This window comes from Raoultella sp. (assembly GCF_039594335.1).
In the GTDB taxonomy this organism is placed as follows: Bacteria; Pseudomonadota; Gammaproteobacteria; order Enterobacterales; family Enterobacteriaceae; genus Klebsiella.
Genome location: NZ_JBCNNS010000020.1, coordinates 1 through 50,315 on the forward strand (window position 1 = coordinate 1; position 50,315 = coordinate 50,315).

A 50,315-nucleotide genomic window follows, 5' to 3' on the forward strand; every position below is an offset into this window, starting at 1 on the left:
TTATCGCGCCGGTCGTTGCGACCGGTTGGGAACCGGTGTTGAAAGAGGCCAAAGAGGCCAAAATTCCGGTATTCCTGCTCGACCGCTCTATTGATGTGAAAGACAAAGATCTTTACATGACAACCGTCACCGCCAACAACGTTCTGGAAGGCCAAATGATTGGCGACTGGCTGGTGAAAACCGTCAACGGCAAGCCGTGTAACGTGGTTGAGTTGCAGGGGACCGTCGGGGCGAGCGTGGCTATCGATCGTAAAAAAGGGTTTGCCGAGGCGATTGCTAAAGCCCCCAATATCAAGATTATTCGCTCTCAGTCCGGCGACTTTACCCGCAGTAAAGGGAAAGAGGTAATGGAGAGCTTTATCAAAGCGGAAAACAACGGCAAGAACATCTGCATGGTCTATGCCCATAACGATGACATGGTTATTGGCGCCATCCAGGCCATTAAAGAGGCCGGGCTGAAACCGGGCAAAGATATTCTCACCGGCTCTGTTGATGGTGTTCCGGATATCTACAAAGCAATGATGGCTGGTGAGGCCAACGCTAGCGTGGAACTGACGCCAAATATGGCCGGCCCGGCGTTCGATGCGCTGGAGAAATACAAAAAAGAGGGCACTCTGCCAGAGAAAGTGACCATCACCAAATCGACGCTCTACTTACCGGATACGGCGAAAGAAGAGTTAGAGAAGAAGAAAAATATGGGCTACTGAGTTGCTGAAAAGGCCTGCGTCTGAAGCAGGCCACTTCCCGGTAGCGCTTCTCTGGCCGGGCTACAGGTTCACCGCCGTCCGCAGATCGGGTCTTCCGGACCGGCGCGTAGCGCCGCTTCCGGGATTTTCCCGGTCGCTAAAGTACGGTTGGGTTCCCTCTCCCCCCATCGGAGAGAGGGTTAAGGTAAGGGGAGAGTATGAACAGCGAAGCACATCAGGAGATCTTGCGTACCGAGGGATTGAGCAAATTTTTCCCCGGCGTGAAGGCGTTGGATAACGTCAATTTCAGCCTGCGGCGTGGTGAAATCATGGCGCTGCTGGGCGAAAACGGGGCGGGTAAATCCACATTGATTAAAGCCCTTACCGGCGTCTATCACGCCGATCGCGGGGCTATCTGGCTGGAGGGGCAGGAAATATCGCCGAAAAATACCGCTCATGCTCAGCTGCTGGGTATCGGGACGGTTTATCAGGAGGTTAACCTACTGCCGAACCTGTCGGTGGCGGACAATTTGTTTATCGGTCGCGAACCCCGTCGTTTTGGCCTGCTGCGGCGCAAAGAGATGGAAAAGCGCGCCACCGCGCTGATGGAGTCCTACGGTTTTTCTCTTGATGTGCGTGAACCACTTAACCGCTTTTCGGTGGCGATGCAGCAGATTGTCGCTATCTGCCGGGCGATAGACCTGTCAGCAAAAGTGTTAATTCTTGATGAGCCTACCGCCAGCCTGGATACCCAGGAAGTGGAGATGCTCTTCACCCTGATGCGTCAGCTGCGCGATGATGGCGTCAGTTTGATTTTCGTCACCCACTTCCTCGATCAGGTGTATGCCGTCAGCGACCGGATTACCGTTCTGCGCAACGGCGGTTTTGTCGGCTGTCGGGAAACCCACGAACTGCCGCAGATAGAGCTGGTGAAGATGATGCTTGGCCGTGAGCTTGAACACGATGCCCTGCATCGTGCGGGTCATACTTTACTGAGCGACAAACCGGTCGCCGCCTTTGAGGGCTTTGGCAAAAAAGGCGTTATTGCGCCGTTTGACCTCCAGGTCCGTCCCGGCGAAATCGTCGGTCTGGCGGGGCTGCTTGGCTCCGGACGCACCGAAACCGCCGAGGTCATTTTCGGCATCAAACCGGCAGACAGTGGCACCGCGTGGATCAAAGGTAAAGCGCAGGGGCTGCGTTCGCCGCATCAGGCTTCATGCCTGGGCATCGGCTTCTGCCCTGAGGATCGTAAAACCGACGGGATTATCGCCGCGGCATCGGTGCGGGAAAATATAGTCCTGGCACTACAGGCTCAGCGCGGCTGGCTACGGCCGATTTCGCGACGCGAGCAAAATGACATTGCCGATCGCTTTATCCGTCAACTGGGGATTCGCACTCCCAGCGCCGAACAGCCGATCGAATTTCTCTCTGGCGGCAACCAGCAGAAGGTGCTGCTTTCCCGCTGGCTGCTGACCAAACCGCAGTTCCTGATCCTCGATGAACCGACACGCGGGATCGATGTTGGCGCGCATGCGGAGATTATCCGCCTGATTGAAACCTTGTGTGCCGATGGTCTGGCGCTGCTGGTGATCTCCTCGGAACTGGAAGAGCTGGTGGGCTATGCCGATCGGGTAATTATCATGCGCGATCGTAAGCAGATAGCGGAGATCCCGTTAGCCGAGCTTTCTGTCCCTGCGATCATGAACGCTATTGCGGCATAAGGAGTAACCCATGATGCCTCGATCAGTTCCACAAACCGGCCAGCCAAAGCGGCGCTTCAACTGGCCGAAAGGTATGCCGCAAATTCTCGCCTTGATCCTCGTGCTGGTGGTGGATAGCTTCGTCGCACCGCACTTCTTTCAGATTGTGTTACAGGACGGGCGGTTGTTCGGCAGCCCGATTGATATTCTCAACCGCGCGGCGCCGGTGGCGCTGTTGGCGATAGGCATGACGTTGGTCATTGCCACCGGCGGAATCGATCTGTCGGTTGGCGCGGTGATGGCGATTGCCGGCGCGACAGCGGCCTCGATGACCATTGCCGGACACAGTCTGCCGGTGGTGTTGTTGGCCTCTTTGGCCACGGGGGCGCTGGCGGGCTTATGGAACGGGATTCTGGTGGCGATCCTGAAGATCCAGCCTTTTGTGGCCACGCTGATTCTGATGGTCGCCGGACGCGGTGTCGCGCAACTGATCACCTCCGGACAGATCGTGACCTTCGATTCGCCGCACCTGGCCTGGCTCGGCAGCGGTTCGCTGCTGCTGCTGCCGACGCCGGTTCTGATCGCGGCCGCGGCGCTGCTGCTGTTTTGGCTGTTCACCCGTAAAACGGCGCTGGGGATGTTTATCGAAGCCGTGGGGATCAACATTCGGGCGGCGAAAAACGCCGGGGTTAATACCCGGATTGTGGTGATGCTGACCTATGTGCTGAGCGGTGTTTGCGCGGCCATTGCCGGGATTATCGTGGCGGCAGATATTCGCGGTGCCGATGCCAATAACGCCGGGCTGTGGCTGGAGATGGATGCCATCCTGGCGGTGGTGATCGGCGGAGGATCGCTGATGGGCGGGCGTTTTAACCTGCTACTTTCGGTGATCGGGGCCTTGATCATTCAGGGGATGAATACCGGGATCCTGCTGTCGGGCTTCCCGCCGGAGATGAATCAGGTGGTGAAGGCGGTGGTGGTTCTGTGCGTATTGATCGTTCAGTCGCCGCGCTTTATTAGCTTACTGAAAGGAGCACGCGGCCATGCTAAAACGTAATTTACCTTTAATGATCACCCTGGCCGTCTTCGTGCTGGGCTATCTGTACTGCCTGACCCAGTTTCCCGGTTTTGCTTCAACGCGGGTGATTTGCAACATTCTGACGGACAACGCCTTTCTTGGCATTATTGCCGTCGGGATGACCTTTGTGATCCTCTCCGGCGGGATCGATCTTTCGGTCGGGTCGGTGATCGCGTTCACCGGTGTGTTCTTGGCGAAGGCCATTGGCGCCTGGGGCATCGATCCACTGCTGGCGTTCCCGTTGGTGCTGGTGATGGGCTGCGCGTTTGGCGCGATGATGGGCTGGTTTATTGATGCGCTGAAAATCCCGGCGTTTATTATTACTCTCGCCGGGATGTTCTTTCTGCGTGGCGTCAGCTATCTGGTGTCCGAAGAGTCGATTCCTATCGATCATCCATTGTATGACACCCTGTCCGGGCTGGCGTGGACGATTCCCGGCGGCGGGCGTCTGAGCGCAATGGGGCTGCTGATGCTGCTGGTGGTAGTGGCGGGTATCTTTATGGCCCATCGCACCCGCTTCGGTAACAATGTATACGCCATCGGCGGCAGCGCGATCTCGGCAAACCTGATGGGGATTTCGACCCGCAGTACGACCATTCGAATTTATATGCTGTCCACCGGGCTGGCGACGCTGGCGGGGATTGTGTTTTCTGTCTATACCCAGGCCGGGTATGCCCTCGCCGGCGTTGGCGTTGAGCTGGATGCGATTGCATCGGTGGTCATCGGCGGCACGCTGTTGAGCGGCGGTGTCGGGACGGTGCTCGGCACCTTGTTCGGCGTGGCAATTCAGGGGCTGATTCAGACTTACATTAACTTCGACGGGACCCTGAGTTCGTGGTGGACAAAAATTGCCATCGGGATTTTGCTGTTTATTTTTATCGCGTTGCAGCGAGGTCTGACGGTGCTGTGGGAAAACCGGCAGAATTCACCGGTTACCCGGGTGAGCGGAACGGCACATCGTTAGCGGAAAATTCCCCTCCCGAGCGGGAGGGGAAGGGAAGTGTTACGCGTCGGGGAACTCTTTAATGAATTTCTCGACGTCTTCCACCATATGGTTGTTGCCGACGAAGAAAGAACGACGCTGGTGCAGGCTGGTCGGGATGATATCGAGAATACGCTCTTTACCATCGCTGGCTTTACCGCCCGCCTGTTCCGCCAGGAACGCCATCGGGTTGCATTCGTACAGCAGGCGCAGCTTACCGTCCGGATGGCTGGCGGTACTCGGATACAGATAGATGCCGCCTTTCAGCAGGTTGCGGTGAAAATCCGCCACCAGCGAACCGATATAGCGCGAGGTGTACGGACGCTGGGTTCCGGTATCCTCTTCCTGACAGTACTTGATGTACTTCTTCACCCCCATCGGGAACTTGATGTAGTTACCTTCGTTAATGGAGTAGGTGTTGCCTTTCTCCGGGAAGCGCATGCGCTCTTGAGAGAGGCAGAAAACGCCAAGAGAAGGATCGTAGGTGAAGGCGTGCACGCCGCAGCCGGTGGTATAGACCAACATGGTGGAAGAACCATAAACCACATAGCCTGCCGCGACCTGCTGACTGCCCGGTTGCAGGAAATCTTCAACGGTGACCGGTGTTCCAACCGGAGTTATGCGACGGTAGATGGAGAAGATAGTCCCGACGGAGACGTTAACGTCGATGTTAGAGGAGCCATCCAGAGGGTCCATGAGCACCACGTATTTCGCGTGTTCACAGCCTTCAAAGACGACGATCTCATCTTCTTCTTCAGAGGCGATCCCAGCCACGATATCGCGCGCTCGCAGTGCAGCTTTCAATTTTTCATTGGCGAACAGGTCGAGTTTTTGCTGTACCTCACCCTGGACGTTTTCAGCACCGCTGGCACCCAGGATATCGACCAGGCCGGCCTTGTTGATATCGCGGTGGATGATCTTGGCGCCTAACTTTATCGCCGACAACAAAGCAGTAAGTTCGCCAGTTGCGTGGGAAAACTCGTGTTGCTTTTCGACAATAAATTCACCTAACGTTTTCATAACCCGTTCCCTGCATGTTTATGTGAAGTAAAACGAACGCAACAATCTTAACAAAGAATAAAAAAAAATCGCACAGGTGAATCGCACCAGCAAAAAACGGATTAACCTGAAATACATTTCTCTGATGCATGCATACGGGTAAAATGTATAGCAGATTAAAGAGGGAAGGGACGAATGCGCATTCATATTTTAGGTATCTGTGGCACGTTTATGGGGGGGCTGGCGATGTTGGCGCGTTCCCTCGGTCATGAGGTAACGGGGTCGGATGCTAACGTCTATCCGCCAATGAGTACCCTGCTGGAAAACCAGGGAATCGATTTAATTCAGGGTTATGATGCCAGCCAGCTGGAACCCCGGCCGGACCTGGTGATCATCGGTAATGCGATGACTCGCGGCAATCCGTGCGTCGAAGCGGTACTGGAAAACAATATTCCGTATATGTCCGGTCCGCAGTGGCTGCATGATTTTGTCCTGCGCGATCGCTGGGTTCTGGCGGTTGCCGGTACCCACGGGAAAACCACCACCGCGGGAATGGCCACGTGGATCCTCGAAGCCTGCGGCTATCAGCCCGGTTTTGTTATCGGCGGCGTACCGGGAAACTTTGATGTCTCCGCTCGTCTGGGCAACAGCCCGTTCTTCGTCATTGAAGCTGATGAATATGACTGCGCTTTCTTCGACAAGCGTTCCAAATTTGTTCACTACTGCCCACGCACGCTGATCCTCAATAACCTTGAGTTCGATCATGCGGATATCTTTGATGACCTGAAAGCCATTCAGAAACAGTTCCATCATCTGGTGCGGATCGTGCCGGGCAAAGGCAAAATTATCCTGCCGGAAAACGACATCAATCTGAAGCAGACGATGGCGATGGGCTGCTGGAGCGAGCAGGAGCTGGTGGGCGAGCAGGGACACTGGCAGGCGAAGAAGCTGAACGCCGATGCCTCGCAGTGGGAAGTCTGGCTGGACGGCGAGAAGGTCGGGGAAGTGAAGTGGGGTCTGGTCGGCGAACACAACATGCATAATGGCCTGATGGCAATTGCCGCGGCCCGTCATGTTGGTGTGCTGCCGGCCGATGCCGCCAACGCGCTGGGCGGCTTTATCAACGCCCGTCGCCGTCTTGAGCTGCGCGGCGAAGCCAACGGCGTGACAGTGTATGACGATTTCGCTCATCATCCGACGGCGATCCTGGCGACGCTGCAGGCGCTGCGCGGTAAAGTCGGCGGAACTGCACGGATCCTCGCGGTACTGGAGCCTCGTTCCAACACCATGAAAATGGGCGTGTGTAAAGACGATCTGGCGCCGTCGCTGGGCCGGGCCGATGAAGTGTTCCTGCTACAGCCGCAGCACATTCCGTGGCAGGTTGCGGAAGTGGCGGACGCCTGCGTGCAGCCTGCGCACTGGAGCTCCGATGTCGATGTGCTGGCCGATATGGTGGTCAAAACCGCGCATCCGGGCGATCATATCCTGGTGATGAGCAACGGCGGCTTTGGCGGTATTCACCAGAAACTGCTGGATAAGCTGGCGAAAAGAGCTGAGGCGGCGGGGTAGGACATTCTCCTCGTTTATCCGCCCTCCGTGCGAGGGCGGGTGTTGTTGATGACCCGGATGGTTGATGTTGATTTCAGAAAGAGTGCTCTCTACCGATTCCGCTCATTTTTCCGCGCTTGACGTGCTGTACGGCAGGGCTTTCCCATGGCACGAACAGCGTGAAGCCGATGCTAAACAGCAGGCGCTTGATAATCCGCATTATGTACTGGAAGCCTGGTTTGATGATGGCCTGTTTATTGGCCTGAGCGGCGGCTGGCGGTTTGCCAACTATGGCTACATTGAGCATCTGGCCGTTGACGACGCGCTACGATCGCGCGGCTACGGCAAACTGTTGTTAATGGAAATAATTCAGCGTGCACCGCTGACCATTCTGGAAATCGATCCGCTGACCAGTGAGATCGCCCACAAGCGTCTGCGCTTTTATGAAACCATGGGCTTTTGTGCTAATCCCTGGTTTCATCGTCACCCGACCTATCATCAGGGGATCGCCGATCATGAATTGATCGTGTTGAGCTACCCGCAGCCGATTAATGAGGCGCAGTACCGGTGTTTTACGCAAGATTTGAATCAGGTAGTGATGCAGCTACCTGCATAGACAGGGCGGTCTGAATTATGTCGCCCGGGTCAGGCGTCACGCCGCAACCCGGGGCAGGCTTAACGGGTTAAATTACTCCTTGGCGATAGGCGTTTCGTTTTCCGCCACTTTGGTATCGCCCTGAATTGCCGCAATTTTCTTCTCAACGCCGGCAACCTGTTCGCTGCTGTGCAGCAGTGTATAGGTCAGGTCAAACTGCGTGCTGGCTCCTGGCTGAAGCTGTTTGACGCGTTTTTGTGCGCGCTCAATAGTGACCGGATAGGCATAGCTGGTGCCCGGCTCAATACCGGTGACATAGCCCTGTTTTTCGGTATCAGTATTTTTCCACAGCGTCAGTACCGGCAATTGACGGGTATCGAACTGAATGGATGCCCCTTTATCTCCCGCCTTATTGATTACTGCGGCCAGTGTCTGGTGGTTGTCATCTGCCAGCGGCTGAATATTGAAGACCATCTCGTCGAAACCTTTGGTCGGGCCGGCGTAGGTTTGCCAGGTTTTCAAACCCGCTTTGGCATAGTCGTTGAACGGACTGATGCTGGACATTGGTGCCAGAAAACGCGCCCCCTCTTCCAGAATCGGCTTACCGAAATTGCTGTGATAAATGATCTGGTAGTCATGCGGGTAATCAGCGTGGTTGGTTAAGACATCATGCAGGCTGAAGCTGTCGCTGCCGGGGACATAGCGCAGTTCGGTCATGGTCTGCAAATCCGCTTTCTTGAAGGTGCTCTCCTTCACCAGCCCACGGATACGAATTTCATATGGTGCGGTATCGGCAACTTCAACTTCCACCAGCGATGCTGGCGTGTTCCCGGCTTTGCCATGCAAAGTATAAATCTGTCCATCGGCAGTCACCGGGTGGCCGGTCCATTCGTAGCCGCAGCGCACCACCATTTCATTGAAACCTTCCAGCCAGCCTAGTCCGTTTCGGCTTTCGAGGTTGATAAAGGCCGGGTTAACCACCTCTTTCACCGGTGAATCCCAGCCCATTCGCGTGCCGAAACCTTCAACTTTCAGCAGGTTCATGCCCCGGCTCGGGCTGAGGGCGATAGTCAGGCCATCTTTACTGCGGATGACGAGAATTTTACTGCCTTCCTGTTTGCCGCCGTGGAGGACTTTTTGCTCAATGCTGAAATCGTGATTTTTTATTTTCAGCTGATCGCTTGTTATCTGCCAGTTTCCTTTATCAGTACCGTTTTCAGCGCTTGTCAGCACCCATGTTTTCGCTGCTACGTGACCGGAAATAAGCATGGAAATAGCCGTCAAAACCAGTGTTTTTTTCATTTTTCATCCCTTTAGCTGAATCGATTGTGTTTCTGATGAAAGGAATCTAATTGCAAGAGCCTGATTAAAACGTGAAGTGCCTCACCTGGTGAGTAAATGCGCATTTTTAAACTTTTAAATGCGATTAATATCTCTTTTTATAAGCAACAATTAATTAATTCTACTTTAAAAATGTGAATTTAAACGTTATTAGCTTTAACGATTCAGCTATTTTGTTGGTTCGTAAAGACCGAACGAACGGCAAGGCGGGAGACGGGGATAAAGGCAGGGGAACGGCATGGAGAGCGGATATTCCCGGCGAGGCTGTCGCTTGCCGGGCTACAGGTACTGCGTTACCCGGTAGCCCGGACAGGCGCACAGCGCCGTCTCCGGGAAAATCTGGCGGGCAGAGGCGGAGTTAGCTTTCGCCTTCAGCCAGTTCACGCAGATACTGGAAGATCAGGCGCGCGGATTTCGGCGGCTTGTTGCCTTCTTTCTCTTTTTTGGCGTTACGGATAAGCGAACGCAGCTGCTGACGATCGGCGTCAGGCCACAGGTTTAGCACTTCCGGTACCGCGTCATCGCCTTCTTCAATCAGGCGGTCGCGAATCATTTCCAGCTTATGGAACAGCGCAACCTGCTGGTTGTGGCGGTTTTTCAGCTTGTCCAACGCCTGGCGAATCGGCTCGACATCTCGGCTGCGCAGCATTTTACCAATCAGCTGCATCTGGCGGCGGCGACCCTCTTTCTTGATACGCTGGGCGAGTTCAATGGCGTCGCGCAGGTCGCTATCGAGCGGGATTTTATCCAGCGCGTTTTTTCCCAGCTCAACCATTTCAGCGCCAAGACGCTTCAGTTCTTCCGCGTCACGCTTTATTTCACTTTTACTGACCCAGATAATTTCATCGTCTTCATCTTCAACATCATCACCGGGCACGTCGTCGAGCCAGTCATCGGGCTGCTTAGTCATCTCAGGCTCCTTAAAAAAAGAGGCTAATGTTACCAGTTAAGGCGCGCACTGAAAAACGGTTCTCTGTTAGACTTCACTTAACACCTTCCTACATTATGGCATTAGCGATGAAAGTCATCTCTCAAGTTGCACAACAGCGCAAGACGCTGGAAGAGGCCGTGACCACGGCGCTGGAACTGGCGGCAGGCAAATCAGACGGTGCGGAAGTCTCCGTCAGCAAAACCACCGGCATCAGCGTCAGCACCCGCTACGGCGAGGTGGAGAACGTAGAATTTAATAGCGATGGTGCGTTAGGCATCACCGTTTATCATCAGAACCGCAAGGGGAGCGCCTCCTCAACCGATTTGAGCCCGCAGGCGATTGCTCGTACGGTGCAGGCGGCACTGGATATTGCCCGCTATACCTCCCCGGATCCGTTTGCTGGCGTGGCGGATAAAGAGCTACTGGCCTTTGACGCCCCGGATCTTGACCTGTTCCACCCGGCAGAAGTGACCCCGGATCAGGCGATCGAGCTGGCCGCGTGCGCGGAACAGGTGGCCCTACAGGCGGATAAACGCATTACCAATACTGAAGGCGGTAGCTTCAATAGCCACTACGGCATTAAAGTGTTCGGTAACAGTCACGGCATGTTGCAAAGCTACTGCTCCACCCGCCATTCGCTTTCCAGTTGCGTTATCGCGGAAGAGAACGGCGATATGGAGCGCGATTACGCTTACACCATTGCCCGCGCGCTCGAGGATTTGCATACCCCGGAGTGGGTCGGCGACGAATGTGCCCGCCGCACCCTGTCGCGCCTGTCGCCGCGAAAACTCTCGACAATGAAAGCGCCGGTTATCTTTGCTAACGAAGTGGCTACCGGACTGTTTGGCCACCTGGTCGGCGCTATCGCCGGCGGCGCGGTCTATCGGAAATCGACTTTCCTGCTCGACTCTCTTGGTCAGCAGATTCTGCCTGAGTGGCTGACGATTGAAGAGCATCCACATCTGCTGAAAGGACTGGCCTCGACGCCGTTCGACAGCGAAGGCGTGCGCACGGAACGTCGTGACATTATTAAAGACGGCGTGCTAACGCAGTGGCTGCTGACCAACTACTCGGCACGCAAGCTGGGCATGAAAAGCACCGGTCACGCGGGCGGCATTCATAACTGGCGGATTAATGGCCGCGGTCTGAGTTTTGAAAAGTTGCTTAAAGAGATGGGCACCGGACTTGTCGTTACCGAATTGATGGGGCAGGGTGTGAGTGGCGTGACCGGCGATTATTCGCGTGGTGCTTCTGGCTTCTGGGTTGAGAATGGTGAAATTCAGTACCCGGTAAGCGAAATCACCATCGCAGGCAATTTGAAAGATATGTGGCGTAATATCGTGACCGTGGGTGACGATATCGAAACGCGCAGCAATATCCAGTGCGGTTCCGTGCTGCTGCCTGAGATGAAAATCGCCGGACAGTAATCGCGGATTATCCCCACTATTCAAGATGCAGTTTGCAGAATAACCTGTACAGAAGGGCGCTCCCTGCTGCGCCCGTTTGTTTAAATAATAAAAAAGGATGTGAGCAATGCGTAAAAAACTGTTAGCAATGCTGGCTGTCTCCGCCCTGACGATGGGGTCTGTTTCGGCGTTCGCCGCTGAGCTGGGCGAAGATATGGATACCCTCGCGAAAAACCTGCAGGTGGTGCAGAAAACCTCCGATGCGGGCGAACTGAAAGCGGCATTGACCAAGATGCGCGGTGCCGCGGTGGATGCGCAGAAATCGACCCCGGAGAAGCTGGAAGGCAAAGCGGCGGACAGTGCAGAAATGAAAGACTATCGTCACGGTCTGGATATTCTGATTGGACAGATTGACGGTGCGCTGAAGCTGGCGGAGGAAGGTAAAGTGAAAGAGGCACAGGCTGCCGCTGAAGGGTTCAAAGCAACCCGTAACACTTACCATCAGAAATACCGCTAACTCCTCTGTTGCAGGAGGCTGCTGTCGAGACCTCCTGCATATCTCCCACGATAAAACCTCTTAGGCGTCACACTTTTTCCTTTTTCTTTTCCGCTTATTCGGGCAACGATCACCGCCAGCGCAATGATTTTCTTGTGATCCTCATCACGTGATTTCGCCCCAAATGCCTTCTTCGCGCCAGTTTCACGCTGATTATGTGCGATGGATCACGCAAGCCGTCCGCCTTTCCACTTCGAAGTGGAAAACAACTCGCTACAAACTCCTTCCCCCCGGCGCTAGTTTTATCCCCAGAGACATCAATGGGGTAACACAAGTGAATAACGGAGCGGTAATAAACGACGTAGGGGAACAGGCAAAGCAAACCGAGCTGTTGGCTGAGAAGATGCTGCCGCGGGTTTATGCACTGTTAAGCCGTCGCAACATCATCCCCAACGCCGTCCAGGAGCAGATGCTGACTTCCCACGTGCGGGCGATGGCCCACCGGTCGATTAGCGGCGAGCCGCTGCCGGAAGTGGATGCCAGCCTGTTTGAAGAAATTTCAGAAGATTCAATGATGCTTGCCCGTGAAGTGGTCGCAGAATTCGGCAACCTGCCAGAAGAAGAGTCCTGGCTGCTGTCCGTCCACTTCGAAGTAGCAAAAGACAACCTGTAAGGAGCAATAAATGGAACAGATTACTGTGGTGATTGGCGACCGCCTGGGTAAAGGGCAAAAAGTGGCCGCTGGTGCGGAAAAAGCAGGGGCTCGTGCTGTTGTTGTACCGGGGGTTGCCGCCGATATGAAGCTGGGCGACATGATGAAAGCCGAAAACGCCACCTTTGGCATCTCCTTCTGCGGCAGCGGCGGTGCAGGCGCCATCACTGCGCAGAACAAGCACGGTTACAAGGCAAAATATGGCATGCGTTCCGTTGATGAAGGCGTGACCGCCATCAACGAAGGCTACAACGTCCTGGGTTTCGGCTTTATGGATAAAGAAGAGCTGGGCGAGCGCCTGGTGGAAGCCTGGAAAAAGAAATACGGCGCGTAAGTATGAAAGAGCAATTCACCACCACGGTGAGCGTGAAGGGGAAAGGCGAAAGCAAAACACGGGCTTTCGCCGACGCTCTGAACCATGTACAGGGAGCGGTGATGAAAACCTCACCGCATATCTTACTGCGTATTGAGCCACAGGATGTGAAGGTTATTCGTGCGCATGAAGCGACGCGTAAAGAAGCGTTTCTGTTCTTCTTTTTGCGTCGTGAACGACGGACCTACAGCGTGGAGCTGGATGTCACCGTCACCGTGACGGCCATTAATGTCGATAAAGTGGATTTCGTCACGCAAACCTGAATTTCATCATAGGGTTAAACTATGTTCCTGATAATTTTAATAAAATCGCTCATTATCGGCGGCCTGGTCGGCGTCGGAGTGGGCGCCGGAGCGGCACGCATGTTTCATGCGCCTACCACTCAGGGGATGGGGGCGTTTCGTACCCTGGGCGAGCTGAATTCCTGCGAAGGCGATCCGGCTTCTCACTTCTCCTTTGGTCTGGGATTCTTCTTTAACGCCTGGGCCTCTTCCGTTGCAGCGGGCTCATTCACTCAGGACGTCGATCACCGCATTATCCCGAACTGGGGCGCCGCGGCATTGATGTTGAAAAATCGTAACGTCGGCGAAACGCTGCACGATCCGAAGAAAATGGCGATTGCCTGCGGCATCATCGGCATGCTGGTGGTCGCCTTCTTAAACCTGACCGCCTCTTCCGTACCGGAAGCGCTGCAGGTCACTGCGGTTAAGGTGCTGGTCCCGGCGGCTAACCTGCTGGTTAACACCGTGATGCCGGTAATCTTCTGGCTGGCGGCCATCGATGCCGGTAAAAAATCGGGCTTCTGGGCCACCATTTTCGGCGGTGCGGCGCAGCTGATTATGGGCAACGCCGTACCGGGTCTGGTCCTGGGGATCCTGATTGGTAAAGGCGTAGAAGAGAGTGGCTGGAACCGCGTCACCAAAGTGATGATGTCCGCCATTGTTGCGCTGTTTGTTCTGAGCGCCTTCTTCCGCGGCTTCGACATTAAGACACTGCAATCCTTCCATCTGACCGTACCGAACTGGTTGGATCTGATCCACAACTCGCTCAGCGGCAAATAACAGGAGCCTCTAAATGGAACAGAATAAAGGTTTTTGGTATGCCGATTGGTCGTTTCCGATCTTTGTTGGTCTGCTTTCGTCCGGCGTTTTCGCCGGGACCCACATGTATTACCTCTACGGTATCGGTGCGTTTAACGAAGTGGCCTTCGTGGCCATGCTGAAAGCGGGCATTGATACCGGCGCGTATGGCGCGGTGGCTGCTTTCGGTGCCAGCTTTCTCTTTGCCCGTATTATTGAAGGCTCGCTGGTCGGGATCCTTGATATCGGCGGCGCGATTCAGACCGGCGTGGGTCTTGGCGTGCCAGCGCTGCTACTCGGAGCTGGTGTTGTCTTTCCGGTGGCGAACTTTGCCGCCTCGCTGGTGACCGGCCTCGCGCTGGGTCTGGCGATTGGCTACATCATCATTCTGGCGCGTAAGTTCACCATCAATCAGAGCGACTCCACCTACGGTGCCGATGTGATGATGGGGGCCGGTAACGCCTCTGGCCGTTTCCTCGGGCCATTGATTATTCTCAGCGCCATGACCGCCTCTATTCCTATCGGTATCGGTTCTTTGGTCGGAGCGCTGCTGTTTTACATCTGGCAGAAGCCGATCACCGGCGGCGCCATCCTCGGCGCAATGATTTTAGGCTCGCTATTCCCGGTAGCGCTGTGACACCAACGGGCGTGTATGCGCCCGCCTTAACAGGAGATACGTATGTTTGATCTACTCCTGCGCCGTGCGCGCCTCGTCGACGATACCCTGACCGATATCGCCATCCAGGAAGGAAAAATTGCCGCGCTGGGCGAGGTTAGCGCGTCCGCGCGCAAAACCGTTGATCTGCATGGTAATTATTATGTCAGCGCCGGCTGGATTGATTCCCACGTTCACTGCTACCCGAAGTCGCCGATTTATCATGACCAGCCGGACAGTATCGGTATCGCTACCGGTGTCACCACCGTGATTGATGCCGGGAGCACCGGCGCAGACGATGTCGATGACTTTTATCAGCTGACCCGCGCCGCGGCCACCGAAGTGTATGCGTTGCTCAATATCTCCCGCGTCGGGCTGATTGCCCAGAATGAGCTGGCCAATATGGCCAATATTGACGCGGATGCAGTGAAGCAGGCGGTCACACGCCTCCCGGATTTTATCGTCGGCCTGAAGGCGCGCATGAGCAGCAGCGTCGTCGGCGAGAACGGTATTACGCCGCTGGATCGAGCGAAAACCATCCAGCAGGAAAACGGCGATCTGCCGCTGATGGTGCATATCGGCAACAACCCGCCGAACCTCGACGAAATTGCCGAACGGCTCAGCGCAGGCGACATCATAACCCACTGCTATAACGGCAAACCGAACCGTATCCTGACGCCGGAGGGCGAACTGCGCTGCGCAATGACCCGCGCGCTGCAGCGCGGCGTGCGGCTTGATGTCGGCCACGGCACTGCCAGCTTTAGCTTTGACGTGGCACGACGGGCTATTGCAATGGGCATTCTGCCGCACAGCATCAGTTCCGATATTTACTGCCGCAACCGCATTGACGGCCCGGTTCGCTCGCTGGCGCTGGTGATGTCGAAGTTTCTCGCCATCGGCATGACGCTGCCGCAGGTCATTGACTGTGTCACCGTGAACGCCGCCGGGGGACTGCGCCTGAAGAGCAAAGGACAACTGGCCGTGGGCTATGATGCTGATTTAACGCTATTTACCGTACAACATGCGCCGACGGTGCTGGTCGACGCGGAAAAAGAGAGCCTGCAGGCTGACCATATTCTGGTGCCGCTTGCCGCGATTCGTGCAGGCAAGGGCTATCTGACCGAACAAGGGAGCGCGGAAAATGCCTTCGATTTTTGAAAAATACCATCTCAAGCAAGTCATCAATACCTCCGGTCGCATGACGGCGTTAGGCGTCTCGACCCCGCGCCCGGAAGTGGTGGAGGCGGTGATGAGCGGCATGAATCACTACTTCGAAATGAAAGACCTGGTGAACAAAACCGGGGAATACATTGCCCGGCTGCTGGATGTGGAAGGGGCGACTGTCGTCTCCTGCGCATCGGCGGGGATCGCGCAGTCGGTTGCCGCGGTGCTGGTGAAAGACAGCCGCTGGCTGCTGGAAAATCTGCACGTCACGCCGATTGAGAACAACGAAATCGTGCTGCCGAAAGGCCACAACGTCAACTTCGGCGCGCCAGTGGGTTCGATGGTCGCGCTGGGCGGTGGCAAGCTGGTGGAGGCGGGCTACGCCAACGAATGTTCCGCGGATCAGCTGGCGGCAGCGATTACCCCACGTACGGCGGCCATTCTGTATATCAAATCTCACCACTGCGTGCAGAAAAGCATGCTCAGCGTAGAGCAAGCGGTGGTTGTGGCGCGCAAACATAACCTGCCGCTGATCGTCGATGCAGCAGCCGAAGAAGATCTGCAGTGCTACTACCGTGCCGGTGCTGACCTGGTGATTTACAGCGGCGCGAAAGCGATCGAAGGGCCGACCAGCGGTCTGGTGGTGGGCAAAACTCAGTACGTTGAGTGGGTGAAACGTCAGTCGGCGGGTATTGGCCGGGCGATGAAGGTGGGTAAAGAGGGGATCCTCGGTCTGACCTGCGCAATTGAACATTATTTGCTGGCGCGCAAAGAGAGCGGTGATGAGATGGTCGCCAAAATGATGCCGTTCCTTAACCAACTGAATACGCTCAATGGCGTCACCGCCCGCGTGGTGTGGGATAGCGCCGGCCGTGATATCGCCCGTAGCGAAATCAAATTTGATGAAGCCGTGACCGGTATCGCCACCGGCGAACTGGTGGACGCGCTGAAACAGGGTGAATACGCCATCTACTTTCGTGGCTATAAGGCCAACGAAGGGATTATTGAAGCCGATGTCCGCAGCGTGGACGCGCAGCAGTTGGAGATTGTCTCTCGTCGCATCGCCGAGGTTCTGAACAAGGAGAAAAACGCATGAAACTGACCCCCAATTTTTACCGCGATCGGGTATGCCTGAACGTCCTGGCGGGCAGCCAGGACAACGCCCGTGAGATCTACGAGGCGGCGGAAGGTCACGTCCTGGTCGGCGTGCTCTCCAAAAACTACCCGGACGTGGCGAGCGCGGTGGTGGCTATGCGTGAATATGCTCAGCTCATTGATAATGCACTTTCGGTAGGACTGGGAGCGGGCGATCCGAACCAGTCGGCCATGGTCAGCGAAATCTCGCGTCAGGTACAGCCGCAGCACGTTAACCAGGTGTTTACCGGCGTCGGTGCCAGCCGCGCGCTGCTCGGGCAGAACCAGACCGTAGTCAACGGCCTGGTGTCGCCCACCGGCACGCCGGGTAGGGTTAAGATCTCAACCGGCCCGCTGAGCAGCGGCGCGCCGGACGGGATTGTACCGCTGGAAACCGCCATCGCCCTGCTGAAAGACATGGGCGGCAGCTCCATCAAATACTTCCCGATGGGGGGGCTGAAACACCGCGATGAGTTCGTCGCAGTGGCGCAGGCCTGCGCCCGTCATGATTTTTGGCTGGAGCCGACTGGCGGCATCGATCTGGAAAATTACAGCGAAATTTTGCAGATCGCGCTGGACGCGGGCGTCAGCAAAATTATTCCGCACATTTATAGCTCGATCATTGATAAAGCCAGCGGCAATACCCGCCCGGCGGACGTTCGCCAGCTGCTGGAGATGACTAAAGCGCTCGTCAAATAGGTGTGTTGTCCCCGCCGCACGCGTGGCTCAGCGAGAGACGCGTGCGGAACCTCCATCGAACCATCAAGGAGTCACTATGCCCACCGCTCGTCACCTGCTTGTTGCTTCACTTTCTCTGCTGGCTGCCGCCGCCAGTGCGCAAACGCATTATGCCTGGGTCGGAACCTACAACCCGAATGGTGAAGGCCTCTACCGGTTTACCGTTGACGGTAAAACCGGCGCGCTGCGTGATAAGGCCCTGGTCAGTTCGCTGCCGAACGTTGCCCAGCTCACCGTATCGCATGATGGTAAAACCCTGTATGCCGCCAGCGAAGTGGAAAAAGGTGTCGTGCAGGCGTGGCGGATTGAAGCCAACGGTGAACTGACCGATCTCAATCAGGTCTCTTCTGCGGGGGCCGGACCGGTCTATCTGTCGCTGACGCCGGATGGCCGCCATCTGCTGGTGGCGAACTATGTCAGCGGAACGGTGGCGGTGCTGCCGATCAAAGACGACGGCAGTCTCGGCGAGGCGGTAGATACCCATCAGGATCAAGGCCCTTCTGGCGCAGAACGGGCAGTGGCAGCGGCGGAGGGGAGTTTTGCCATCAGCGATCATAACGGCCCGCATGCCCATATGATCGCCGCCGATCCGAGCGGGAAATATGTTTATTCTACCGATCTGGGGCTGGATCGGATCTATCAGTACCGGATGGATAACAGCAGCGGCAAGCTCACGCCGAACGATCCGCCGTTTATCTCCGCCTCTTCTGCCGGCGCCGGACCGCGACACTTTGTTTTTACGCCGAAAGGGGATGGCCTGTGGCTGATTAATGAAGAAGCCTCGACGCTGACGTTCTATCATCTTGATAAGAAAAGTGGGCTCTTGCGCGAGGGCAAAACGGTCTCCGCGTTACCGAAAGAGTATAAAGGTACCAGTTTCGCGGCGGGTCTGGCGTTGAGCGCCGACGGAAAACAGCTGTATGTCGCTAATCGTTTACATAACAGCATTGCGCATTTTAGCGTGACGGCCGATGGCAGCCTGAGTCATCAGGAAGATATCTGGACCCGCGGCGACTACCCTCGCACGTTGACGTTGGATAAGCAGGGGCAGTGGTTGTACGTCATGAACCAGCGTAGCGATAATATTACCCGTTTTAGCGTGGCGCCTCAGAGCGGCAAGCTGACTTTTGTCCCGGATTACACCCCGGTAGGCAGCCCATCACAGATGGTGATATCCGCTCAACCTTGAGCCGTAAGATGAAGGAACTGACATGCGATTTCCCAACCAACGTTTAGCGCAACTGTTTACTTTGCTGCAAAACGAAACGCTGCCGCAGGACGAACTGGCGCAGCGGCTGTCGGTTTCTACTCGTACTGTGCGTGCCGACATTACCGCGCTTAACGCGTTGTTAGTGGAGTATGGTGCGCAATTCATTCTCACTCGCGGCAGCGGCTATCAACTGAAAATCGACGACCCGTTGCGCTACCAGACCCTGCAAGAGCATGCGCCGAAGCCGCAGCAGATTCCGCGTACGGCGACGGATCGCATCCATTTTCTGCTGGTGCGCTTTTTGACCTCCGCGTTCTCTATCAAGCTCGAAGATCTGGCGGACGAGTGGTTTGTCAGCAGAGCGACGTTGCAAAGCGATATGGCCGAAGTGCGCGAGCGCTTTCAGCGCTATCAGCTGACTCTCGAAACCCGCCCACGGCATGGCATGAGGTTGTTTGGCAGCGAAGTGTCGATTCGCGCCTGCCTGACCGATCTGTTATGGCAACAGGCGCAGCAGGGGGGGATAAACCCGTTGATGGATGAGGAAGCGCTGAACTCGGATGTGCAGGAACTGCTTGGCGATGTACTGCAGGAGATCCTGACCCGCCACCATGTGCGCCTGACCGACGAAGGCGAGCGCTTTATCCGGATGTACAGCGCGGTGACGGTGCGTCGTGTCAGCCAGGGCTATCCGCTGGCGGAATTTAGCGCGGAGGATGTCGCGCAAAACGTGCGTGATGCCGCGCGCGATCTGACGGCCGTACTGCAGCAGCTGGCGGGCAAGGCCTTCTCTCCGGCAGAAGAAGCCTGGCTGTGCGTGCATCTGGCCGCCCGTCAGGTTCAGGACGTCGATCCGGGCACTATCAGCGCCGACGATGGTGAAGCGCTGGTGAACTACATCCTGTGCTACATCAACAGTCAGTATAACTACAACCTGCTGGACGACGCTCAGCTAAATGCCGACCTGCTGACCCATGTTAAGACCATGATCACTCGGGTCCGCTACCAGATCATGATCCCCAACCCTCTGCTCGATAATATTAAGCAGCATTACCCGATGGCGTGGGACATGACCCTGGCGGCGGTGACCAGTTGGGGGAAATACACGCCCTATGCCATCAGCGAAAACGAGATTGGTTTCCTGGTATTGCATATTGGCGTCGGACTGGAACGTCATTATAACATTGGCTATCAGCGGCAGCCGCAGGTGCTGTTGGTTTGCGATACCAGTAATGCGATGGTGCGGATGATCGAAGCCATTTTACAGCGTAAATATCCGCAGTTAGAAATCGCCGCCACCCTGTCGCAGCGGGCGTATGAGCAGTTGGCGGCGGTCACGGAAGATTTTGTCATCTCGACGGTGAGGATTGGCGAAAAAGATAAGCCGGTGGTGACCATTGCGCCATTCCCGACCGATTATCAGCTGGATCAAATCGGCAAGCTGGTGCTGGTGGACAGGACCCGTCCGTGGGTGCTGAATAAATATTTCGATGCGGCCCATTTCCAGGTGATCGATGCGCCGATTGACCGGCAGACGCTGTTTGCCGGGCTGTGTCAGCAGCTGCAGCAAGAAGGATTTGTCGATGCCGGGTTCCATGACTCGGTTGTCGAACGTGAGGCCATCGTCAGCACCATGCTGGGCGACGGCATTGCGCTACCTCACGCTCTTGGCCTGTTGGCGCAAAAAACCGTGGTCTATACCGTCATTGCGCCGAACGGTATCGCGTGGGGTGATGAAACTGCCCATATCATCTTTCTGCTGGCGATCAGCAAAAGCGAGTATGAAGAGGCGATGGCGATCTACGATATTTTTGTCACCTTCCTGCGCGAGCGCGCGATGACCCGGCTTGCCGCGACGCGCAGTTTTGATGAGTTCAAAGCGGTGGCGGTGGAGTGCGTCAGCCGTTTTTGATTACCGCTATCTTAAGTGGTGGACAACCTGATTGCTGCTGCCGCGCCAGATCAGCGCCGGATCTTTTAAATCCAGGATAAACTTGCCGTCGATCAGCACGTTAATCAGATTAACCACTTCCCGCTGTGCGTCGTTCAGCTCCTCCAACTGATAGCCGGTCCAGACCCAGATATCCTTCCCGGGGCATTCGGCGAGGATGCGGCGTACCAGCGCGAGGATCTCCGGCACGTTCTGCGGATGCAGGGGATCGCCGCCGGAAAGGGAGAGCCCCTGGCGTTTGATTCGCGTGTCGTTCAGGTCGGCGATGATACGGTCGGCCATCTCGGGCGTGAACGGCAACCCGGAGTTCAGCCGCCAGGTGCTTTTGTTATAGCAGCCGGGGCATTCATGGACGCAGCCTGATACAAACAGGGTGCAGCGGGTGCCGGGGCCGTTGACGATGTCGACAGGGTAGTACTGGTGGTAATGCATTTTTCGCCTCTCAATTAACACCATAGCCGCATTGGCTGCGCTCGGCTGGGCTACGGGGACCGCAGTGGTAGCCCGGACAAGGTGCGTCGCACCGCCGCCGGGAACGGCGTCGCAGCGCTCAGCCGGGCATTAAAACCGCAGAGGATTAGCCAATCTGCCCGTTGCCGAGGTGTTTAACGCGACGCTTCACCTCTTCCTGCTTGCCGGCGTTGAACGGACGGGCGTCCGGGCTGCCGAGATAGCCGCAGACCCGTCGGGTCACCGATACCCGGGCGGCATCGTGGTTGCCACATTTCGGGCAGGTAAAGCCTTTACTGGTACATTCAAACTCGCCGGTAAAACCGCACTCATAGCACTCATCGATCGGCGTGTTGGTTCCGTAATAGGGGACGTGCTGGTAGCTGTAATCCCAGACATCTTCCAGCGCTCTCAGATTGTGCTGGATATTTGGGTATTCGCCGTAGCAAATGAAGCCCCCGTTCGCCAGCGGTGGATACGGCGCTTCGAAGTCGATCTTGTCGTACGGATTAACCTTTTTCTCTACATCGAGGTGGAAACTGTTGGTGTAGTAGCCCTTATCGGTTACACCCTCAATGATGCCAAATTCGGCGGTATCAAGACGACAGAAGCGGTCGCAGAGGTTTTCGCTCGGTGTGCTGTACAGGCTGAAGCCGTAGCCGGTCTCTTCTTTCCAGCGGTCGACGGCGTCACGCAGGCGCTGGACGATGGCGATGCCTTTTTCACGCAGCGCATCGCTGTCGTACATGTGCTGGTTGCCGGAGAGCGCGTTGATGGTTTCGTGGATACCGATATAGCCCAGAGAAATGGAGGCGCGACCGTTTTTAAAGATCTCCGACACCTCGTCATCGGCCTTCAGGCGTACGCCGCAGGCGCCTTCCATGTACAGGATCGGCGCCACGCGCGCTTTCACCCCTTCCAGGCGAGCAATACGCGTCATCAGCGCTTTGTAAGCCAGCTCCAGACGGTTATCCAGCAACTTCCAGAACGTCGCTTCATCCCCTTTGGCTTCCAGCGCAATACGCGGCAGGTTCAGGCTGATCACACCGATATTGTTGCGGCCATCGTGGATCTGCTCGCCGTTTTCTTCATAGACGCCAAGGAAGCTGCGACAGCCCATTGGCGTTTTAAACGAACCAGTGACTTTCACCACCTGATCGTAGTTGAGGATGTCCGGGTACATCCGTTTGCTCGCGCACTCCAGCGCCAGTTGCTTGATGTCGTAGTTCGCGTCGCCGAACTTGTGGTTCAGACCGTCGCGAATGGCGAACACCAGTTTCGGGAATACCGCAGTTTTGCGGTTTTTGCCCAGGCCGGCGATGCGGTTATGCAGAATAGACTGCTGAATCAGGCGGGATTCCCACTGGGTGCCGAGACCAAAGCCAAAGGTGACGAAGGGCGTCTGCCCATTGGCGGTATGCAGAGTATTGACTTCATATTCCAGTGACTGGAAGGCGTCGTAGCACTCTTTCTCGGTGCGTGAGCGGGCATAGCCTTCCGCATCAGGGATCTGCCACTCTTCGGCGATTTTACGGTGCTTTTTGAAGCTTTCTTTGACGAACGGCGCCAGCACTTCATCGATGCGGTTAATCGTGGTGCCGCCATAAATATGACTGGCTACCTGGGCGATAATCTGCGCCGTCACCGCCGTGGCGGTGGAGATCGATTTCGGTGGTTCAATCTCCGCGTTGCCCATTTTAAAGCCATGCGTCAGCATGCCTTTCAGATCGATCAGCATGCAGTTGAACATCGGGAAGAACGGCGAATAGTCGAGATCGTGGTAGTGAATCTCACCGCGTTCGTGGGCAAGCACCACATCGCGGGGCAGCAGATGCTGACGGGCATAGTGTTTGGCGACGATCCCGGCCAGCAGGTCACGCTGAGTCGGGATGACTTTACTGTCTTTGTTGGCATTTTCGTTGAGCAGGGACGAGTTGGTTTGTTCAACCAGACCGCGAATTTCCTGATTCAGGCGGCCGCGTTTTTCGCGCTCGATATCGCGGTCATGGCGATACTCGATATAGGCCCGGGCCAGCTGTTTCCACGGTCCTGACATCAGCTGGTTCTCGACGGCGGTCTGAATCTCGTTGATATCAACCTGGCTACGGTCCTGCATCTGCTGGCTAACGACTTCTGCGACGGTGGCGCAATAGTCTGCGTCATCGACTCCCGCTGCTTTAGCTGCACGCAGAATTGCTTCTTTAATGCGCTCAGATTTGAACGGCACTTTACAGCCATCACGTTTCATCACATGCGGTGTCATGATCACTCCATACTTTAATAAAACAGGTTATCCACAGAGGCGGAAATATCGCCGGCGTCGCGGGGGCTATACCTGCCGCCGTTTTACACCGGTTCCGGCCGTTTTTATCCACATCCCACCACCGCCACAGAACGATGGGATGTGCTGACATAATAGACGATTAATACAATATGTAGGGCCGGGGTGCATTCTAAGTTCTATATGTAGTGATTTGCATCAAAGATGTTTGCGATTTTATTGACGCAGAACAAAGTAAAAAGACGAGAGTACGGATGGTGGGCGCTGGGACCTATGTAAATTTATCTGACTATAAAATAAGCAAAAATTTGCCTGAATGGGGGATGTATTCAGGGCAGAAATACCGTACATCAGGTCATCAGGGTATTGTTGAACCGATCGACCAACTGCGGGCTACCGGCTCGCCGAAGTTTGCGAACCTGTAGCCCGTTAAGCGGAACGCTCCGGGGCCTATTCCTGCAGCCACCATACCGCTTCAAACGGCCGCAGGGTCATGGCGGCAGGGCGATTCGCCGCTTCCGCGTAATTGCTTATTAATACCTGCCAGTCACCGTCCATCTCCTCCGGCTGCCAGCTCTGGAACTCGCGGCTCAGGTTCGCCGCGACGACCAGCGTTTTCCCTTGCCACTGGCGGCGATAACACCACAACGACAGATGCTCAGGCAGCAGATCCTGATAGTCGCCCCAGGTCAGCACCGGCGTGGTTTTACGCAGTGCAATCAGTTGCTGATAGGTATAAAAGACCGAATCTGTATCCGCCAGCGCCGCCTCGACGTTGATCGTCTGATAGTTATCGCACAGCGCAATCCACGGTTCACCGGCGGTAAATCCGCCCTGGTCGCGAGCGTCCCACTGCATCGGCGTGCGGCTATTATCGCGCGATTTACTCGCCAGAATCGCCAGCAGCTCATCGGGTGCCTGTCCCTGCACCGAGCGCTCAATAAACATGTTATGACTCTCTACATCGCGATAATCGTCGATCTGTGAGAAGTGCGGATTGGTCATGCCAATCTCTTCGCCCTGATAAATGTAGGGGGTGCCCTGCATGCCGTGCAGGACCATCGCCAGCATTTTCGCCGCCGCTACCCGGTATTCCCCTTCATCGCCAAAACGCGACACGATGCGCGGCTGATCGTGGTTACACCAGAACAGCGCATTCCACGCCCGATTGTGCATGCCCTGCTGCCAGTGGGTGAACAGCGCTTTCAGCGCCACGTAGTCCGGGCGCGCGAGGGTCCATTTTTCGCCGCCGGGATAGTCCACCTTCAGATGGTGGAAGTTAAAGGTCATCGACAGCTCGCGGCCGTCCTGTGCGGCATATTGCTGGCAATGTTCCAGCGAGGTGGAGGACATCTCGCCGACCGTCATCAGATTACGCGGCATGAAGACGTCGCGGCTCATCTCCTGCAGGAATTCGTGGACCCGCGGACCGTCGGTATAAAAACGGCGGCCATCACCCTGGGTATCCGACGGGAAGGTTTGATCTTTCGAAATCAGGTTGACCACATCGAGGCGCAGGCCATCGACACCGCGGTTGGCCCAGAACTCGCACACCTTTTTGAGTTCCGCACGGACCGCCGGGTTTTCCCAGTTGAGATCCGCCTGCTCGGCGGCGAACAGATGCAGGTAGTACTGCCCGCTCTCCGCGTGCCACTGCCAGGCGTTACCGCCAAACTTCGAGCGCCAGTTATTGGGCGGCGTCGTCGGGTCGCCATCGCGCCAAATATAAAACTGGCGATACGGACTCGCTTTATTCAACGACTCGTGGAACCAGGCGTGGGCGGTAGAGGTATGGTTGAAAACCATATCCAGCACGATGCGGATCCCACGGGCTTTCGCCTGGGCGACCAGGTCGTCGAAATCATCCAGCGTACCGTAATTGGGGTCGATGGCGGTATAGTTCGCGACATCGTAGCCGTTATCGACCTGCGGAGAGACGTAAAAAGGCGTCAGCCAGATGGCATCCACGCCGAGTTTTTGCAGATAGTCGAGGCGCGAGGTGACCCCACGCAGATCGCCGGTGCCGCTGCCGGTCGTGTCCTGGAAACTCTTCGGATAAATTTGATAAATAACGCCGTTTTGCCACCAGTGGGGGAGGGTATTCATATCGCTTTCCTGCTACAACGAAGGGGCGCTATCGCGCCCCGGAAGAAAAATCAGACAATCTGTAACGTGCCCTGACGGAACTTACGCTGATAGACGACGGTGGTGAGCACAATCGGCACCACTACCGCGATGACCATCGCTAAACCGAATACCTGCCAGTACGTTGGCTGGATGGAGAGGATACCCGGCAGCCCGCCGACACCGATCCCGTTCGCCATGACGCCGTTCAGGCCGCACAGCAACCCGGCCAGACCGGAGCCGATCATCGCGCAGAGCATCGGGAAGCGGTATTTCAGGTTGATCCCGTACATCGCCGGTTCGGTGACCCCGAGGTAGGCCGAGATAGCGGCTGGGACGGAGATCTCGCGCTCGTTCTGTTTGCGGCTGGCGATAATAATGCCGACCACTGCCGACGCCTGTGCGATGTTGGACAGCGCAATCAGCGGCCATACCGGTGTACCGCCCATGCTTTGAATCATCTGCATATCGATAGCCAGCGTGGTCTGATGGACCCCGGTAATGACCAGTGGCGCATAGAGGAAGCCGAACAGCGCGGCGCCAATCGGCGCGAAGCTGCCGGTCATCAGGTGGCGCACGGCAAAGGCGACGCCGTCGCCGATCATGCGGCCAAACGGACCGATAAAGGCGTGGGCGAGGAACACCGCCAGAATCAGCGAGCAGACCGGCACCACCACCAGATACAGATAATCAGGGACAATGCGTTTCAGGCGCGTTTCGATCAAGCCGAGCGCCAGACCTGCCAGCAGTGCCGGGATGACCTGCGCCTGATAGCCGACCTTGGCAATCGTAAACAGGCCGAAGTTCCATACTTCCGGTACCTGCTGGCCCAGCATATAGGCGTTCATCAACTGCGGAGAGACCAGCGTGACGCCGAGAACGATGCCGAGGATCGGCGTGCCACCCATTTTCTTCACCGCTGACCAGCAGATACCGACCGGGAGATAGAAGAAGATGGCTTCGCCAATGAGCCACAGGAAATCATAAATGGTTTTCAGCGACGGGTGCATTTGCGCCAGCGTCTGTCCGTTGCTCATCGGCAGATCGCCAATCACATTACGGAAACCGAGGATCAGGCCGCCGCTGATCAGTGCCGGCAACAGCGGGAAGAAGATCTCGGCAAAGTGCGAAATCAACTGCTCGTGCCACTTCATGTTCTGCCGCGCAGCCTGTTTTGCCTGCTCTTTATCGGCAGACGCTTTGCCGGTGGTGGCCAGCAGGGCTTTGTAGTAATCGCCGACTTCGGTGCCGATCACCACCTGGAACTGCCCGGCGTTGGTAAAGCAGCCTTTCACCATGCGCAACTGCTCAATTGCTTTCGGTTGGGCGATGGCCGGGTTATTCAGCACAAAGCGCAGACGGGTAATACAGTGACTGACGGTGGCAATGTTATCGCGCCCGCCTACCAGTTCGATTAATTTATCGATGTCCTGCTGATTTACTTTGCTCATTATGAGGCCTCAAAACAGAGGGAAGAGATTGCGTAATGACCTGAGACGAATCCTACCCGCTCCGTTCGACTTTCAAAATGGGAACGTTCCCGAAACGCAGCGACGATCACATAAATCCAACAAACGGGCTTAAATCAGCGCGGCGGGAATGACGATTTGACGAGGTTCAGCCTGGCCGCCAATCTGAGCGATCAACTGTTGGGCCGCCTGGCGACCGGCCTCGGCGTAACCAGGATTCACGGTGAGAATTTCCGGATGGAGGAATGTCATCAGCGGCGTACTGCCGACGCTGGCGACCTGCAGATGTCCAATATGTTGCTCTTGCAAATACTTACTGGCGCCAAGGGCGAGGGTATCGGTCGCGCACACCAGCGCGCTGGTATCGGGGGTCAGAACGCTGGCGGCATTTTCATACCCCTGTTTCATGGCCAGGCCTGGCAGGGCGGCAGACGGAGTCAACTGATGCTGCTCGCAAAAATGGAGGTAGGCCTGATGGCGGCGCTGCCCGGTGGTGACGTCGCTATGCGGTACCCCGAGGAAGCTGATATGCCGATGGCCGCCATCGTACAGGCGCTGCATCAGCATGTTCACCGCGCCGTTGTCGTCGTAGCAGACGGAGGCGAAACCCGGCGCATCGCGGGCCAGCAGCACCATCGATTCTCGCCACGGCGTCAGCATCTCTTCGGTAATGCCGGTGAAGCCGAACAGCACCACGCCGTCGATATGGCGGCGGGCGAGGATCCCCAGGTGCTCGTTGACCAGCGCGGGAGAGAACTGGCTTTCCATCATAATCGGATCGTAGCCTTGCTCGTAAAAGGCGGGCAGCATCGTCTGTACAGCAAGGTTTTCCGACAGTGAGTCAAGACGGGTGACGATAATGGCGACCACTTTGTCGCTTTGACCACGCATCGCCCGCGCTGAACGGGAGGGCGAGAAGCCGTGCTGCTGCATCACCGCCTCGACCCGTTCACGGGTGCGCTCATTGACGCCGCTTTCGTTATTGAGCACGCGGGATACCGTCGATTTCCCGACGCCGCTTAAGCGCGCGATATCTTTGATGGTCAGCCGGTTTTGCATGCAGAGGTCTCGTCGTGGTCCGATAGAAGTGAGCCTAATGCTACTCAACCAAACCACAATGAGCAAAGTCTGGTTTACGTCTTGTTTAATTACGCGGGTTTATCATTAAGACAGTGGCTATAAATTGCCTGTTGCTCGCGGTACTCTCGCGCCGCTTTCACTCACTTACCGGAGATTATATGGACCCCGATCCCACTCCTCATCCTCGATGGAGTTATATCTTTTTCCGGTAAGTCTGCTTAGCACTGCTTTACCGGAAGCGTAAAGCAGTGACGTCCTTGATGTCCCTGCCATAAAAAAATAATACCTGACAGGTAATATTCTCGTACCTGTCTGTTTTGCCGCGTTCGTCTGTGCGAGCGTGGAGGGACTGTTTATGTTGAAAAATATCACCCGGCAGCTGTTTACACAGCTCAGCCGCCATTTGCCGCGCCGACTGGTTCAGCGCGATCCGCTGCCTGATGCTCGCAATCTGGCCACTGCGCCGATTCCGGATTCGCTGGGTAAGCACTGCCTGAACGTGGCGGCGATGGACGAAAATGAAATCTGGCGCGCCTTCGAAAGCCACCCGGAAGGGCTTAACGACGCCGACGTTGCGAAGAAAATTGCGCGCTACGGTGATAACCAAATTCCGGCGCAAAAACCGGCGCCGTGGTGGGTGCACCTCTGGACCTGTTACCGCAACCCGTTCAACCTGCTGCTGACCGTACTGGGTATCGTCTCGTATGCGACGGAAGACCTGTTTGCCGCAGGAGTGATTGCGCTGATGGTGGGGATCTCCACGCTGCTCAATTTCATTCAGGAAGCGCGCTCAACCAAAGCGGCGGATGCGCTGAAGGCGATGGTCAGCAACACCGCGACGGTGCTGCGGGTGGTCAACGAACAGGGTGAAAGCCGCTGGTGCGAACTGCCAATTGACCGCCTGGTGCCAGGCGATATTGTGAAGCTGTCGGCCGGGGATATGATTCCGGCGGACTTACGTATTCTCCAGGCGCGAGATCTGTTCGTGGCACAGGCGTCGCTAACCGGTGAATCGCTACCGGTGGAAAAAGTGGTGCGCAGCCGTGATCCGCAGCAGAGCAACCCGCTTGAGTGCGACACCCTGTGCTTTATGGGCACGAACGTGGTGAGCGGGTCGGCGCAGGCGATAGTCTTCGCCACCGGCGGTAACACCTGGTTTGGTCAGCTGGCCGGGCGGGTTAGCGAACAGGAGAGCGAACCCAATGCGTTCCAGAAAGGTATCAGCCGCGTCAGCATGCTGCTGATCCGCTTTATGCTGGTGATGGCGCCGGTGGTGCTGCTGATTAACGGTTACACCAAAGGCGACTGGTGGGAAGCGGCGCTGTTTGCCCTTTCGGTGGCGGTGGGTCTGACGCCGGAAATGTTGCCGATGATTGTCACCTCAACCCTGGCGCGCGGAGCGGTAAAGCTGTCGAAACAGAAAGTCATCGTGAAGCACCTCGACGCGATTCAGAACTTTGGCGCGATGGACATCCTGTGCACGGATAAAACCGGCACCCTGACTCAAGATAAAATCGTACTGGAAAACCATACGGATATTTCCGGTAAGGTCAGTGAGCGCGTTCTGCATTGCGCATGGCTGAACAGCCATTATCAGACCGGCCTGAAAAACCTGCTTGATAAGGCGGTGCTGGAAGGGGTGGATCTGGAGGCGGCGCGCCAGCTTTCTGAACACTGGCAGAAAATCGATGAGATTCCGTTCGACTTCGAACGTCGCCGTATGTCGGTGGTAGTGAGTGAACAAGATGGCGTGCATCAGCTGATCTGCAAAGGGGCGCTGCAGGAGATCCTGAACGTCTCGACCCAGGTGCGCCACAACGGTGAAATCGTGCCGCTGGACGAGACCATGCTGCGCCGTATCAAACGCGTCACTGATACCCTGAATCGCCAGGGGCTGCGCGTAGTGGCGGTGGCGACCAAATATCTGCCCGCGCGGGAAGGCGACTATCAACGTATTGACGAGTCCGATCTGATTCTCGAAGGCTACATCGCCTTTCTTGATCCGCCGAAAGAGACCACCGCTCCGGCGTTGAAAGCGCTGAAAGCCAGCGGGATTACCGTCAAAATTCTCACCGGCGATAGTGAGCTGGTGGCGGCGAAAGTGTGCCATGAAGTGGGTCTGGACGCCGGCGAGGTGGTCACCGGTAGCCAGATTGAAGGTATGAGCGATGACGAACTGGCGGCGCTGGCTAAACGTACGATCCTGTTTGCACGTCTTGCGCCGTTACATAAAGAGCGCATCGTCACGCTGCTCAAGCGCGAAGGTCATGTGGTCGGTTTTATGGGCGATGGCATCAACGATGCTCCGGCGCTGCGCGCAGCGGATATCGGTATCTCCGTGGATGGCGCGGTAGATATTGCGCGTGAGGCCGCGGATATCATTCTGCTGGAAAAAAGCCTGATGGTGCTGGAAGAGGGGGTGATTGAAGGCCGCCGCACTTTCGCCAACATGCTGAAGTACATCAAAATGACCGCCAGTTCGAACTTTGGTAACGTCTTCAGCGTCCTGGTGGCGAGCGCCTTTCTGCCGTTCCTGCCGATGCTGCCGCTGCACTTACTGATTCAGAACCTGCTGTACGATGTCTCCCAGGTGGCGATCCCGTTTGATAACGTCGATGACGAGCAGATTCAAAAACCGCAGCGCTGGAACCCCTCGGAACTGGGACGCTTTATGGTCTTCTTTGGCCCGCTAAGCTCGATTTTTGATATCCTGACCTTCTGCCTGATGTGGTGGGTGTTCCATGCCAACGTCCCGGAAGCCCAGACGCTGTTCCAGTCGGGCTGGTTTATTGAAGGGTTGCTGTCGCAAACGCTGATTGTGCATATGATCCGTACGCGGCGGATTCCGTTTGTGCAGAGCCGCGCCGCGTGGCCGCTGTTTGCCATGACGCTGGTGGTGATGCTGGTGGGTATCGCTCTACCGTTCTCGCCGCTGGCGAGCTATCTGCAGCTGCAGGCCCTGCCGCTGAGTTACTTCCCGTGGCTGATTGCCATTCTGGCAGGCTACATGACGCTGACGCAGATGGTAAAAGGCTTCTACAGCCGTCGTTACGGCTGGCAATAACCCGTCTTTGTGCCGACCGTTCTCCCTCGAGGGAGAACGGTTTTTTTGGCCTTTCTCTTAAATCTCAGAAAGTTGTGAACCCCGTCATCCCCTTTGCTTGACGCTCTTTGGCGCGCATGTTAACCCAATGTTTTGCTTTTTTTGGCCCGTCATCAAAAGGAAAACTCATGCTTAATTCTGTGCGTTATGGCCTGCTGAGCAGCGGATTATTATTTGGTGCGATGGCACAGGCTGCTCCGGCGGGCGATCTGCCGCTGATGCCGTGGCCGGCTCATGTCGAACGCCCGCAGTCGCCGGGCGAGCTGGTGTTAAATAACCAGCTGACGCTGAATGTGAGTGGCGACGTACCCAGCGACGCCGTAGGCCGCTGGCGCGAGCGTATTGCCCGCCAGACCGGCTGGACGCTACAACCGCAAATGGCGCTGACTAACATGCCGACGATTAACGTGGTAGTGGCCAAAAAAGTGCCGGCGATTCCTCACCCTGACAGCGATGAAAGCTACCAGTTGAAGGTGACCGCCGAGGGCGTTACCCTCACTGCGAATACCCGGTTTGGCGCGATGCGCGGGATGGAAACGCTACTCCAGCTGTTGCAGAACGGCGCCGAAAATACGGCGATTCCTTACGTCACGATTGATGATGCGCCGCGCTTCCCGTGGCGTGGGCTGCTGCTGGATTCCGCTCGCCACTTCCTGCCGCTGGATGCGATCAAACGCCAGATTGACGGCATGGCGGCGGCCAAGCTGAACGTCTTCCACTGGCATCTGACCGACGATCAGGGCTGGCGCTTCGCCTCCACGCGTTATCCGAAACTACAACAGAAGGCCAGCGACGGGCTGTTTTATTCGCAGGCGCAGATGAAAGAGGTGGTGCGCTACGCGGCGGACCGCGGCATTCGCGTGGTGCCGGAAATTGATATGCCCGGCCACGCGTCGGCGATTGCGGTGGCCTACCCGGAACTGATGAGCGCCCGGGGGCCCTACGAAATGGAGCGCCATTGGGGAGTGCTGAAACCCGTGCTCGATCCCACCAAAGAGGCCACCTACGCCTTTGCGGAGGCGATGATCGGCGAGCTGGCGGCGATTTTCCCGGACCCATATCTACATATCGGCGGGGATGAAGTTGACGACAGTCAGTGGAAAGCGAACCCGACTATCCAGGCATTTATGCGCGAGAAAGGGCTGGCCGATAGCCACGCGTTGCAGGCGTACTTCAACCGCAGGCTGGAGGCGATCCTCGAAAAATACCACCGGCAGATGGTAGGCTGGGATGAAATTTATCACCCCGACTTGCCGAAAAGCATTCTGATTCAGTCCTGGCAGGGGCAGGATGCGCTGGGCGAGGTGGCAAAACAGGGCTATCGGGGGATCCTTTCCACCGGTTTCTATCTCGACCAGCCGCAGTACACCGTCTACCACTATCGCAATGAAATTGTGCCCCAGGGGCTGAACGGCGTGGAGGCGATCGATGATAACGACAGCGCGCAGAGCTGGAGCTTCTCGATGCCGCGGCTGAAGGGCAGTGCGGTTGAGGGGAGCTTTACACTGGTTAAAGGCGAGGGTGGCTGGCGCGGTTTTATTGATTTCAACGGTAAATCTCGTCGTGCGGTGCAGGATATTGAATGGGGCGGCGACGATCGGCTGACCTTTCGCGTCGACACCTGGATGGGGGAAACCCGGCCGGTGCTGACCGTGAACGACGATAAACTGGGAGGCTATTTTCTGCTGGGCAACACCCGCTATCCTGTCAGCGGTCACAGGCTGGAAGCGACTCCCCAGGGCACACCGCCGGTGGTCCCGGATACGGACCAGCAGAAGAACCTGCTCGGCGGTGAAGCGGCGCTGTGGGCGGAAAATGTGGCGGCGCCGGTGCTGGATATTAAACTCTGGCCGCGGGCCTTTGCGGTGGCGGAGCGGTTATGGTCGGCGCAGGATGTCAACGACAGCGATAACATGTATCAGCGGCTACAGGCAATAGACAGTTGGTCTACAGTGTCGGTTGGCCTGCAGCAACATACCCAGCAACTGGTGCAGTTCACGCGCTTAGCCAATGGCAGCAGCACGCTGCCGCTGCAAATTCTCGCTCAGGCGCTGGAGCCGGCGCACTACCACACCCGCCAGCATCTGAAATTCCAGGCTAATCATTATCATCTGTTTGAGCCGCTGAACCGCCTCGCTGATGCGCTACCGGCGGAAAGTCCCACCATACGCAACCTCGATCGTTGGGCGGCGCGTTTGATCAGTGATGCTGAAGACAGCGAAAGCGCGGATGCGCTGCGCCATATTTTTACCCTTTGGCAAAATAATATCGCCGATGCCCAGGGGCTGACGGAAAACAGCTATCAGCTGGCGGCGATAAAACCGGTGGTGGCGCAGGTGGATAAGCTGGCGACGCTGGGGATACGGTTGACCGATCTGGTGGCGCGTCAGGGAACCCTGGATGATAAAGAGTATGCCTCGGTTCAGGCGCAACTGGACGAAGCGGCGAAAACGCAGGATGAGCTGGTGATTGCGGCGGTATATCCGCTGGAGAAACTACTGCGGGCGACGAAGGTTGAGTAGTGAAACGCCCTCACCCGGCGCAGCGATCAAGGTGCGTGGGTGAGGGGATGCGAGGCTTAGCGACGGATCGCGATCGCTTCGATCTCGATCTTCACATCTTTCGGCAGGCGAGCGACTTCAACACAGGAGCGCGCAGGGAAGGTCGCGTGATGTTCGGTGAAGAACGCTTCATAAGCGGCATTCACGGTGGCGAAGTCGTTCAGATCTTTAACGAACACGGTGGTTTTAACAATATCGCCGACTTTCAGGCCTGCGGCTTCAACGATAGCTTTGACGTTGTCCAGAGACTGACGCGCCTGAGCGGTGACATCTTCCGGCACGCTACCGGTTTTCGGATCGACGGGGATCTGACCGGAAGTGATGATCATGCTGCCCAGATCAACACCCTGAACATACGGGCCGATTGCTGCCGGGGCATTTTCCGTCGCGATAGTTTTAGACATGAGTTCTCCTGAATAACAGCATTATTAAATAGGGACGCAAAATCCTTCGAGTTGCATCGACGCGGCAAGGGGGAAAGCGCCCGCATGGCCGACAAAGAAACAGCTTGAAGGATAGCGCGTATGGAACCCGGCCATTATAGGTAGCCGGGTGGCCAATACCAACCTCAATTAGTTCGCCAGAACCACATAATGCGAAAACTCTTTTTCACAATATTTGCACTTCAGCGCGATATCGTTTTCGCGCTTTTTCACCGCAAAGCTTGAGGAAACCGGCTCGGCATGGCTGATACAGTTGCTGTTCGGGCAGACCAGCACGCTGTTAATCCGTTCCGGCAGATTAGGGCGTGACTTACCAACCACTTCATAATTATCGATGCGGTTGACCGTCGCATGCGGCGCATACAGCGCCAGCTGGTTCACCTGTTCGTCGGTCAGGAAGGTATTCTCGATTTTGACCAGGTCCTTGCGGCCCATTTCACCTGACGGCAGGTTCAGACCGATGGTGATACGCTGATCGGTTTCGGTCAGTTTGAATAATGTCAGCAGCTTAAAGCCCACCTGCGCAGGGATGTGGTCGATGACGGTGCCACGTTTAATGGCTTCTACCTGCAGTTTATTATCGTGTGTCATGGTCGTTTCCCCCTTTACAGAGCCAGCTCGCGATTCAGTACCAGTGCCAGTAACGCCTGGCGTGCGAAGATGCCGTTGCCGGCCTGCTGGAAGTACCAGGCGTGCGGCGTTTTATCGACATCGGTGGTGATTTCATCAATGCGCGGCAGCGGGTGCAGCACTTTCATATTGTGACGGGCGCCTTCGAGGTCGGCGGCGCGCAGGACAAACTGTGCTTTCACATTAGCGTATTCCGACGGGTCAAGGCGCTCTTTCTGCACGCGTGTCATGTACAGAATATCCAGCTCTCCCATCACTTCATCAATGGCGCTGTGCACACTCCAGGCAATCCCTTTCTCATCCAGCATATCGAGGATGTACTGCGGCATCGCCAGCGCATCCGGGGCGATAAAGTAGAAGCGGTTGCCGTTAAATTTCGCCAGCGCCTGGGTCAGCGAATGGACGGTGCGGCCATATTTGAGGTCACCGACCATTGCGACGTTGAGGTTTTCCAGACGGCCCTGAGTTTCCTGGATGGTGAAGAGATCCAGCAGGGTCTGTGTCGGGTGCTGGTTAGCGCCGTCGCCGGCGTTGAGGACCGGGACCCCGCCAGAAAATTCGGTCGCCAGACGCGAAGCCCCTTCCTGCGGGTGGCGCATCACGATGGCATCGACGTAGGTACTGATGACCGAAATGGTGTCGGCCAGGGTTTCCCCTTTTTTGCCCAGCGAAGTGTTGTTGCTGTCGGAAAAGCCCACCACGCTGGCGCCAAGGCGGTGCATCGACGTTTCAAACGACAGACGGGTACGGGTGGAGGCTTCAAAGAAACAGCTGGCGATAACCTTATACTTCAGCAGTTCCGGCTGTGGGTTCGCTTTCAGTTTTGCAGCGGTTGCCAGGACCAGTTCGAGGTCTTCCCGGCTGAGATCGTTTATGGAAATGATATGTTTTTGATATAGCGGGTTAGCCATGTTTATCTCCTGACGCCTGGGCAAAAAAAAAGCCCCTTAAATAAGGGGCTTCGAGAATTCATTGAGCAACGGAAAGAAAAACGCTACGCCAGCGCCTGTGTTCAGACGCGGTAAGACAGAATGTCGTACGCAGTAGACCATGCTTCCTCCCGGCAAATCGACCGGCATTATACGCAGCTCAAATTTCGGATCAAGCGATTAGTACACAAACAAGAAAACGATTGCTTCGATAAGCCTGCGTCAGCGCAAAAAACCGCAAAAAAGATGTGGTATGGCAGTGTGAAGGGGCGTATAAAAACAAAAATGAAAAGCTGTTTTATCTTTGAGGGGTATTATGTTCGTTGGTCACATTCATCATCTGCAGGCCTGGCTACCGGACGCGTTGCGTCAGGCGATTGAACACGTTAATGCGCACGTGAGCGAAGAGACGCTGCCCGGCAAATACGATATTGACGGTAATAACGTGTTTTATATGATTTCGGAAGATACGACCGAACCTCTTGCCGCCCGTCGCGCGGAATACCACACACGCTATCTGGATATCCAGATTGTGCTCCGCGGTCAGGAGGCTATGACCTTCAGCACCCGGCCTGCCGGCGCACCGGACATTGACTGGCTGGCGGACAGAGATATTGCGTTTCTGTCTGCTGGTGAACAGGAGAAAACCGTCGTGCTGAACGAGGGCGATTTTGTGGTCTTTTACCCGGGAGAAGTGCATAAGCCGCTGTGTGCCGTGGGTGAACCGGCCAAAGTGCGTAAGGCGGTAGTGAAGATCCTGATGGCGTAAAAAAATCCCCCGGGCTGCGGCAGGCGCCTTGCCCGGGCTACAGATCCGTGCGGTTTGGGGGCGGGTAGCCCGGATAAGCGCAGCGCAATCCGGGAACAGGCCGCGAGAGAACGACTATTTACTGAGTGTCGCCACCATCACCGCTTTGATGGTATGCATCCGGTTTTCCGCCTGATCGAAGACGATGCTTGCCGGCGACTCGAAGACCTCGTCAGTCACTTCCATGCCGCCATGCAGGCCATATTCCGCCGCCATCTGCTGACCAAGGGTCGTTTGATCGTCATGGAACGCGGGCAGGCAGTGCAGAAACTTCACCTGTGGATTACCGGTCAGCGCCATCATCTCGCTATTCACCTGATAAGCGCGCAGTAACGCAATGCGCTCCGCCCATTTCTCTTTGGCTTCGCCCATCGAGACCCACACGTCGGTGTAGATAAAGTCCGCCCCTTTCACGCCTGCCGCGATATCTTCGGTCAGAGTGATGTTGCCACCGTTTTTCTGTGCCAGCGCCCGGCATTCCGCCACCAGATTCTCTTCGGGCCAACATGCTGTCGGAGCAACCAGGCGCAGATCCAGTCCGGTCAACGCCGCAGCTTCGAGCATCGAGTTGCCCATGTTGTTGCGGGCGTCGCCAACATACACCAAAGTCATTTCGTTAAAGGCTTTCCCCGGCAGATGCTCTTGCATGGTCAATAAATCCGCCAGCAACTGGGTGGGATGAAACTCGTTGGTCAGACCGTTCCACACCGGTACGCCGGCATAGCTGGCAAGTGTCTCGACAATCTCTTGTCCATGGCCGCGATACTGAATGCCGTCATACATCCGGCCCAGCACGCGGGCGGTATCTTTAATTGATTCTTTATGGCCTATCTGGCTGCCGCTTGGCCCGAGATAGGTGACGCGGGCACCCTGATCAAATGCGGCAACTTCGAAAGAGCATCGGGTACGGGTAGAGTCTTTTTCGAAGATGAGCGCGATGTTTTTTCCAGCCAGATGCTGGATTTCAATACCGTTTTTTTTATCGGTTTTCAGTCTGGTCGCCAGCTTCAGCAGGTCGGTGATTTCTGCAGGGGTAAAATCGAGTAACTTCAAAAAATGCTTCTGATAAAACGCGGACATAATTCCCTCACATGGCTTAAGCTCTATATTGAATTAAAATTCAATTTATATGTATGAATATTCATTTGCAACCCCGTTGCACAAATCTTTCTCGCAAAGGTGGAGGCAATCTCGGCGGTATGTGACAATAGATGTATCTGCCGCACATTATGAGGAACGAGCCATGGCAAACCCGGAACTACTGGAAGAACAGCGTGAAGAAACGCGTCTGATTATCGAAGAGCTGCTCGAAGACGGCAGCGATCCGGACGCGCTGTACACGATTGAACACCATCTCTCTGCCGATGACTTCGAAACGCTGGAGAAAGTGGCTGTCGAGGCCTTCAAGCTGGGTTACGAAGTGACCGAGCCGGAAGAGCTGGAAGTGGAAGAAGGTGAAGTGGTTATCTGCTGTGACATCCTGAGTGAAAGTGCCCTGAAGGTAGAGCTGATTGATGACCAGGTTGAGCAACTGATGACTCTGGCGGAAAAATTCGGCGTCGAATATGACGGTTGGGGCACGTACTATGAAGACCCGAACGGCGAAGATGGTGATGAAGATGACGACGATTTCGTCGATGAAGACGATGACGGCGTTCGCCACTAAGTAAATCCGCACGTCATCCTGCAGGCCGCGTCTTTGCTGGCTACACACAGAAACCCCGGTGACATCTTTCTCTATGTTGTCGGGATTTTCGTCTCGTTATACCCTGAACAATAATATTGTGTCTGTTTGGATACGGTAACGGCCAGCAGCCGTTACCGTATAGCAAGGAACTTCAATGGACTACCCGCAAATACTCTCCCCGGTACATGATTTCCTGCACTGCCCAACGCCACAGGCGTGGATTGATGAAGCCCGTAAGCCGGAAAATCTCCCGTTGCTGCTGACCGATCATATGGTCTGTGAGCTAAAAGCGGCACAAAACGCGCTGCTGCTGGTGCGTAAATATGTCGCTGATAAAGAAGGGGCCGACGAGCTGCTGGCCTGCCTGAAGCCGTATGAGGACTTTACCTACCGCTGGGGTCCCGAGCCGGATTTCGTCGCGCTGCATAAACGGATTAATAAAAGCACTATGCCGCAGACCGACGATCCCTGGTGCCGTCAGTTGGTGGACAGCATGGTGCTGCTGATTAAAGAAGAGCTGCACCATTTCTGGCAGGTGCGGGAAATAATGCTGGCCCACGATATCCCGTACGTCAAAATCACCGCCAGTCAGTATGCCCGTGGGTTACGCAGAGAGGTGCGTTCCCACGAACCGGTGATGCTCATCGATAAGCTGATTTGCGGAGCCTATATCGAAGCGCGCTCCTGCGAGCGCTTTGCCGCGCTGGCGCCGTGGCTGAATGACGATCTGCAAAAGTTCTATCTGTCGCTGCTACGCTCCGAAGCGCGGCACTATCAGGACTATCTGGATTTGGCGCAACAGATTGCCGAAGAGGATATCAGTGAACGTATTCACCAGCTTGGCGAGGCGGAGGCGGCGCTGATTAACGCGCCCGAGGCGGAGTTTCGTTTTCACAGCGGCGTGCCCGCCTGAGCGTCAGGCCGCAGCTTCACCGCCGCGGCCTGACGATCCATTACAGATTGGCGTTTTTATCTTTCTCTGCTGTCGCGGCGGCTTTGGGCGCGCCGAGGGTGGTTTTAAACCAGTTCACTACCCGTTCAATAACCGGCTTCTGATACCAGCTGTCATCGCCGTGCTCCGCGCCTTCCAGCAGCACGTAATCGGCCGGATTATCCTCTTTCTTCAGGGCGCGATAGAGCTGTTGACTTTGTACCGGTGAAACCAGGGTGTCGGCGCTGCCGTGCATAATTAAAAATGGCGGCTTTTTACCGCTGATATGGCCCATCGGGCTGGCAGCCAGCGCTTTTTGCGGGTCACTGGTAATCGTCGCTCCCGGCCAGTCGCGAAAGGCGCTACCGTGGACCAGCAGCGCTTCAGTGACTGCAGGTGACTGGTGCACTTTTTGAATCGCCTGCGGAAAACCTTCGCCGATATTCAACAGGTTCGAAATACCGTACAGCGTGGCGGCGGCCTGCACGTCCGATGATTGCGCCAGGTTATCGCCACGATCGAACGTTTTGTCGCCATTGGTGAGCGCCAGCATTTGTGCCATATAGCCGCCAGCGGAATCCCCGAGGACGCCAATACGCGACGGATCTATACCGTACTCCGCGGCATGTTCGCGCAGATAGCGAACGGCGGCTTTACCATCGATAACCGGGGCCGGGAAGGTATCGGGAACCGTACGGTATTCCGCCGCCGCGACGACGAATCCCGCCGACGCCAGCGCCATACGCATCTCGATAAACTTATTCCAGGCCGCGCTGGTGAAACCGCCGCCGGGGAAATAGACGATTGCCGGTTTCAGATCGCCGTTACGCGGCACCAGTAAAGACATATGCAGTTGACGAACGGCGACGGTACTTTTTACCTGGCTATATACGATATCGTTGAGCGCATCGATACGGCCCCGGGTTTTTTCCACACGGATGACCTGAGCGCCTTCGGTATTGCCAGCAATTTCGGCGGCGTTAACGCTGGAAGCCATACCGGCAAGTATCATGCTGCCGGTGAGCAGGAGGGAGAGTTTTTTCATTATGTTCTATCCTGAGCAAGGCCTGCCGCGGCGGCAGGCTAAAAGATCCAATGCTCGAATAGTGTATTAGCGAAAACTTGCGGTGAATAACGCTCTTTTTGCATGAGAATCATGCATTTTTTCGATTAATCCGCGTTGCCGTTTTGCTGGCGCTACAGCACTTTCAGCATCCTGACTTCGCAGTCAACGTGGCCGGTGCAACCCAGCGGCCCGTCGATATGTTCGAAGCCCAGGCGCTCATATAGCCCGACGGCTTCTTTCAGGAAAGCGGTGGTTTCCAGATAGCAGCGTTTGAAACCCTGCTCGCGGGCATAATCTAACGCCAGCAGTGCCAGCTTTTTCGCCAGCCCCTGGCCACGGGCAGAGGTCATAAAGTACATTTTCTGGAGTTCGCAGATATCCGGTTCGCTATGCGCCAGCGGAGCAATGCCGCCGCCGCCGACTACCCGACCATCCTGTTCAACCACCCAATAGGCGGAGCCCGGCTGGCTGTAGAGCTCAAAAAGCTCATCGAGGTTGGGGTCTGCTACGGTGTAGCCCTTATCGGCCGTCAGCCCGTATTCCGCGGAAACCTGGCGGATAACGTTGGCGATAGCAGCATTGTCTTCAGCGGTGATGCGGCGCAGCGACGCCGTAACGGTCGCGATCGTATTCATACGATTACTCATAGCAAAAAATGACGGATGGTGTTGTTAATAACATCGCGAGCGGGGGGAGCGCAAGCGGGTATCGCGGATAAAAACGCCCCTTGCCTGAGCAGGCAAGGGGCGGGAGGATTACAGCGCGGCGATGACCGCCTGCTGTTCGATCAGTTTACTTTTCGCTTCGGCATAACCGTCCAGCTTCTCACGCTCTTTGGCGATCACCGCTTCCGGTGCGCGGGCGACAAAACCTTCGTTAGCCAGTTTGCTTTCGATACGACTGATTTCACCGTCGATCTTCGCCACTTCTTTCGCCAGACGCGCCAGCTCATCTTCTTTGTTGATGAGACCTGCCATCGGGATCAGCAGTTCGGCGCCGTCGATGATTTTGGTGACGGAAACCGGACCTTTGTCGTCGGCTGATAGCACGGTGATGCTTTCCAGACGCGCCATGGACTGCAGGAAGTTCTGGTTGTCGGTCACGCGACGCTGAGCGTCGGCGCTGCAACCGCGCAGCAGCAGTTCGAGTGGTTTGCCCGGGGCAATGTTCATTTCCGCACGGATATTACGTACGGCAATGATCGCCTGCTTCAGCCATTCGGTATCGGCCAGCGCCGCTTCATCAACCTGAGCCGCATCGTAAGCCGGGAACGGCTGCAGCATGATGGTGTCCGCATTGATACCAACGATGGTTTTCACACGCTGCCAGATGGTTTCAGTGATGAACGGAATGATCGGGTGCGCCAGACGCAGCAGACCTTCCAGCACGCTCACCAGGGTATGACGCGTGCCGCGCAGTTCCGCTTCAGAACCGCCGGTCATCACCGGTTTCGTCAGCTCCAGGTACCAGTCGCAGAACTGGTTCCAGGTGAACTCATACAGGATCCCCGCGGCGATATCGAAGCGGAAGTTATCCAGCGCTTCGCGGTACGCTTTCACGGTCTGGTTGAATTCGGCAAGGATCCAACGGTCCGCCAGCGACAGCACTTTCTCGCCGCCGTTGAAGCCGCAGTCCTGATCTTCGGTGTTCATCAGCACGAAACGGCTGGCGTTCCATAGCTTGTTACAGAAGTTACGGTAACCCTCCAGACGCTTCATGTCCCAGTTGATATCGCGGCCGGTGGAGGCCAGCGCCGCCAGGGTGAAGCGCAGGGCGTCGGTGCCGTGCGGCTCGATACCGTTCGGGAACTGTTTCTCGGTGCGTTTGGCGATTTTCTCCGCCAGCTGCGGTTGCATCATGTTGCCGGTACGTTTCTCCAGCAACTCTGGCAGGGAGATGCCGTCAACCATATCCAGCGGGTCAATCACGTTGCCCTTGGATTTGGACATCTTCTGGCCTTCGTCGTCACGAATCAGACCGGTCATGTAGACGGTATGGAACGGTACCTGCGGCTTGCCGTTTTCATCTTTGATGAAGTGCATGGTCATCATGATCATGCGGGCAATCCAGAAGAAGATAATGTCGAAACCGGAGACCATCACGCTGGTCGGGTGGAACTGACGCAGCGCGTCGGTGTTTTCTGGCCAGCCGAGGGTGGAGAAGGTCCACAGCGCGGAGGAGAACCAGGTATCCAGAACGTCTTCATCCTGACGCAGCGCGACGTCGGCGCTCAGGTTATTCTCCTGGCGCACTTCGTCTTCGGTGCGGCCCACGTAGACGTTGCCTTCGTTGTCATACCATGCCGGGATTCGGTGACCCCACCACAGCTGACGGGAGATACACCAGTCCTGAATATCGCGCATCCAGGAGAAATACATGTTTTCGTACTGCTTCGGTACGAACTGGATGTCGCCGTTTTCAACCGCTTCTACGGCAGGCTTCGCCAGCACATCGGCACGCACGTACCACTGGTCGGTCAGCATCGGCTCGATCACCACACCGCCACGGTCGCCGTAGGGCACGGTCAGATCGTGAGGTTTGATCTCTTCGAGCAGTCCGAGCGCATCAATGGCCGCCACAACAGCTTTACGCGCAGCGAAACGCTCCAGCTTCTGGAACTCAGCCGGGATCTCTGCGGAGTAAACGTCGGACTCTTCGCCTTTGGTGTCGTACACCTGCGCGCTTTCGCGGATGTCACCGTCAAAGGTCAGGATGTTGATCATCGGCAGGGCGTGACGTTTTCCGACTTCATAGTCGTTAAAGTCGTGCGCCGGGGTGATTTTCACGCAGCCGGTGCCTTTTTCCATGTCAGCGTGTTCGTCGCCGACGATCGGAATGCGGCGGTTGATCAGCGGCAGCACCACGAACTTGCCGATCAAATCTTTGTAACGCGGATCTTCCGGGTTAACGGCCACGCCAGTGTCGCCCAGCAGGGTTTCCGGACGGGTGGTCGCCACCACCAGATAATCTTTACCGTCGGTGGTTTTCGCACCGTCGGCCAGCGGGTAGCGGATATGCCACATGGAGCCTTTAGACTCGCGGTTTTCCACTTCCAGATCGGAGATGGCGGTGCGCAGTTTCGGGTCCCAGTTGACCAGGCGTTTGCCGCGGTAAATCAGGTCTTCTTTGTACAGGCGAACAAAGACTTCTTTTACGGCGTTGGAGAGACCTTCATCCATGGTGAAGCGCTCGCGCTCCCAGTCCACAGAGTTGCCGAGACGACGCATCTGACGGGTAATGGTGCCGCCGGATTCCGCTTTCCACTGCCAGATTTTATCGATAAAGGCGTCGCGGCCGTAGTCGTGGCGAGTTTTCCCTTCTTCTGCGGCAATCTTACGCTCAACCACCATCTGGGTCGCGATACCCGCGTGGTCGGTACCGGCCTGCCACAGGGTATTTTTACCCTGCATACGCTGGTAGCGAATCATGGTATCCATGATGGTTTGCTGGAAAGCATGACCCATATGCAAACTGCCGGTGACGTTCGGCGGCGGGATCATGATGCAGAAGCTCTCCTGGCTTTCATCACCATTCGGTTTGAAATAGCCCTGCTTTTCCCAGTGCTCGTAGAGCGGCTGTTCGATATCTTGTGGGTTGTATGTCTTTTCCATTATTTCCAGGTTGCCGTATTCAGGTTGAAACCAGCCATGCGGTACGCTTTGTAGCGTTCGCGCGCCAGTTGTTTCAGAGAATCTTCGTAAGGGACAAAGTCTATCACTTCTGTGAAAGCGGTGGCAAAATCTGCAAAGTTTACCCGCAGACTGATCAGAATATCCCGCGGGCTGCTGTTGCGCTTTTGCGGCCAGGCGATCTCTACCGGCGCTCCGCCTCTGGGGCCTTCTCCCGCCAGATTATGCGGGACGAAGCTTTCTGGAGGGCGGGCCCACAGCGCTTCATCCAGACGGATGGCCTGCTGTTCGTCTTCACAGGCGATAAGCACGCGTTTGCCGCTACGCCAACGTTCTGCGGCAATGTCACACACGAGTTGCTCGACGGCACTGAGGCCATCAACGGTGCTGTCATTGTCCAGAAGGTAGAACGTTGCATTCTTCATATATGGGGCTTCTTGTGGTGACGTTAAATGCTTAAACCAGGCGGCGCTGCGCTTACCCGGCCTACAAACGGCATCTTTGCGTAGGCCGGGCAAGCGTAGTTTGTCGGCCGGGTAAGGCGAAGCCGCCCCCCGGCATGTTCATCATTCTTCGCCTGTAAATCCGGCGCGATTGAGCAGGAACTGCGACAGCAGGGCGACCGGACGGCCGGTGGCGCCTTTCGCTTTCCCTGAACGCCATGCGGTGCCGGCGATATCCAGGTGTGCCCAGTTGTACTTACGGGCAAAGCGCGACAGGAAACAGCCGGCGGTGATCGCGCCGCCGGGACGTCCGCCGATGTTGGCCATATCCGCGAAGTTAGATTCCAGTTGCTCCTGGAATTCATCGCCCAGCGGTAAGCGCCATGCACGGTCGCCCGCCAGTTCGGATGCGCCGATCAGCTCGTGGGCCAGAGGATTGTGGTTAGACATCAGGCCGGTGATGTGATGGCCCAGGGCAATCACGCACGCGCCGGTTAGCGTTGCGACGTCAATCACGGCTTCCGGTTCGAAACGCTCAACATAGGTCAGCACATCGCACAGCACCAGACGACCTTCGGCGTCGGTATTCAGTACTTCAACGGTTTGGCCGGACATGGTCGTCAGGACATCACCTGGACGATAGGCGCGGCCGCCAGGCATGTTTTCACAGCCGGCGAGGACGCCGATCACGTTCAGCGGTAGCTGAAGTTCAGCGACCATACGCATCACGCCGTAGACCGCGGCCGCACCGCACATGTCGTACTTCATCTCGTCCATGCCTTCGGCAGGCTTGATGGAGATACCGCCGGAGTCAAAGGTCAGCCCTTTGCCGACCAGGACGATCGGACGGGCGTCTTCCGCCGGGTTGCCTTTGTATTCAATCACCGACATCAGCGATTCATTTTGCGAACCGTTGCCGACCGCCAGGTAAGAGTTCATGCCCAGCTCTTTCATCTGCTGTTCGCCGATGACGCGGGTGATCACATTCTTGCTGTAGGTATCGGCCAGCTGACGGGCCTGAGAGGCCAGATAGGCGGCGTTACAGATGTTTGGCGGCATATTGCCGAGATCTTTGGCGGCCTTGATACCGGCGGCAATCGCCAGTCCGTGCTGGATAGCGCGTTCGCCGCTGGTCAGCTCGCGACGGGTCGGAACGTTGAAGACCATTTTACGCAGCGGGCGACGCGGCTCGCTTTTATTGGTTTTCAACTGATCGAAGCTGTACAGCGTCTCTTTGGCAGTCTCAACGGCCTGGCGAACTTTCCAGTAGTTGTTGCGGCCTTTCACATGCAGTTCGGTCAGGAAGCAGACCGCTTCCATTGAACCGGTATCATTCAAAGTATTTATGGTTTTCTGAATGACCTGCTTGTACTGACGTTCGTCCAGCTCACGCTCTTTACCACAGCCAATCAGCAGAATACGTTCTGACAGAATATTTGGCACATGGTGCAGCAGCAGCGTCTGACCTGGCTTACCTTCCAGTTCACCGCGACGCAGCAGTGCGCTGATATAGCCGTCACTGATTTTATCGAGTTGTTCGGCAATCGGGGAGAGGCGACGCGGTTCAAAGACGCCGACTACGATACAGGCACTCCGCTGTTTCTCCGGGCTACCGCTTTTTACACTGAACTCCATGCACTACGCTCCTGAATCTTAAAGACAACGACGGTGGCTACGGATAGAATTGAAAGCTTTCGTAACTCATGTCCGCTGTTGCGGTGACTTCGTGTTAATCTTAACGTTATTACGGCTTTGGTTCGTCAGAAAAAAAACTGATACACAGAACCAGTGGGTCATTTAATCTTAGCGATGATTTCGAAGACCAAAGAGAATAAATGACGTTTAAGCCATGAAACAAGCAATTTTCCTGCAATAAGACGGGTTTTTACGGGCGTATTTATAGTGATAATCATAAGATATCTGGTTCGTGAGACGCTGAAAAGCCAGTTGGCGATCCTGTTCATCCTGTTACTGATTTTCTTTTGCCAGAAACTGGTCAGGATCCTCGGCGCTGCGGTGGATGGCGATATCCCGACAAATCTGGTGCTCTCGCTGTTAGGGCTGGGCGTACCGGAAATGGCGCAGCTCATTCTGCCTCTGAGTTTATTCCTCGGGCTGCTGATGACGCTGGGCAAACTGTATACCGAAAGCGAAATCACGGTGATGCATGCCTGCGGTCTGAGTAAGGCCGTGCTGGTGAAAGCGGCAATGATCCTCGCGCTGTTTACCGGCGCTGTAGCGGCGGTCAACGTGATGTGGGCCGGTCCCTGGTCGTCCCGCCATCAGGACGAAGTGCTGGCGGAAGCGAAAGCGAACCCCGGCATGGCTGCGCTGGCCCAGGGTCAGTTTCAGCAGGCCAGTGACGGCAGCGCCGTGCTGTTTATTGAAAACGTCAGCGGCAAGCGCTTCCATGATGTTTTCCTGGCGCAGTTGAGGCCGAAAGGTAACGCGCGGCCTTCCGTTGTGGTGGCCGATTCCGGCGAACTGACACAGAAGAAAGACGGCTCGCAGGTGGTGACCATGAACCAGGGCACCCGCTTTGAAGGCACGGCGATGCTGCGCGATTTCCGCATCACTGATTTTAAAAATTACCAGGCCATTATTGGCCATCAGGCGGTGGCCTCGGATCCTGACGACACCGAGCAGATGGGCATGCGCACGCTTTGGCGTACCGATACCGACCCCGCGCGCGCCGAGCTGCACTGGCGCTTCACACTGGTGGCGACGGTGTTCATTATGGCGCTGATGGTGGTGCCGCTGAGCGTGGTGAACCCGCGTCAGGGTCGCGTGCTGTCCATGCTGCCGGCGATGCTGCTGTATCTGGTCTTCTTCCTGCTGCAAACCTCGATTAAGTCAAACGGCGGTAAAGGTAAAATCGACCCGATGATCTGGATGTGGGTGATTAACCTGTTCTATTTCGCGCTGGCCGTGCTGCTAAACCTGTGGGATACGGTGCCGATGCGCCGCTTCCGTGCCCGTTTTAACAAAGGAGCAGTGTGATGCAGGCGTTTGGCGTACTTGACCGTTATATCGGTAGGACGATTTTCAACACCATCATGATGACGCTGTTCATGCTGGTTTCGCTCTCAGGCATTATCAAGTTTGTCGACCAGTTGAAAAAAGCCGGCCAGGGCAGCTACGACGCGCTGGGCGCCGGGCTGTATACCATCCTCAGCGTGCCAAAAGACGTGCAGATTTTCTTCCCGATGGCGGCGCTGCTTGGCGCACTGCTTGGCCTGGGGATGCTGGCGCAGCGTAGCGAACTGGTGGTGATGCAAGCCTCCGGCTTCACCCGTTTACAGGTGGCGCTGGCGGTGATGAAAACCGCGATTCCGCTGGTTCTGCTGACTATGGCAATCGGTGAATGGGTGGCGCCGCAGGGCGAGCAGATGGCGCGTAATTATCGCGCCCAGCAGATGTACGGCGGTTCGCTGCTGTCGACCCAGCAGGGGCTGTGGGCGAAAGACGGGCATAACTTCGTCTATATCGAACGGGTGAAAGGGAGCGATGAGCTGGGCGGCGTGAGTATTTACGTGTTTAACGACCAGCGCCGTTTGCAGACCGTTCGCTACGCCGCTTCGGCGAAATTCGACACCGACAATAAAGTCTGGCGCCTGTCGCAGGTCGATGAGTCTGACCTGACCGATCCGAAACAGATAACCGGCTCGCAGAGGGTCAGCGGCATCTGGAAAACCAAGTTGACGCCCGACAAGCTGGGAGTGGTGGCGCTGGACCCGGATGCGTTGTCGATCAGCGGCCTGCATAACTACGTGACCTATCTGAAATCCAGCGGACAGGACCCGGGACGCTACCAGCTCAACATGTGGAGCAAAATCTTCCAGCCGCTGTCGGTGGCGGTGATGATGCTGATGGCATTGTCGTTTATCTTCGGCCCGCTGCGCAGCGTGGCGATGGGGGTCAGGGTCGTCACCGGGATCAGTTTTGGTTTTATCTTCTACGTGCTGGACCAGATTTTTGGTCCGCTGACGCTGGTCTATGGCATCCCGCCGATTATCGGCGCGCTGCTGCCAAGCGCCAGCTTCTTCCTGATCAGCCTCTGGCTGATGATGAGAAAAGCGTAGTCATACGGATAACCCGGCCAGGCGCAAGCAACGCCGGGTTTTTTTGTGTCTGCCGTTTTATTGGATGCCCTCGGTGTTTCGCCTCGTTGCCCTGTAGCCCGGATAAGGCGCTTGTGCCGCAACCCGGGACAGGCAGGCACGGTGCTAATGGCGTCTTCCTCCAGGCAGACTTCCCCGCCCTGTAGCCCGGGTAAGGCGCTTGTGCCGCAACCCGGGACAGGCAGGCACGGTGCTAACGGCGTCTTCCTCCAGGCAGACTTCCCCGTCCTGTAGCCCGGGTAAGGCGCTTGTGCCGCAACCCGGGACAGGCAGGCACGGTGCTAACGGCGTCTTCCTCCAGGCAGACTTCCCCGCCCTGTAGCCCGGGTAAGGCGCTTGTGCCGCAACCCGGGACAGGCAGGCACGGTGCTAACGGCGTCTTCCTCCAAGTAGACTTCCCAGCATTCCCCGCACCAGTTGGTTGGTCACCTGGCGAACCGCGCTTTTAGCGGCCGTTTGCACCAGACCATCATGTTTGCCGCCGCGCGGACCGGTGGTGCCGAACAAAATATCTTTCAGCCCGCCGAGCAGACCGTCGTCAGCGCTGCCCGTCTGGCCTTTTGCCGGGGGAGCCGCCTGCTGTTCCGGGGTAGACTGCACCCCTTGCTGCAGCATTTCATAGGCGGACTCGCGATCGACGGCATCTTCATACTTACCGTACAGCGCGGAGTGGTTAATCAAGCCGTTACGCTCGTCGTCCGTCACCGGCCCCATTCGTGAACAGGGGGCGATGACCATCGCGCGCTCGACCACCGAAGGGCTGCCTTTTTCATCGAGAAAGGAGATCAGCGCTTCGCCGGTGCCCAGCTCCTGGATGGCCTGTTCGGTACTGAACGCCGGGTTAGCGCGCATGGTCTGTGCCGCGGCTTTTACCGCTTTCTGATCTTTTGGCGTAAAGGCGCGCAGGGCGTGCTGAACGCGGTTGCCCAACTGGCCGAGGATCGCATCGGGAATATCCGACGGGTTCTGCGACACGAAGTAAACCCCCACGGCTTTGGAACGAATCAGGCGGATAACCTGCTCGATTTTGTCCAGCAACACCTGAGGTGCATCGTTAAACAGCAGGTGCGCTTCATCGAAGAAAAAGACCAGTTTCGGCTTATCGAGATCGCCCGCTTCCGGCAGGCGCTCGTAGAGCTCCGAGAGCATCCATAGCAGGCTGGCTGCATAGAGTTTCGGCATCTGATACAGCTTTTCGGCGCTGAGGATATTAATCATCCCTTTGCCGTTCTCGTCGAGACGCATCCAGTCCTGGATATCGAGCATCGGCTCGCCGAAAAAGTGTTCCGCGCCTTGCTGTTCGAGAGTCAGCAGGCCGCGCTGGATGGCGCCGACCGAGGCGCTGCTGATGTTGCCATACTGGTTTTGAAAGGTTTTGGCGTTATCGCCGATATATTGGGTGATGGCGCGTAAATCTTTGAAATCGAGCAGCAGCAGCCCGCGATCATCGGCGATGCGGAAGATAATATTCAGCACGCCGGACTGGACATCGTTGAGATTGAGCAGCCGCGCCAGCAGTAGTGGTCCGAGGTCGGAAACCGTGGCCCGAAGCGGATGGCCTTTTTCAGCGAAAATATCCCACGTTACTACCGGGTTAGCATGGGGCTGCCAATCGGTGACGCCGATTTTTTCCAGCCGCGTCTGCAGTTTCTCCGAGTTTTGGCCCGTTGCGGCAATCCCGGTCAGATCGCCTTTCACATCGGCCATAAAGACCGGCACGCCGATTTCTGAAAAAGATTCCGCCAGCTTTTGCAAAGTGACGGTTTTACCGGTGCCGGTCGC

46 protein-coding genes are annotated in these 50,315 nt (G+C 56.3%); 26 read left to right on the forward strand and 20 right to left on the reverse strand.

Annotated elements, in window-relative coordinates; genetic code table 11:
• From ACZAHD_RS05275 to yjfF, 4 genes are all read left to right on the forward strand, one after another.
• On the forward strand, window positions 1–707 hold a 707-nt coding region (locus tag ACZAHD_RS05275; RefSeq protein WP_462455841.1), incomplete at its 5' end, for an ABC transporter substrate-binding protein.
• Window positions 708–904: 197 nt separating this feature from the next.
• Window positions 905–2,407, forward strand: coding sequence for a galactofuranose ABC transporter, ATP-binding protein YtfR (gene ytfR, locus ACZAHD_RS05280; protein WP_462455842.1), 1,503 nt, complete (start codon window positions 905–907; stop codon window positions 2,405–2,407).
• A gap of 10 nt (window positions 2,408–2,417) precedes the next feature.
• On the forward strand, window positions 2,418–3,443 hold the full coding sequence (ytfT, locus tag ACZAHD_RS05285) for a galactofuranose ABC transporter, ATP-binding protein YtfT (protein WP_462455843.1): 1,026 nt from the start codon (window positions 2,418–2,420) through the stop codon (window positions 3,441–3,443).
• Window positions 3,430–4,428 carry a galactofuranose ABC transporter, permease protein YjfF gene (yjfF, locus tag ACZAHD_RS05290; protein WP_462455844.1) on the forward strand — a complete coding sequence of 333 codons (999 nt, stop codon included), beginning with the start codon at window positions 3,430–3,432 and terminating at the stop codon, window positions 4,426–4,428. The genes ytfT and yjfF overlap by 14 nt, the downstream gene beginning before the upstream one ends.
• Before the next feature lie 39 nt (window positions 4,429–4,467).
• Here yjfF and fbp read toward each other — a convergent pair whose 3' ends face one another.
• Window positions 4,468–5,466 (reverse strand): class 1 fructose-bisphosphatase, encoded by a 999-nt coding sequence (gene fbp / locus ACZAHD_RS05295; protein ID WP_462455845.1) that lies wholly within the window; start codon window positions 5,464–5,466, stop codon window positions 4,468–4,470.
• Window positions 5,467–5,640: 174 nt separating this feature from the next.
• Between fbp and mpl the strand changes: the two genes are divergently transcribed.
• Together mpl and ACZAHD_RS05305 are read left to right on the forward strand one after the other, a co-directional pair.
• A complete protein-coding gene (mpl, locus tag ACZAHD_RS05300) occupies window positions 5,641–7,014 on the forward strand; it encodes a UDP-N-acetylmuramate:L-alanyl-gamma-D-glutamyl-meso-diaminopimelate ligase (protein WP_462455846.1) in 1,374 nt (457 codons plus the stop codon).
• Between the two features lie 64 nt (window positions 7,015–7,078).
• Complete coding sequence (locus ACZAHD_RS05305) at window positions 7,079–7,609, forward strand: GNAT family N-acetyltransferase (RefSeq protein ID WP_462455847.1); 531 nt, start codon at window positions 7,079–7,081, stop codon at window positions 7,607–7,609.
• A 72-nt stretch (window positions 7,610–7,681) separates the two neighbouring features.
• Here ACZAHD_RS05305 and ACZAHD_RS05310 read toward each other — a convergent pair whose 3' ends face one another.
• Together ACZAHD_RS05310 and yjgA are read right to left on the reverse strand one after the other, a co-directional pair.
• The gene (locus tag ACZAHD_RS05310; protein WP_462455848.1) at window positions 7,682–8,890 is read right to left on the reverse strand and encodes an aldose 1-epimerase family protein; all 1,209 of its coding nucleotides are present in this window, start codon (window positions 8,888–8,890) and stop codon (window positions 7,682–7,684) included.
• Between the two features lie 397 nt (window positions 8,891–9,287).
• On the reverse strand, window positions 9,288–9,839 hold the full coding sequence (yjgA, locus tag ACZAHD_RS05315; RefSeq protein WP_462455849.1) for a ribosome biogenesis factor YjgA: 552 nt from the start codon (window positions 9,837–9,839) through the stop codon (window positions 9,288–9,290).
• 95 nt (window positions 9,840–9,934) lie between these two features.
• On the opposite strand from yjgA, the gene pmbA reads away from it, so the two are divergent.
• From pmbA to ACZAHD_RS05375, 12 genes are all read left to right on the forward strand, one after another.
• Window positions 9,935–11,287 carry a metalloprotease PmbA gene (gene pmbA, locus ACZAHD_RS05320; RefSeq protein ID WP_462455850.1) on the forward strand — a complete coding sequence of 451 codons (1,353 nt, stop codon included), beginning with the start codon at window positions 9,935–9,937 and terminating at the stop codon, window positions 11,285–11,287.
• 106 nt (window positions 11,288–11,393) lie between these two features.
• On the forward strand, window positions 11,394–11,783 hold the full coding sequence (gene cybC / locus ACZAHD_RS05325; protein WP_462455851.1) for a cytochrome b562: 390 nt from the start codon (window positions 11,394–11,396) through the stop codon (window positions 11,781–11,783).
• A gap of 313 nt (window positions 11,784–12,096) precedes the next feature.
• The gene (locus ACZAHD_RS05330) at window positions 12,097–12,435 is read left to right on the forward strand and encodes a glycine dehydrogenase (protein WP_462455852.1); all 339 of its coding nucleotides are present in this window, start codon (window positions 12,097–12,099) and stop codon (window positions 12,433–12,435) included.
• 10 nt (window positions 12,436–12,445) lie between these two features.
• On the forward strand, window positions 12,446–12,808 hold the full coding sequence (locus ACZAHD_RS05335; RefSeq protein WP_004098072.1) for an SFCGS family glycine-rich protein: 363 nt from the start codon (window positions 12,446–12,448) through the stop codon (window positions 12,806–12,808).
• A gap of 2 nt (window positions 12,809–12,810) precedes the next feature.
• Window positions 12,811–13,110, forward strand: a complete 300-nt coding sequence (locus ACZAHD_RS05340) for a DUF4312 family protein (RefSeq protein ID WP_462455853.1) — start codon at window positions 12,811–12,813, stop codon at window positions 13,108–13,110.
• 21 nt (window positions 13,111–13,131) lie between these two features.
• Complete coding sequence (locus ACZAHD_RS05345; RefSeq protein ID WP_100685382.1) at window positions 13,132–13,908, forward strand: DUF4311 domain-containing protein; 777 nt, start codon at window positions 13,132–13,134, stop codon at window positions 13,906–13,908.
• Between the two features lie 13 nt (window positions 13,909–13,921).
• On the forward strand, window positions 13,922–14,563 hold the full coding sequence (locus ACZAHD_RS05350) for a DUF4310 family protein (RefSeq protein ID WP_462455854.1): 642 nt from the start codon (window positions 13,922–13,924) through the stop codon (window positions 14,561–14,563).
• 42 nt (window positions 14,564–14,605) lie between these two features.
• A complete protein-coding gene (locus ACZAHD_RS05355) occupies window positions 14,606–15,739 on the forward strand; it encodes an amidohydrolase/deacetylase family metallohydrolase (protein WP_462455855.1) in 1,134 nt (377 codons plus the stop codon).
• Window positions 15,723–16,841, forward strand: coding sequence for a DgaE family pyridoxal phosphate-dependent ammonia lyase (locus ACZAHD_RS05360; RefSeq protein WP_462455856.1), 1,119 nt, complete (start codon window positions 15,723–15,725; stop codon window positions 16,839–16,841). Before ACZAHD_RS05355 ends, ACZAHD_RS05360 begins: the two co-directional genes overlap by 17 nt.
• Window positions 16,838–17,578 carry a 2-dehydro-3-deoxy-phosphogluconate aldolase gene (dagF, locus tag ACZAHD_RS05365; RefSeq protein WP_462455857.1) on the forward strand — a complete coding sequence of 247 codons (741 nt, stop codon included), beginning with the start codon at window positions 16,838–16,840 and terminating at the stop codon, window positions 17,576–17,578. The genes ACZAHD_RS05360 and dagF overlap by 4 nt, the downstream gene beginning before the upstream one ends.
• 76 nt (window positions 17,579–17,654) lie before the next feature.
• Complete coding sequence (locus tag ACZAHD_RS05370) at window positions 17,655–18,806, forward strand: lactonase family protein (protein ID WP_462455858.1); 1,152 nt, start codon at window positions 17,655–17,657, stop codon at window positions 18,804–18,806.
• 22 nt (window positions 18,807–18,828) lie between these two features.
• The gene (locus ACZAHD_RS05375) at window positions 18,829–20,739 is read left to right on the forward strand and encodes a BglG family transcription antiterminator (protein ID WP_462455859.1); all 1,911 of its coding nucleotides are present in this window, start codon (window positions 18,829–18,831) and stop codon (window positions 20,737–20,739) included.
• Between the two features lie 6 nt (window positions 20,740–20,745).
• Here the strand turns inward: ACZAHD_RS05375 and nrdG are convergent, their stop codons facing one another.
• From nrdG to treR, 5 genes are all read right to left on the reverse strand, one after another.
• Entirely contained in the window at window positions 20,746–21,210 is a 465-nt protein-coding gene (nrdG, locus tag ACZAHD_RS05380; protein ID WP_462455860.1) for an anaerobic ribonucleoside-triphosphate reductase-activating protein, read from the reverse strand.
• Between the two features lie 145 nt (window positions 21,211–21,355).
• Window positions 21,356–23,491 (reverse strand): anaerobic ribonucleoside-triphosphate reductase, encoded by a 2,136-nt coding sequence (gene nrdD / locus ACZAHD_RS05385; RefSeq protein WP_462455861.1) that lies wholly within the window; start codon window positions 23,489–23,491, stop codon window positions 21,356–21,358.
• A gap of 468 nt (window positions 23,492–23,959) precedes the next feature.
• Window positions 23,960–25,615: an alpha,alpha-phosphotrehalase gene (gene treC, locus ACZAHD_RS05390; protein WP_462455862.1), complete on the reverse strand. Its 1,656-nt coding sequence runs from the start codon at window positions 25,613–25,615 to the stop codon at window positions 23,960–23,962.
• A 50-nt stretch (window positions 25,616–25,665) separates the two neighbouring features.
• Entirely contained in the window at window positions 25,666–27,084 is a 1,419-nt protein-coding gene (gene treB / locus ACZAHD_RS05395) for a PTS trehalose transporter subunit IIBC (RefSeq protein ID WP_462455863.1), read from the reverse strand.
• 129 nt (window positions 27,085–27,213) lie between these two features.
• The gene (gene treR / locus ACZAHD_RS05400; protein ID WP_462455864.1) at window positions 27,214–28,161 is read right to left on the reverse strand and encodes a trehalose operon repressor TreR; all 948 of its coding nucleotides are present in this window, start codon (window positions 28,159–28,161) and stop codon (window positions 27,214–27,216) included.
• A gap of 179 nt (window positions 28,162–28,340) precedes the next feature.
• Here treR and mgtL point away from each other — a divergent pair, with 179 nt between their 5' ends.
• The 3 genes from mgtL (at window position 28,341) to ACZAHD_RS05415 (ending at window position 33,807) form a co-directional block, all read left to right on the forward strand.
• The gene (gene mgtL / locus ACZAHD_RS05405; protein ID WP_462455881.1) at window positions 28,341–28,394 is read left to right on the forward strand and encodes a mgtA regulatory leader peptide MgtL; all 54 of its coding nucleotides are present in this window, start codon (window positions 28,341–28,343) and stop codon (window positions 28,392–28,394) included.
• 143 nt (window positions 28,395–28,537) lie between these two features.
• Entirely contained in the window at window positions 28,538–31,246 is a 2,709-nt protein-coding gene (mgtA, locus tag ACZAHD_RS05410; protein ID WP_462455865.1) for a magnesium-translocating P-type ATPase, read from the forward strand.
• 167 nt (window positions 31,247–31,413) lie between these two features.
• Entirely contained in the window at window positions 31,414–33,807 is a 2,394-nt protein-coding gene (locus ACZAHD_RS05415) for a beta-N-acetylhexosaminidase (RefSeq protein ID WP_462455866.1), read from the forward strand.
• 56 nt (window positions 33,808–33,863) lie between these two features.
• On the opposite strand, the gene ridA is transcribed toward ACZAHD_RS05415, so the two are convergent.
• From ridA to ACZAHD_RS05440, 5 genes are all read right to left on the reverse strand, one after another.
• Window positions 33,864–34,250 carry a 2-iminobutanoate/2-iminopropanoate deaminase gene (gene ridA, locus ACZAHD_RS05420; protein ID WP_462455867.1) on the reverse strand — a complete coding sequence of 129 codons (387 nt, stop codon included), beginning with the start codon at window positions 34,248–34,250 and terminating at the stop codon, window positions 33,864–33,866.
• Between the two features lie 168 nt (window positions 34,251–34,418).
• Window positions 34,419–34,880, reverse strand: a complete 462-nt coding sequence (gene pyrI, locus ACZAHD_RS05425) for an aspartate carbamoyltransferase regulatory subunit (RefSeq protein WP_462455868.1) — start codon at window positions 34,878–34,880, stop codon at window positions 34,419–34,421.
• 14 nt (window positions 34,881–34,894) lie between these two features.
• Complete coding sequence (gene pyrB / locus ACZAHD_RS05430; protein WP_462455869.1) at window positions 34,895–35,830, reverse strand: aspartate carbamoyltransferase; 936 nt, start codon at window positions 35,828–35,830, stop codon at window positions 34,895–34,897.
• A 2-nt stretch (window positions 35,831–35,832) separates the two neighbouring features.
• Window positions 35,833–35,892, reverse strand: coding sequence for a pyrBI operon leader peptide (locus ACZAHD_RS05435; protein WP_112150686.1), 60 nt, complete (start codon window positions 35,890–35,892; stop codon window positions 35,833–35,835).
• Entirely contained in the window at window positions 35,867–35,971 is a 105-nt protein-coding gene (locus tag ACZAHD_RS05440) for a pyrBI operon leader peptide (protein ID WP_015585298.1), read from the reverse strand. Before ACZAHD_RS05440 ends, ACZAHD_RS05435 begins: the two co-directional genes overlap by 26 nt.
• A gap of 193 nt (window positions 35,972–36,164) precedes the next feature.
• On the opposite strand from ACZAHD_RS05440, the gene ACZAHD_RS05445 reads away from it, so the two are divergent.
• Window positions 36,165–36,617: a YhcH/YjgK/YiaL family protein gene (locus tag ACZAHD_RS05445; protein WP_462455870.1), complete on the forward strand. Its 453-nt coding sequence runs from the start codon at window positions 36,165–36,167 to the stop codon at window positions 36,615–36,617.
• Window positions 36,618–36,731: 114 nt separating this feature from the next.
• Here the strand turns inward: ACZAHD_RS05445 and argF are convergent, their stop codons facing one another.
• A complete protein-coding gene (gene argF, locus ACZAHD_RS05450) occupies window positions 36,732–37,736 on the reverse strand; it encodes an ornithine carbamoyltransferase (RefSeq protein WP_462455871.1) in 1,005 nt (334 codons plus the stop codon).
• A gap of 163 nt (window positions 37,737–37,899) precedes the next feature.
• Here argF and rraB point away from each other — a divergent pair, with 163 nt between their 5' ends.
• Window positions 37,900–38,322, forward strand: a complete 423-nt coding sequence (gene rraB / locus ACZAHD_RS05455) for a ribonuclease E inhibitor RraB (protein WP_462455872.1) — start codon at window positions 37,900–37,902, stop codon at window positions 38,320–38,322.
• 175 nt (window positions 38,323–38,497) lie between these two features.
• Complete coding sequence (gene miaE, locus ACZAHD_RS05460) at window positions 38,498–39,256, forward strand: tRNA isopentenyl-2-thiomethyl-A-37 hydroxylase MiaE (protein WP_462455873.1); 759 nt, start codon at window positions 38,498–38,500, stop codon at window positions 39,254–39,256.
• A gap of 40 nt (window positions 39,257–39,296) precedes the next feature.
• Here miaE and ACZAHD_RS05465 read toward each other — a convergent pair whose 3' ends face one another.
• From ACZAHD_RS05465 to pepA, 5 genes are all read right to left on the reverse strand, one after another.
• Window positions 39,297–40,319 carry an alpha/beta hydrolase fold domain-containing protein gene (locus tag ACZAHD_RS05465; RefSeq protein WP_462455874.1) on the reverse strand — a complete coding sequence of 341 codons (1,023 nt, stop codon included), beginning with the start codon at window positions 40,317–40,319 and terminating at the stop codon, window positions 39,297–39,299.
• Window positions 40,320–40,471: 152 nt separating this feature from the next.
• Complete coding sequence (locus ACZAHD_RS05470) at window positions 40,472–40,975, reverse strand: GNAT family N-acetyltransferase (protein ID WP_462455875.1); 504 nt, start codon at window positions 40,973–40,975, stop codon at window positions 40,472–40,474.
• Between the two features lie 120 nt (window positions 40,976–41,095).
• Window positions 41,096–43,951 carry a valine--tRNA ligase gene (locus ACZAHD_RS05475; protein WP_462455876.1) on the reverse strand — a complete coding sequence of 952 codons (2,856 nt, stop codon included), beginning with the start codon at window positions 43,949–43,951 and terminating at the stop codon, window positions 41,096–41,098.
• Window positions 43,951–44,394: a DNA polymerase III subunit chi gene (holC, locus tag ACZAHD_RS05480; protein WP_462455877.1), complete on the reverse strand. Its 444-nt coding sequence runs from the start codon at window positions 44,392–44,394 to the stop codon at window positions 43,951–43,953. Before holC ends, ACZAHD_RS05475 begins: the two co-directional genes overlap by 1 nt.
• Window positions 44,395–44,535: 141 nt before the next feature.
• A complete protein-coding gene (gene pepA / locus ACZAHD_RS05485; protein WP_462455878.1) occupies window positions 44,536–46,047 on the reverse strand; it encodes a leucyl aminopeptidase in 1,512 nt (503 codons plus the stop codon).
• A gap of 267 nt (window positions 46,048–46,314) precedes the next feature.
• Between pepA and lptF the strand changes: the two genes are divergently transcribed.
• Entirely contained in the window at window positions 46,315–47,412 is a 1,098-nt protein-coding gene (gene lptF / locus ACZAHD_RS05490; protein WP_462455879.1) for an LPS export ABC transporter permease LptF, read from the forward strand.
• Window positions 47,412–48,494 (forward strand): LPS export ABC transporter permease LptG, encoded by a 1,083-nt coding sequence (gene lptG, locus ACZAHD_RS05495; RefSeq protein ID WP_462455882.1) that lies wholly within the window; start codon window positions 47,412–47,414, stop codon window positions 48,492–48,494. Before lptF ends, lptG begins: the two co-directional genes overlap by 1 nt.
• 408 nt (window positions 48,495–48,902) lie before the next feature.
• Here the strand turns inward: lptG and ACZAHD_RS05500 are convergent.
• On the reverse strand, window positions 48,903–50,315 hold a 1,413-nt coding region (locus tag ACZAHD_RS05500), incomplete at its 5' end, for a helicase HerA-like C-terminal domain-containing protein (RefSeq protein WP_462455880.1).

Excerpts from the sequence above, each read along its gene's own strand:
- ridA (WP_462455867.1), bottom strand. The coding sequence starts at position 34,250 with ATGTCTAAAACTATCGCGACGGAAAATGCCCCGGCAGCAATCGGCCCG.
- ACZAHD_RS05355 (WP_462455855.1), top strand. The coding sequence starts at position 14,606 with ATGTTTGATCTACTCCTGCGCCGTGCGCGCCTCGTCGACGATACCCTG.
- ACZAHD_RS05375 (WP_462455859.1), top strand. The coding sequence starts at position 18,829 with ATGCGATTTCCCAACCAACGTTTAGCGCAACTGTTTACTTTGCTGCAA.
- ACZAHD_RS05360 (WP_462455856.1), top strand. The coding sequence starts at position 15,723 with ATGCCTTCGATTTTTGAAAAATACCATCTCAAGCAAGTCATCAATACC.
- pyrB (WP_462455869.1), bottom strand. The coding sequence starts at position 35,830 with ATGGCTAACCCGCTATATCAAAAACATATCATTTCCATAAACGATCTC.
- mpl (WP_462455846.1), top strand. The coding sequence starts at position 5,641 with ATGCGCATTCATATTTTAGGTATCTGTGGCACGTTTATGGGGGGGCTG.
- ACZAHD_RS05305 (WP_462455847.1), top strand. The coding sequence starts at position 7,079 with ATGTTGATTTCAGAAAGAGTGCTCTCTACCGATTCCGCTCATTTTTCC.
- ytfT (WP_462455843.1), top strand. The coding sequence starts at position 2,418 with ATGATGCCTCGATCAGTTCCACAAACCGGCCAGCCAAAGCGGCGCTTC.
- pepA (WP_462455878.1), bottom strand. The coding sequence starts at position 46,047 with ATGGAGTTCAGTGTAAAAAGCGGTAGCCCGGAGAAACAGCGGAGTGCC.
- lptG (WP_462455882.1), top strand. The coding sequence starts at position 47,412 with ATGCAGGCGTTTGGCGTACTTGACCGTTATATCGGTAGGACGATTTTC.
- ACZAHD_RS05335 (WP_004098072.1), top strand. The coding sequence starts at position 12,446 with ATGGAACAGATTACTGTGGTGATTGGCGACCGCCTGGGTAAAGGGCAA.
- treB (WP_462455863.1), bottom strand. The coding sequence starts at position 27,084 with ATGAGCAAAGTAAATCAGCAGGACATCGATAAATTAATCGAACTGGTA.
- dagF (WP_462455857.1), top strand. The coding sequence starts at position 16,838 with ATGAAACTGACCCCCAATTTTTACCGCGATCGGGTATGCCTGAACGTC.
- rraB (WP_462455872.1), top strand. The coding sequence starts at position 37,900 with ATGGCAAACCCGGAACTACTGGAAGAACAGCGTGAAGAAACGCGTCTG.
- yjfF (WP_462455844.1), top strand. The coding sequence starts at position 3,430 with ATGCTAAAACGTAATTTACCTTTAATGATCACCCTGGCCGTCTTCGTG.
- ACZAHD_RS05470 (WP_462455875.1), bottom strand. The coding sequence starts at position 40,975 with ATGAATACGATCGCGACCGTTACGGCGTCGCTGCGCCGCATCACCGCT.
- ACZAHD_RS05310 (WP_462455848.1), bottom strand. The coding sequence starts at position 8,890 with ATGAAAAAAACACTGGTTTTGACGGCTATTTCCATGCTTATTTCCGGT.
- ACZAHD_RS05345 (WP_100685382.1), top strand. The coding sequence starts at position 13,132 with ATGTTCCTGATAATTTTAATAAAATCGCTCATTATCGGCGGCCTGGTC.
- nrdD (WP_462455861.1), bottom strand. The coding sequence starts at position 23,491 with ATGACACCGCATGTGATGAAACGTGATGGCTGTAAAGTGCCGTTCAAA.
- ACZAHD_RS05465 (WP_462455874.1), bottom strand. The coding sequence starts at position 40,319 with ATGAAAAAACTCTCCCTCCTGCTCACCGGCAGCATGATACTTGCCGGT.
- ACZAHD_RS05440 (WP_015585298.1), bottom strand. The coding sequence starts at position 35,971 with ATGGTCTACTGCGTACGACATTCTGTCTTACCGCGTCTGAACACAGGC.
- ACZAHD_RS05370 (WP_462455858.1), top strand. The coding sequence starts at position 17,655 with ATGCCCACCGCTCGTCACCTGCTTGTTGCTTCACTTTCTCTGCTGGCT.
- ACZAHD_RS05415 (WP_462455866.1), top strand. The coding sequence starts at position 31,414 with ATGCTTAATTCTGTGCGTTATGGCCTGCTGAGCAGCGGATTATTATTT.
- ACZAHD_RS05350 (WP_462455854.1), top strand. The coding sequence starts at position 13,922 with ATGGAACAGAATAAAGGTTTTTGGTATGCCGATTGGTCGTTTCCGATC.
- fbp (WP_462455845.1), bottom strand. The coding sequence starts at position 5,466 with ATGAAAACGTTAGGTGAATTTATTGTCGAAAAGCAACACGAGTTTTCC.
- ACZAHD_RS05445 (WP_462455870.1), top strand. The coding sequence starts at position 36,165 with ATGTTCGTTGGTCACATTCATCATCTGCAGGCCTGGCTACCGGACGCG.
- argF (WP_462455871.1), bottom strand. The coding sequence starts at position 37,736 with ATGTCCGCGTTTTATCAGAAGCATTTTTTGAAGTTACTCGATTTTACC.
- treC (WP_462455862.1), bottom strand. The coding sequence starts at position 25,615 with ATGAATACCCTCCCCCACTGGTGGCAAAACGGCGTTATTTATCAAATT.
- cybC (WP_462455851.1), top strand. The coding sequence starts at position 11,394 with ATGCGTAAAAAACTGTTAGCAATGCTGGCTGTCTCCGCCCTGACGATG.
- ytfR (WP_462455842.1), top strand. The coding sequence starts at position 905 with ATGAACAGCGAAGCACATCAGGAGATCTTGCGTACCGAGGGATTGAGC.
- pmbA (WP_462455850.1), top strand. The coding sequence starts at position 9,935 with ATGGCATTAGCGATGAAAGTCATCTCTCAAGTTGCACAACAGCGCAAG.
- ACZAHD_RS05475 (WP_462455876.1), bottom strand. The coding sequence starts at position 43,951 with ATGGAAAAGACATACAACCCACAAGATATCGAACAGCCGCTCTACGAG.
- treR (WP_462455864.1), bottom strand. The coding sequence starts at position 28,161 with ATGCAAAACCGGCTGACCATCAAAGATATCGCGCGCTTAAGCGGCGTC.
- nrdG (WP_462455860.1), bottom strand. The coding sequence starts at position 21,210 with ATGCATTACCACCAGTACTACCCTGTCGACATCGTCAACGGCCCCGGC.
- yjgA (WP_462455849.1), bottom strand. The coding sequence starts at position 9,839 with ATGACTAAGCAGCCCGATGACTGGCTCGACGACGTGCCCGGTGATGAT.
- miaE (WP_462455873.1), top strand. The coding sequence starts at position 38,498 with ATGGACTACCCGCAAATACTCTCCCCGGTACATGATTTCCTGCACTGC.
- mgtA (WP_462455865.1), top strand. The coding sequence starts at position 28,538 with ATGTTGAAAAATATCACCCGGCAGCTGTTTACACAGCTCAGCCGCCAT.
- holC (WP_462455877.1), bottom strand. The coding sequence starts at position 44,394 with ATGAAGAATGCAACGTTCTACCTTCTGGACAATGACAGCACCGTTGAT.
- ACZAHD_RS05340 (WP_462455853.1), top strand. The coding sequence starts at position 12,811 with ATGAAAGAGCAATTCACCACCACGGTGAGCGTGAAGGGGAAAGGCGAA.
- pyrI (WP_462455868.1), bottom strand. The coding sequence starts at position 34,880 with ATGACACACGATAATAAACTGCAGGTAGAAGCCATTAAACGTGGCACC.